The sequence below is a fragment of the Acinetobacter sp. WC-743 genome (assembly GCF_000335555.1).
GTDB lineage: Bacteria > Pseudomonadota > Gammaproteobacteria > Pseudomonadales > Moraxellaceae > Acinetobacter > Acinetobacter bereziniae.
This window is the reverse complement of record NZ_AMFQ01000006.1, coordinates 1-57671: the sequence shown is the minus strand read 5'-3', so window position 1 is coordinate 57671 and position 57671 is coordinate 1. Positions and strand designations below refer to the sequence as shown.

56 protein-coding genes (1 of these 56 running past the window's edge) are annotated in these 57671 nt (G+C 37.5%); 34 read left to right on the top strand and 22 right to left on the bottom strand.

The window, feature by feature from the left end:
* Positions 1–1488 carry the 3' portion of a bifunctional 23S rRNA (guanine(2069)-N(7))-methyltransferase RlmK/23S rRNA (guanine(2445)-N(2))-methyltransferase RlmL gene (rlmKL, locus tag ACINWC743_RS00545; protein ID WP_004831142.1) on the top strand. It extends 717 nt beyond the left edge of the window, so the window shows 1488 of its 2205 coding nt (coding positions 718–2205); its start codon lies beyond the left edge, outside the window; it ends in the stop codon at positions 1486–1488.
* Positions 1489–1499: 11 nt separating this feature from the next.
* Here rlmKL and ACINWC743_RS00540 read toward each other — a convergent pair whose 3' ends face one another.
* The 3 genes from ACINWC743_RS00540 to clpB all read right to left on the bottom strand — a co-directional run bounded on the left by ACINWC743_RS00540 (position 1500) and on the right by clpB (position 5511).
* Positions 1500–1964, bottom strand: a complete 465-nt coding sequence (locus ACINWC743_RS00540) for a hypothetical protein (protein WP_004831143.1) — start codon at positions 1962–1964, stop codon at positions 1500–1502.
* Positions 1965–2118: 154 nt separating this feature from the next.
* Complete coding sequence (locus tag ACINWC743_RS24650) at positions 2119–2838, bottom strand: tetratricopeptide repeat protein (protein ID WP_009583922.1); 720 nt, start codon at positions 2836–2838, stop codon at positions 2119–2121.
* Positions 2839–2931: 93 nt separating this feature from the next.
* A complete protein-coding gene (gene clpB, locus ACINWC743_RS00525) occupies positions 2932–5511 on the bottom strand; it encodes an ATP-dependent chaperone ClpB (protein ID WP_005029470.1) in 2580 nt (859 codons plus the stop codon).
* A gap of 263 nt (positions 5512–5774) precedes the next feature.
* On the opposite strand from clpB, the gene ACINWC743_RS00520 reads away from it, so the two are divergent.
* On the top strand, positions 5775–6920 hold the full coding sequence (locus tag ACINWC743_RS00520) for a hypothetical protein (RefSeq protein ID WP_035299889.1): 1146 nt from the start codon (positions 5775–5777) through the stop codon (positions 6918–6920).
* Between the two features lie 445 nt (positions 6921–7365).
* Here the strand turns inward: ACINWC743_RS00520 and epsC are convergent, their stop codons facing one another.
* Entirely contained in the window at positions 7366–8274 is a 909-nt protein-coding gene (gene epsC, locus ACINWC743_RS00515) for a serine O-acetyltransferase EpsC (RefSeq protein WP_004831151.1), read from the bottom strand.
* Between the two features lie 273 nt (positions 8275–8547).
* On the opposite strand from epsC, the gene ACINWC743_RS00510 reads away from it, so the two are divergent.
* From ACINWC743_RS00510 to ACINWC743_RS00495, 4 genes are all read left to right on the top strand, one after another.
* Positions 8548–9036 carry a rhodanese-like domain-containing protein gene (locus ACINWC743_RS00510; RefSeq protein ID WP_004831152.1) on the top strand — a complete coding sequence of 163 codons (489 nt, stop codon included), beginning with the start codon at positions 8548–8550 and terminating at the stop codon, positions 9034–9036.
* 146 nt (positions 9037–9182) lie between these two features.
* Positions 9183–10115 carry a family 2A encapsulin nanocompartment shell protein gene (locus ACINWC743_RS00505; RefSeq protein WP_009583952.1) on the top strand — a complete coding sequence of 311 codons (933 nt, stop codon included), beginning with the start codon at positions 9183–9185 and terminating at the stop codon, positions 10113–10115.
* Complete coding sequence (locus ACINWC743_RS00500) at positions 10090–12039, top strand: family 2A encapsulin nanocompartment cargo protein cysteine desulfurase (RefSeq protein ID WP_009583928.1); 1950 nt, start codon at positions 10090–10092, stop codon at positions 12037–12039. Before ACINWC743_RS00505 ends, ACINWC743_RS00500 begins: the two co-directional genes overlap by 26 nt.
* Positions 12040–12674: 635 nt before the next feature.
* On the top strand, positions 12675–13439 hold the full coding sequence (locus ACINWC743_RS00495; protein ID WP_009583913.1) for a peptidoglycan DD-metalloendopeptidase family protein: 765 nt from the start codon (positions 12675–12677) through the stop codon (positions 13437–13439).
* 179 nt (positions 13440–13618) lie between these two features.
* Here ACINWC743_RS00495 and ACINWC743_RS00490 read toward each other — a convergent pair whose 3' ends face one another.
* Entirely contained in the window at positions 13619–14041 is a 423-nt protein-coding gene (locus ACINWC743_RS00490; RefSeq protein ID WP_004831156.1) for an OsmC family protein, read from the bottom strand.
* A gap of 151 nt (positions 14042–14192) precedes the next feature.
* On the opposite strand from ACINWC743_RS00490, the gene crp reads away from it, so the two are divergent.
* The gene (gene crp, locus ACINWC743_RS00485; RefSeq protein WP_004831157.1) at positions 14193–14903 is read left to right on the top strand and encodes a cAMP-activated global transcriptional regulator CRP; all 711 of its coding nucleotides are present in this window, start codon (positions 14193–14195) and stop codon (positions 14901–14903) included.
* A 321-nt stretch (positions 14904–15224) separates the two neighbouring features.
* The gene (locus ACINWC743_RS00480; RefSeq protein ID WP_004831158.1) at positions 15225–16274 is read left to right on the top strand and encodes an NADP(H)-dependent aldo-keto reductase; all 1050 of its coding nucleotides are present in this window, start codon (positions 15225–15227) and stop codon (positions 16272–16274) included.
* 112 nt (positions 16275–16386) lie between these two features.
* Here ACINWC743_RS00480 and ACINWC743_RS00475 read toward each other — a convergent pair whose 3' ends face one another.
* The 5 genes from ACINWC743_RS00475 to ACINWC743_RS00455 form a co-directional block, all read right to left on the bottom strand.
* Complete coding sequence (locus ACINWC743_RS00475; RefSeq protein WP_009583904.1) at positions 16387–17172, bottom strand: M48 family metallopeptidase; 786 nt, start codon at positions 17170–17172, stop codon at positions 16387–16389.
* A gap of 112 nt (positions 17173–17284) precedes the next feature.
* Positions 17285–17590, bottom strand: coding sequence for a phosphoethanolamine transferase domain-containing protein (locus tag ACINWC743_RS00470; RefSeq protein WP_005029483.1), 306 nt, complete (start codon positions 17588–17590; stop codon positions 17285–17287).
* Between the two features lie 141 nt (positions 17591–17731).
* The gene (locus ACINWC743_RS00465) at positions 17732–18523 is read right to left on the bottom strand and encodes a M48 family metallopeptidase (protein ID WP_009583959.1); all 792 of its coding nucleotides are present in this window, start codon (positions 18521–18523) and stop codon (positions 17732–17734) included.
* A gap of 176 nt (positions 18524–18699) precedes the next feature.
* Positions 18700–20019, bottom strand: coding sequence for an adenylosuccinate synthase (locus ACINWC743_RS00460; RefSeq protein ID WP_004831163.1), 1320 nt, complete (start codon positions 20017–20019; stop codon positions 18700–18702).
* Positions 20020–20089: 70 nt separating this feature from the next.
* A complete protein-coding gene (locus ACINWC743_RS00455; protein ID WP_009583923.1) occupies positions 20090–21256 on the bottom strand; it encodes an ATP phosphoribosyltransferase regulatory subunit in 1167 nt (388 codons plus the stop codon).
* A gap of 313 nt (positions 21257–21569) precedes the next feature.
* On the opposite strand from ACINWC743_RS00455, the gene ACINWC743_RS00450 reads away from it, so the two are divergent.
* On the top strand, positions 21570–22079 hold the full coding sequence (locus tag ACINWC743_RS00450) for a hypothetical protein (RefSeq protein ID WP_009583911.1): 510 nt from the start codon (positions 21570–21572) through the stop codon (positions 22077–22079).
* Between the two features lie 66 nt (positions 22080–22145).
* Here ACINWC743_RS00450 and ACINWC743_RS00445 read toward each other — a convergent pair whose 3' ends face one another.
* The gene (locus tag ACINWC743_RS00445; protein ID WP_035299883.1) at positions 22146–22688 is read right to left on the bottom strand and encodes a cysteine hydrolase family protein; all 543 of its coding nucleotides are present in this window, start codon (positions 22686–22688) and stop codon (positions 22146–22148) included.
* A 118-nt stretch (positions 22689–22806) separates the two neighbouring features.
* On the opposite strand from ACINWC743_RS00445, the gene ACINWC743_RS00440 reads away from it, so the two are divergent.
* Positions 22807–23214: an Lrp/AsnC family transcriptional regulator gene (locus ACINWC743_RS00440; protein WP_009583937.1), complete on the top strand. Its 408-nt coding sequence runs from the start codon at positions 22807–22809 to the stop codon at positions 23212–23214.
* 75 nt (positions 23215–23289) lie between these two features.
* Here ACINWC743_RS00440 and ACINWC743_RS00435 read toward each other — a convergent pair whose 3' ends face one another.
* Both ACINWC743_RS00435 and ACINWC743_RS00430 read right to left on the bottom strand, forming a co-directional pair.
* Positions 23290–24090 (bottom strand): shikimate dehydrogenase family protein, encoded by an 801-nt coding sequence (locus tag ACINWC743_RS00435; RefSeq protein WP_035299881.1) that lies wholly within the window; start codon positions 24088–24090, stop codon positions 23290–23292.
* Between the two features lie 40 nt (positions 24091–24130).
* Entirely contained in the window at positions 24131–24592 is a 462-nt protein-coding gene (locus tag ACINWC743_RS00430) for an Lrp/AsnC family transcriptional regulator (RefSeq protein ID WP_009583907.1), read from the bottom strand.
* 149 nt (positions 24593–24741) lie between these two features.
* On the opposite strand from ACINWC743_RS00430, the gene ACINWC743_RS00425 reads away from it, so the two are divergent.
* Entirely contained in the window at positions 24742–25485 is a 744-nt protein-coding gene (locus ACINWC743_RS00425) for an AzlC family ABC transporter permease (protein ID WP_009583945.1), read from the top strand.
* Positions 25482–25781 carry an AzlD family protein gene (locus ACINWC743_RS00420; protein ID WP_009583918.1) on the top strand — a complete coding sequence of 100 codons (300 nt, stop codon included), beginning with the start codon at positions 25482–25484 and terminating at the stop codon, positions 25779–25781. Before ACINWC743_RS00425 ends, ACINWC743_RS00420 begins: the two co-directional genes overlap by 4 nt.
* 58 nt (positions 25782–25839) lie before the next feature.
* Here ACINWC743_RS00420 and ACINWC743_RS00415 read toward each other — a convergent pair whose 3' ends face one another.
* Complete coding sequence (locus tag ACINWC743_RS00415) at positions 25840–26136, bottom strand: hypothetical protein (RefSeq protein ID WP_009583924.1); 297 nt, start codon at positions 26134–26136, stop codon at positions 25840–25842.
* A 119-nt stretch (positions 26137–26255) separates the two neighbouring features.
* A complete protein-coding gene (locus ACINWC743_RS00410; protein ID WP_005029503.1) occupies positions 26256–27278 on the bottom strand; it encodes a type I glyceraldehyde-3-phosphate dehydrogenase in 1023 nt (340 codons plus the stop codon).
* A gap of 136 nt (positions 27279–27414) precedes the next feature.
* Here ACINWC743_RS00410 and ACINWC743_RS00405 point away from each other — a divergent pair, with 136 nt between their 5' ends.
* The 5 genes from ACINWC743_RS00405 (at position 27415) to csrA (ending at position 33817) form a co-directional block, all read left to right on the top strand.
* Positions 27415–28233 carry a hypothetical protein gene (locus tag ACINWC743_RS00405; RefSeq protein WP_009583905.1) on the top strand — a complete coding sequence of 273 codons (819 nt, stop codon included), beginning with the start codon at positions 27415–27417 and terminating at the stop codon, positions 28231–28233.
* Positions 28234–28262: 29 nt separating this feature from the next.
* On the top strand, positions 28263–29039 hold the full coding sequence (locus ACINWC743_RS00400; RefSeq protein WP_009583961.1) for a hypothetical protein: 777 nt from the start codon (positions 28263–28265) through the stop codon (positions 29037–29039).
* 245 nt (positions 29040–29284) lie between these two features.
* The gene (gene alaS, locus ACINWC743_RS00395; protein ID WP_009583901.1) at positions 29285–31978 is read left to right on the top strand and encodes an alanine--tRNA ligase; all 2694 of its coding nucleotides are present in this window, start codon (positions 29285–29287) and stop codon (positions 31976–31978) included.
* Between the two features lie 63 nt (positions 31979–32041).
* Entirely contained in the window at positions 32042–33322 is a 1281-nt protein-coding gene (locus tag ACINWC743_RS00390) for an aspartate kinase (protein ID WP_004831179.1), read from the top strand.
* Positions 33323–33565: 243 nt separating this feature from the next.
* Positions 33566–33817: a carbon storage regulator CsrA gene (gene csrA / locus ACINWC743_RS00385; protein ID WP_004721174.1), complete on the top strand. Its 252-nt coding sequence runs from the start codon at positions 33566–33568 to the stop codon at positions 33815–33817.
* An 80-nt stretch (positions 33818–33897) separates the two neighbouring features.
* Here the strand turns inward: csrA and rnhB are convergent, their stop codons facing one another.
* Both rnhB and ACINWC743_RS00375 read right to left on the bottom strand, forming a co-directional pair.
* Complete coding sequence (gene rnhB, locus ACINWC743_RS00380; protein ID WP_004831181.1) at positions 33898–34467, bottom strand: ribonuclease HII; 570 nt, start codon at positions 34465–34467, stop codon at positions 33898–33900.
* A 57-nt stretch (positions 34468–34524) separates the two neighbouring features.
* On the bottom strand, positions 34525–34905 hold the full coding sequence (locus ACINWC743_RS00375) for a hypothetical protein (protein WP_009583898.1): 381 nt from the start codon (positions 34903–34905) through the stop codon (positions 34525–34527).
* Positions 34906–35126: 221 nt separating this feature from the next.
* Here ACINWC743_RS00375 and ACINWC743_RS00370 point away from each other — a divergent pair, with 221 nt between their 5' ends.
* Positions 35127–35678, top strand: a complete 552-nt coding sequence (locus ACINWC743_RS00370; RefSeq protein WP_009583912.1) for a cytochrome b — start codon at positions 35127–35129, stop codon at positions 35676–35678.
* A gap of 786 nt (positions 35679–36464) precedes the next feature.
* On the opposite strand, the gene ACINWC743_RS00365 is transcribed toward ACINWC743_RS00370, so the two are convergent.
* A complete protein-coding gene (locus ACINWC743_RS00365; RefSeq protein ID WP_009583914.1) occupies positions 36465–36833 on the bottom strand; it encodes a DUF1090 domain-containing protein in 369 nt (122 codons plus the stop codon).
* Positions 36834–37306: 473 nt separating this feature from the next.
* Between ACINWC743_RS00365 and ACINWC743_RS00360 the strand changes: the two genes are divergently transcribed.
* The 6 genes from ACINWC743_RS00360 to ACINWC743_RS00335 all read left to right on the top strand — a co-directional run bounded on the left by ACINWC743_RS00360 (position 37307) and on the right by ACINWC743_RS00335 (position 44397).
* Positions 37307–37849, top strand: a complete 543-nt coding sequence (locus ACINWC743_RS00360; protein ID WP_009583941.1) for a fimbrial protein — start codon at positions 37307–37309, stop codon at positions 37847–37849.
* Positions 37850–37916: 67 nt separating this feature from the next.
* Positions 37917–38663, top strand: coding sequence for a molecular chaperone (locus ACINWC743_RS00355; protein WP_009583897.1), 747 nt, complete (start codon positions 37917–37919; stop codon positions 38661–38663).
* A gap of 50 nt (positions 38664–38713) precedes the next feature.
* Complete coding sequence (locus tag ACINWC743_RS00350) at positions 38714–41284, top strand: fimbria/pilus outer membrane usher protein (protein WP_228129095.1); 2571 nt, start codon at positions 38714–38716, stop codon at positions 41282–41284.
* Positions 41281–42546, top strand: a complete 1266-nt coding sequence (locus tag ACINWC743_RS00345) for a fimbrial protein (RefSeq protein WP_035299873.1) — start codon at positions 41281–41283, stop codon at positions 42544–42546. Before ACINWC743_RS00350 ends, ACINWC743_RS00345 begins: the two co-directional genes overlap by 4 nt.
* Positions 42546–43283 carry a molecular chaperone gene (locus tag ACINWC743_RS00340; RefSeq protein WP_009583908.1) on the top strand — a complete coding sequence of 246 codons (738 nt, stop codon included), beginning with the start codon at positions 42546–42548 and terminating at the stop codon, positions 43281–43283. The genes ACINWC743_RS00345 and ACINWC743_RS00340 overlap by 1 nt, the downstream gene beginning before the upstream one ends.
* A 94-nt stretch (positions 43284–43377) precedes the next feature.
* The gene (locus ACINWC743_RS00335; protein ID WP_009583900.1) at positions 43378–44397 is read left to right on the top strand and encodes an AraC family transcriptional regulator; all 1020 of its coding nucleotides are present in this window, start codon (positions 43378–43380) and stop codon (positions 44395–44397) included.
* A gap of 137 nt (positions 44398–44534) precedes the next feature.
* On the opposite strand, the gene ACINWC743_RS25215 is transcribed toward ACINWC743_RS00335, so the two are convergent.
* Together ACINWC743_RS25215 and proP are read right to left on the bottom strand one after the other, a co-directional pair.
* Positions 44535–44675, bottom strand: coding sequence for a hexameric tyrosine-coordinated heme protein (locus ACINWC743_RS25215; protein ID WP_350327981.1), 141 nt, complete (start codon positions 44673–44675; stop codon positions 44535–44537).
* Between the two features lie 103 nt (positions 44676–44778).
* Positions 44779–46260, bottom strand: a complete 1482-nt coding sequence (gene proP, locus ACINWC743_RS00330) for a glycine betaine/L-proline transporter ProP (protein ID WP_009583935.1) — start codon at positions 46258–46260, stop codon at positions 44779–44781.
* Positions 46261–46699: 439 nt separating this feature from the next.
* Here proP and ACINWC743_RS00325 point away from each other — a divergent pair, with 439 nt between their 5' ends.
* The 3 genes from ACINWC743_RS00325 (at position 46700) to ACINWC743_RS00315 (ending at position 48711) form a co-directional block, all read left to right on the top strand.
* Positions 46700–47308: a TetR/AcrR family transcriptional regulator gene (locus ACINWC743_RS00325; protein WP_035299870.1), complete on the top strand. Its 609-nt coding sequence runs from the start codon at positions 46700–46702 to the stop codon at positions 47306–47308.
* A 4-nt stretch (positions 47309–47312) separates the two neighbouring features.
* The gene (locus ACINWC743_RS00320; protein ID WP_009583958.1) at positions 47313–48290 is read left to right on the top strand and encodes a zinc-binding dehydrogenase; all 978 of its coding nucleotides are present in this window, start codon (positions 47313–47315) and stop codon (positions 48288–48290) included.
* Positions 48291–48354: 64 nt separating this feature from the next.
* Positions 48355–48711, top strand: a complete 357-nt coding sequence (locus tag ACINWC743_RS00315) for a DUF1304 domain-containing protein (RefSeq protein WP_009583956.1) — start codon at positions 48355–48357, stop codon at positions 48709–48711.
* A gap of 89 nt (positions 48712–48800) precedes the next feature.
* Here the strand turns inward: ACINWC743_RS00315 and ACINWC743_RS00310 are convergent, their stop codons facing one another.
* On the bottom strand, positions 48801–49241 hold the full coding sequence (locus ACINWC743_RS00310) for a MarR family winged helix-turn-helix transcriptional regulator (protein ID WP_009583934.1): 441 nt from the start codon (positions 49239–49241) through the stop codon (positions 48801–48803).
* Positions 49242–49470: 229 nt separating this feature from the next.
* Between ACINWC743_RS00310 and ACINWC743_RS00305 the strand changes: the two genes are divergently transcribed.
* From ACINWC743_RS00305 to ACINWC743_RS00285, 5 genes are all read left to right on the top strand, one after another.
* Positions 49471–49977 (top strand): flavin reductase family protein, encoded by a 507-nt coding sequence (locus ACINWC743_RS00305; RefSeq protein WP_009583915.1) that lies wholly within the window; start codon positions 49471–49473, stop codon positions 49975–49977.
* Between the two features lie 23 nt (positions 49978–50000).
* Positions 50001–51188 (top strand): flavin-dependent monooxygenase, encoded by a 1188-nt coding sequence (locus ACINWC743_RS00300; RefSeq protein ID WP_009583939.1) that lies wholly within the window; start codon positions 50001–50003, stop codon positions 51186–51188.
* A gap of 33 nt (positions 51189–51221) precedes the next feature.
* Positions 51222–52199 (top strand): amidohydrolase family protein, encoded by a 978-nt coding sequence (locus ACINWC743_RS00295; protein ID WP_009583919.1) that lies wholly within the window; start codon positions 51222–51224, stop codon positions 52197–52199.
* A gap of 123 nt (positions 52200–52322) precedes the next feature.
* Positions 52323–53645 carry an MFS transporter gene (locus ACINWC743_RS00290; protein WP_009583903.1) on the top strand — a complete coding sequence of 441 codons (1323 nt, stop codon included), beginning with the start codon at positions 52323–52325 and terminating at the stop codon, positions 53643–53645.
* A gap of 32 nt (positions 53646–53677) precedes the next feature.
* Positions 53678–54889, top strand: a complete 1212-nt coding sequence (locus ACINWC743_RS00285) for a DcaP family trimeric outer membrane transporter (RefSeq protein WP_009583950.1) — start codon at positions 53678–53680, stop codon at positions 54887–54889.
* A 258-nt stretch (positions 54890–55147) separates the two neighbouring features.
* Here the strand turns inward: ACINWC743_RS00285 and ACINWC743_RS00280 are convergent, their stop codons facing one another.
* Positions 55148–56068, bottom strand: coding sequence for a LysR family transcriptional regulator (locus tag ACINWC743_RS00280; protein ID WP_035299863.1), 921 nt, complete (start codon positions 56066–56068; stop codon positions 55148–55150).
* Positions 56069–56186: 118 nt separating this feature from the next.
* Here ACINWC743_RS00280 and ACINWC743_RS00275 point away from each other — a divergent pair, with 118 nt between their 5' ends.
* Together ACINWC743_RS00275 and ACINWC743_RS00270 are read left to right on the top strand one after the other, a co-directional pair.
* Complete coding sequence (locus ACINWC743_RS00275; protein ID WP_009583930.1) at positions 56187–57065, top strand: intradiol ring-cleavage dioxygenase; 879 nt, start codon at positions 56187–56189, stop codon at positions 57063–57065.
* Positions 57062–57671, top strand: a 610-nt coding sequence (locus tag ACINWC743_RS00270; protein WP_009583906.1) for a 3-oxoacid CoA-transferase subunit A, incomplete at its 3' end; no start/stop codon positions are given. The genes ACINWC743_RS00275 and ACINWC743_RS00270, both read left to right, overlap by 4 nt.

Here is a 57671-nt window from a genome sequence, read left to right as displayed (position 1 = left end):
AATGGTTGGAATGGGCATGACCATGAACTCTGGATGTCGATCAAAGCTGAAGCCGCAGACCGTCATCAAGCCGCATTACAACAACCTTTACCAAAATTCTATGCTTATGATGCAGATTGGGAAGCTGTCAAAGCCACCAAGCAAAATATTATTGCGGCAGGTTTTGAACAGCAACTCGATCAAATTCAAATCGAAGAACGTACATTAGCAGATTGGCCAGACTTCCATGCTGAAGGTAAAACATCCTTTGTTGTCACCAACCCTCCTTATGGTGAGCGTTTGGGAGATAAAGCTTCAAATCGAGCATTATATTTAGGTCTATCTGCGCTTTTACAAAAGAATTTCCCAAATCAATATGCAGCTGTTATAGCTGCAGCAGTTGAACAAGCGGATGTATTGGCTTTCAACAATCCACAAATTTTACGTTTGATGAATGGTAAATTACCGATTTATGTTCGTTTTGGTGATATTAAACCAGCAACAGTCAGTAAGCCCTTCCTTGCAGATTGGCAACCTCAACAATTTGAAAAGATTGAAGGTGCTGAAGACTTTACCAACCGTTTGCAAAAAAACATGCAAGCTTTAAAGAAATGGGCAGTCAAAGAAAATATTTATTGCTTAAGACTTTACGATGCGGATCTACCTGATTTTAATGTTGCAGTTGACCTTTATGGTGATCGTTTGCATGTCCAAGAATATGCGCCACCGAAATCAATTGATCCTGAAAAAGCCAAAAAGCGTTTTAATCTTGCTTTAGCCTCGATCCGTGCGGTAACAGGTTTAGGTCGTGATGCAATTTTTATCAAAACCCGTGCGCGTCAAGAAGGTAAAGCGCAGTACACCAAACAAAGTACTGCGTCTAAACGCTTTATCGTTCAGGAAGGTAAAGCTAAAATTCTGGTCAATTTAACTGATTATTTAGATACGGGATTATTCTTAGACCATCGTCAAATGCGCTTACGCATCGCAGCAGAAGCCAAAGGCAAACACTTCCTTAACCTATACAGCTACACCTCAACTGCAAGTTTGCATGCCGCTTTAGGGGGTGCTGCCAGTACAACCAGTGTGGACTTATCCAATACTTACTTAAACTGGTCTAAAGAAAACTTTGTACTGAATGGTCTGACCGTAGATCATGCTGATGAACAACACCAATTTTTCTCAAGCGATTGTTTCGAATGGCTCAAAGAGGGTCATGAACAATATGACTTGATCTTTATTGATCCTCCAACTTTCTCTAACTCAAAAAAATTCTACGGTACATTCGATGTTCAACGTGATCATATCTCATTACTTAAACGAGCAATGAACCGCTTAACGACCGAAGGAACTTTATATTTCTCAAATAACTATCGTGGTTTTGAGATGGATGAAGAAATTGAGGCTATGTTTGATGTGCAAGAAATCAGCAATGAAACCATTGGTTTAGATTTTAAACGTAATCAAAAAATCCACAGAGCTTGGAAAATTAAACACTTCCCTGTTTAATTTTTTTCTCGCTATTTATACGCCACGGGGTCAACTTCATGACCAATGTACAAGGTCACACGATCTTGTGTTGTGATACGAACATCGTGGCGTTGATAAGGGTTAAATCCAATATCGATAATTTTATATTTTTCTAAAGGGGTAATATATTTATCACCCGGTTTATTCGGATCAGGGTCTTTTTTTTGCCACTCAAAATCAGTCAATACAGTAGAATATATTTCATCCTTTTTTGCTGCATCTGCTTGTTGTTGCGCGATCTTATGATGTAAATCTTTTTGCTCATCTACAGATTGTTGAGCATCCTGTTTAACGGCTTGAATAATAATCGGCGAAAGCTTTACTACACCTACAGACTGTTCTGCAAGATCTTGGTCATCCAATTGATTTGCCAATATCTCAGCCGAACCCAGTGCCATTAACAACATCGTCAGTAGCTTTAAATAATCAGATTTTTCCTTTATTTTGATCGTCATGATCAACTTCCCTTTCTTATTATTCCTGTCTAAAAATTATCAATTTTTAACAAATGTTGCAATCAAACGATCAGAAAACCCGATAATAGGTAAAACAGATTAGGCTTATCTGTTAAATAAGCCCGCTTACTGGCTGAAATAGGTTCAAACAGAACTAATCAACACATTCCGCTGTAATTCTGCCTGCATTACACATTTCCCATAACTGCTGGTGTGCATAACGGTTACCTTGTGCTTCAGAACGCTTCAACCATTGCACTGCCAACGTTACGTTTGCAGCAACACCCTTACCTTCCAGATACATCTGCCCAACACTGTTTTGAGCATCCTCATCGCCCTGCTCAGCAGATTTCAACATCCATTGAAATGCTTGCTTTTCATTTTTTGTTATTCCATCCCCATATAGATTCATGAGGGCAAGATTACGTTGTGCATTGGCATCGCCTTGTTCAGCAGATTTCTGATACCATTTTGCAGCCAAGGCTTTATTTTGCGATATGCCCTCACCAGTATAGTAAGCAAGCCCTAAATTATTCTGTCCTGCTGGATCATTCTGTTCTGCTGATTTTTTATACCACTCTACAGCTTTGGAAGGATCTTGCTTGACCGTAAAACCATATTTAAAGAAATCACCAACAACTGAAAATGCTAGCCAAAACCCTCCTTGAGCCGACTTTAGCATCAATGCTGCCCCGTTTTTTTGGGATGCCTCATCTTCGCGATGTAATAAAAAGTCAGCATATTGATACATTGCTTCTGGATCCCCCTGTTCTGATCGTTTGATCATTTCTTCAAATGTTCTTTCAGGTAAGGCTTGTGCCAAAGGGTTAAAACATAAAATTGAAAATAATAGGATATAAATTTTTTTATTCATTGAATATTCGCCGTTGATATATAGATTTCTTATAACATAAAAAAACCAACCGTCTTATAACGGTTGGTTTTTTATCTTTGGTACATGACTCGATTAGCTGAGTTTTAATTTCCCAAAATCAAGCTCACCATTTTCAGCACTGATCAAGATGGTATCACCCGCTGTAAATGCACCTGACAAGATTTTTTGCGCCAATGGGTTCTCAACCTGCTGTTGGATTGCACGTTTGAGTGGACGCGCACCATATACAGGATCAAAACCAGCATCGATCAGAATGTCAAACGCTTGATCATCAACATTTAAACGAATATCACGTTCAGCTAAACGTGCGCGTAAACGATCTAATTGAATATCCGCAATGCCTCGAATCTGCGATTTTTTCAACGAGTGGAACACCACCAATTCATCTATACGGTTGATGAACTCTGGACGGAAATGCTGAGAAACGGCATTCATCACTGTTGCTCGAACATCTTCATCGCTTGCACCTTCACCCAACTCACGAACATCACTTGAACCTAAGTTAGACGTCATCACGATAACCGTATTCTTAAAGTCGATCACACGACCTTGAGAATCTGTCAAACGCCCATCATCAAGCACCTGCAATAAGATGTTAAATACATCTGGATGTGCTTTTTCCACTTCATCAAACAACACCACGCTATATGGCTTACGACGTACAGCTTCAGTCAATACACCGCCTTCTTCGTATCCGACATAGCCTGGAGGCGCACCAACTAAACGACTGACCGAATGCTTTTCCATAAATTCTGACATGTCAATTCGAATGATCGCATCATCACTGTCAAATAAAAAGTTGCCTAAAGCTTTGGTAAGCTCGGTTTTACCCACACCTGTCGGTCCAAGGAACAAGAATGACCCACTTGGGCGATTCGGATCGGAAAGACCGGCACGTGAACGGCGCACCGCATTTGCGACTGCCACAACAGCCTCATCCTGACCAACGACACGGTTATGCAAGAAGTCTTCCATATGAAGCAGTTTCTCACGTTCACCTTGTAGCATTTTGGACACTGGTATACCAGTTGCAGCACTGACAACTTCTGCAATTTCGTTTTCAGTCACTTTGGTACGAATCAGTTTTGGCTCTTCATTCACTTCCGCAACTTCTTCTTCATTCAAGCGTTTTTGCAACTCTGGAATCACACCATATTGCAAACGGCTTGCTTCAGCCAAGTCACCTTCACGTTGCGCTTTTTCAAACGCTGTGCGAGCTTTATCAAGTTCAATTTGCGCCTGATTAGTGCCATCAACCAAACGTTTTTCTGCAATCCAAACTTCTTCCAAATCACTGTATTCTTTCTGAACTTCTGCAATTTGTTTTTCCAAATGCTCAACTTCAGCCTTACTGACTGAATCCGCATCCTTCTTAACCGCTTCCAATTGCATCTTCAACTGGATTAAACGACGGTCTAAACGATCTAGTGCTTCTGGCTTAGAGTCAATTTCCATTTTAATACGCGATGCCGCTTCATCAATCAAATCAATCGCTTTGTCTGGCAATTGACGATCTGTAATATAGCGATGCGACATTTTCGCTGCAGCAATAATCGCGGAGTCAAGAATTTGCACTCCATGATGGGTCGCATATTTATCTTTTAAACCACGTAAGATTGCGATGGTATCTTCCACACTTGGTTCATCTACCAATACTTTTTGGAAACGACGTTCAAGCGCAGCATCTTTTTCAATAAATTGACGGTACTCATCCAAAGTTGTTGCACCTACGCAACGTAACTCACCACGTGCTAACGCAGGTTTTAGCATATTCCCTGCGTCCATTGCGCCATCACCTTTACCCGCACCCACGAGCGTATGTAACTCATCGATGAACAAGATGATTTCACCATCAAATTTCGCGAGATCTTTTAAAACAGCTTTTAAGCGTTCTTCGAATTCCCCACGATATTTCGCACCAGCCAATAATGAACCCAGGTCTAAGGACAAAACACGTTTGCCTTTTAAACCTTCTGGTACTTCACCATTGATAATACGTTGCGCCAAACCTTCGACAATCGCAGTTTTACCAACACCCGGCTCACCAATAAGTACTGGATTATTTTTGGTACGACGTGACAATACTTGAATGGTACGACGAATTTCCTCATCACGACCAATCACAGGGTCAAGTTTTCCTTCTGCAGCACGTGCAGTCAGATCAATTGTATATTTATTGAGTGAATCTCGTTGATCCTCATGGTTATTTGCCATCACTTGTTCACCCCCTCGAATATTTTCAATCGCTTTGCGTAGTTTTTCAGTGGTCACACCTACGCCAGTTAATAATGTTTTGGTTGCACCTGTTTCAGCCAATGCCAAGATGACCCAATCTGTAGATAAGAACTCATCACCTGCTTTTTGGGCAAAGCTGTCTGCTAAATTTAATGCTCGAACAGCCTCAGGATTGAGGTTGATATCTCCAGTCGGTGTTCCAATTTTTGGCGCATCCGCCAACGCTTTCTGCAACTTTGCTTTTAACTCAGGGATATTTGCACCCGCCTGTTGTAACAGACTCAAGTTTGAAGGCTCTTCCAATAACACTGAAAGTATATGAATACCTTCAATGGCGGTATTATCATTACCCATTGCCTGAGATTGTGCATCTGATAAAGCTTGCTGTAAGCGGTTCGTAAATTTTTCAAATCGCATTCTTGTTATTCCTCACAACAAATTTGTACTTGAATAATAGATGGGAACGGTTTTGTAGATTTCAACTATATTTAAAAATTAATTTATATATTTTTCAAAAGCTTATTAAAATAGTCAGGATATATTTCAGTATTAATATTTGTGCTAAATTCATCTTTTTCAAGTCAATTTAAGCAAAAATATTACGTATGACCTTTAAGCGTTTGTATTTTCAACAATATGCTTTAGAGTAAGCAGTATTGAACTTTTTTAGAATAACAACAATGTTGAATTTCAGTAAATTATTGTCGGTACTATTCACTATAAGCATGTTAAATGCTTGTGGCTATCAATCGCCGAACAGCGATAAATTTCCACATAAACATATTCAAGAATTAACACCTGAAACATCAGATCTAGAATTTAAATGGTTTAAATCGCCTGCTGACACGATCTTAAAAGTTTTGAATGAAAATTTTATTGTTTATGATTGTTCGATATTTGAAAGAGCCAATCAACCCAAACGGGATTTAAAAATTTGTAGTTATGATTTACGTACCCATCAACAGCTTCCGGCATATTTTGTCTCGTCTTCACCTCGGCAGTTGATCCAACAAATTGAATATTTAGGTCAAAATCAATTTCTAGTGACTATAAGAATTTTTCAAGCCGATTATCAGTCGTCCACTCAAGCTTATCTTTTCAATGCGCAGACCCAAACTTTTACTCAACTAAGTACCTTTTCTTATGATCAATTTGCTTATGCACTATTGGAGCAAATGGTACAGGAAAAAACTTATCAAAAAAAAGTTTCAGAACATGACATCATGGTTTATTTCAACCCTCAATATGTCTCAGAAAAAGAAGCCGAGAAAGTCAAACAAGAACAAAAACAGCAGGAACAATCTTTTATTCAAAATATAATAGATATTTTTAGAACTCAGCCTGAACAACCACAACGTAACTTTTCACCCAATAATTATCGAGTTCAACCTGCAGAACCATTTAATTTAGCGATGATTGCAAAGTTAAAACAATGCTTACAACAGCAGCAAACCGAGTGTTATCAAGTGATTGATGAAGAAACACAACTCATAAAAACCTCAAAAAACTATATTTTTAGTCAAGATTTTTCCAGATTTCTTCCAAAATTAGAACATTCGATTGAGCTACCTGAATGTAAGACAGCCCCTAAACCAATAATATCAAACGATAAATACCTAAAATATCAAAGTATTGATGATGTCCAAGGCTCAGGAAATCACTATATTTTTTGGTTTACACCGATTGGCTATGATGTATTTGAAATTCAGCAACATGGCAAAACAATACAGTTTAAACTGCCGCTTGAAGCAGCACAAATCTATCGTATTAGAAATGATCTCATCGTGATCAATGCTCAAACTTATTACATTATTCCTTTGTCTTAGCAAATATAGTCAATCCGCTTAAAAAGCCCATACAGTAAAAATATAATTTCTTGTGATCAATAAAATCAATGTAATGAATATATTGTTGAATCATTTAAAGCTATGATTGCCATACTTTATATCAAAAGTTTAAATAGATCTGCGTAAGCAATGCTTCTCTTTACTTATACATTCTTTCTTGAGTGTTGCAAACAAAGCAGTGCTTTGTTTTTGCTCATATACACTCGCTCAACATGGCAACATCCATGTCACCTCACAATAGAAAGAACATCGGCGATTCAAAAATGCAAAAAAGTCATTCTCCAAAAGTTTGTAATAACTAATAATTTGTATAAAAGCATCAAGCTTATTGAATATGAATGATTTAAATCGAATCACTTGTATCGATAATCAGGGTTGAACTATAGAATCTCAATCAAGATCATCATGAATACGATGAGATTGGCTATACTTCTGTCTTGGTTGCCGAACTCTGCGAAACCGCACTATTTGCAGCGACACTTTGAGTAATCCACACGTTACCCCCAATCACAGCGCCTTGACCGATCGTGATACGTCCAAGAATGGTCGCACCTGCATAAATCACCACATTGTCTTCAACAATTGGGTGACGGGCATATTCTTTCTGCAAACGTCCGCTATCATCGACTTCAAAACGCTTAGCACCCAAAGTGACTGCTTGATAAATACGGACATTTTTTCCAATAATACACGTTTCTCCAATCACCACACCTGTACCATGATCGATGAAGAAACCTTGTTCAATTTGCGCACCTGGATGAATGTCAATTCCTGTTTTTGAATGCGCAATTTCAGCGATTAAACGTGCCAATAGAGATAAATCTTTTTTATAAAATTCGTGGGCAACACGATGATAAATGATTGCCAAAATTCCCGGATAACATAATAACACCTCATCTACACTACGTGCCGCAGGATCACCATCATAAGCAGCTATCACATCTGTATCCAAAATACGGCGTATATCAGGTAGTTTTTGCGCAAATTCACTGACAATACTTTGCGCCAACACGTCAATGACATCTGCATTTTCATTATGTTTTTTATATTTATAATCATAGGTTAAATTGAGTTTGACTTGCTCAAGTAAGGAATGCAAAGTTTTTTCAAGTGTATGTGCAATATAAAAATTTTCACTTTGTTGTCGTAAATCATGTGGACCCAAACGCATAGGGAATAAAATCCCACATAGGTCATTCATAATCTTCTTAATTTCGTCTTTTGACGGTAATTCCCTCCCTCCAAAGTCTTTGAGACTTTTACGTTGGGTACGCCATTCATTCCGAGCTTCTTGTAACTCATCCACAATATTTTGGATATTCCATTGGGTCATATGTTTACCTACCTAAAAGACGTTCCATGATCTAAAAAACCTCACATGAAATTTTATTATTCATCTAAATACTATTTTATTCACAATATGGTAGATAAACATAATTCATATAAGCATATCTGTAAAAAATAATTCAATCTTTATTTCAAAATAAGAATAAGCAATCCATTTTTTATTAATTTATAGAATATACAAAATGTTTATAGTTGTTATCAATACATCTGATACATCAAAGCTTAAATACAAATTTAAGTCAGAAGAAAGGCAATTGAAATGACCAGTTTAAACCAACAACATTTTAACGAATTAACTCAAGCACAAATTGAAAAGATTTTTGAACAAGCGCAACAACGTGTTGAAGACCATTATTTAGAGTTTACAGGTACGATTTTACCGCACGAAGCTTGGGCATTGTATCAAGCTGGTCATGTCGAAATTGTTGATGTTCGTACCAATGAAGAACGAAAATTTGTCGGTTTTGTTGAAGGTACCATTCACATCCCCTGGGCTACTGGAACTGCATTAAACCGTAATCCGCGTTTTGCCAAAGAACTCGAAAGCAAAGTGGGCAAAGATAAAATCATTCTCTTACTGTGCCGTAGCGGTAAACGTTCCGCAGCGGCAGCCAATGTCGCTTTCAATGCTGGTTTTGAAAATATTTATAACATTGAACAAGGCTTTGAAGGTGACTTGGATGAAAACAATCATCGCGGGGTATTCAACGGTTGGCGCTTTCATGGATTGCCTTGGCGCCAAGAATAGCTTTCGAAGTTATTCCTTATACATATTTTAAAAAATTCAAAATATGAAGCATTCATAACAGCACTCTGATTTTACTGGAGATGATAACAATAGACACCTTAAACAAATGTAATCAACCATCAATTCATATCACCAAGGATTAAAACATGGCTAAGAACCAAGAAGTCACACGCCAAGCACTCAATGATCAGGCTGCTCGCCAACTGGCAAATGCAACCAAAACCGTTCCTCAGCTTTCAACAATTACGCCACGATGGCTGACGCATTTATTACAATGGACACCTGTAGAAGCCGGTATTTACCGAGTCAACAAAGTCAGCAATACAGATGATATTCAAGTTGCCTGTACCCAACGTGATGAAGCGACACTTCCACAAACCTTTGTGGATTATGAGCTTAATCCTCGTGAATATTTTTTAAATGGGGTTTCAACCGTACTCGATATTCATACCCGTGTTTCAGACTTATACAGTAGCCCACACGATCAAATCAAAGAACAATTACGCCTGACTATAGAAACGATTAAAGAGCGCCAAGAAAGTGAGTTGATCAATAACCCTGAATACGGACTGTTAGCGAGTGTAGCAGATGAGCAACGCCTTTCAACCTTGACAGGCGCTCCAACACCCGATGATTTGGATGACCTATTACGTAGGGTTTGGAAAGAACCCGGTTTCTTTTTAGCGCATCCTGATGCAATTGCTGCATTTGGTCGTGAATGTACTCGCCGTGGCGTACCACCACCGACTGTCAGTTTGTTTGGTTCTCAATTCATTACATGGCGTGGTATTCCGTTAATTCCTTCCAATAAAATCCCAGTGGAAGACGGCAAAACCAAAATCATCCTGTTACGTGTCGGAGAAAAACGTCAAGGTGTCGTCGGACTATTCCAACCTGGTCTTGCGGGTGAACAAGCACCAGGACTTTCAGTCCGCTTTATGGGCATCAATCGCAATGCCATTGCTTCATATTTGATTTCGTTATATTGCTCACTTGCTGTGCTTACAGATGATGCGCTTGCTGTACTTGAAGATGTGGAGGTAGATAAATACCATGACTATCCAACAACCTACAAATAATTCATCTGCTGCAACACAAGATGCACCAATCCATGAATCTGTGATTACCCAGTTAGCAAATGAATTGTTTGCGGCATTACCACAGCAAAAAAAACAAGCTTTGAATTTTGAGCTGCCTGATCAAGTGCTCGGGCAGAGCCATACACCACAGCCAAAAGATCCAATAGCAGCTTTATCAGGTCGTATCCCTGCTATTGTGCAACAAGCTCATTTAAATCCGAAATCTACGCAACATTATATAGAACCTACGACAGATCATCCTGAACGTCGCATTCTATCTTCGGCGCCAATTATTGGAGGAGCGCATACGCCAGACCCATTCACGATCACACCTGATTGGAATTTAGCCTTAAATTCAACGTCTGCACTCCCCTCTACTCCGCCAGCAACATCCGCAACATCATCACAATCCGCTTTTTATTTTTTGGATTTCGCTCAAAATGAAAGTGTTGATGCTGAAAATCTACAACACAACATCAGCCAAACAAAAGGAGTTAAAAATCCCTATGCCTTTGATGATTATCATGTGACAAATGACCATCATCTAAAAAGCACGATAGAAGATCGTAATGACAAACCTGCGACGTCTGAATCAGGCTATTACTTTCTTCAATCACCCACAATTGAATCTGTTCGTCCACATTCAGATAAGCAAATACCCACTCAGAGTCAAAATTATCAGCCATTGGATATTCTGCAAATTCGAAAAGACTTTCCAATTTTGCAAGAGCGTGTCAATGGTCAGCCTTTGATCTGGTTGGATAATGCAGCAACCACCCATAAACCACAGGCAGTTATTGATCGAATTTCTTATTTTTACCAGCATGAAAATTCGAATATTCACCGTGCTGCACACGAACTCGCAGCACGCGCCAGTGATGCCTATGAACATGCACGTGATGTAGTTGCTCGCTTTATCGGTGCAGCTTCTGCTAAAAATATTGTTTTTGTCCGAGGCACAACCGAAGGCATTAATTTAATTGCAAAATCATGGGGAAAACAAAATATTCAAGCGGGAGATGAAATCATTGTCTCGCATTTGGAACATCATGCCAATATTGTCCCCTGGTACCAACTGACTCAAGAAACTGGCGCTAAGCTGCGGGTAATCCCTGTCGATGATACAGGTCAGATACAGATTGATGAATTTATCAAACTCCTCAATCCAAAGACCAAGCTTGTTTCAATCACTCAAGTATCCAATGCACTTGGTACGGTGACACCAACTCAAGAAATTATCGCTTTAGCACATGCTGCTGGTGTACGGGTCTTAATTGATGGCGCGCAATCGGTTTCACATGTTCCAACCAATGTGAGCAGTTTAGATGCTGACTTCTTTGTATTCTCTGGGCACAAAGTTTTCGGACCTACAGGGATCGGTGCTGTTTATGCCAAATCAGAATTACTCGATAGTATGCCCGTTTGGGAAGGTGGCGGTAATATGATTCAGGATGTCACCTTTGAACATGTGATCTATCAGCCTGCTCCCAATAAATTCGAAGCTGGTACTGGAAACATTGCTGATGCTGTTGGCTTGGGCGCTGCTTTGGAATATATAGAAAGAATCGGTATCCACAACATCGCACGCTATGAGCATGATTTGCTGGAGTACGGTCAACATGCACTTCAAAGTGTTTCTGGTTTACGTTTAATTGGTACTGCTTTAAACAAAGCCAGTGTGATGTCTTTTACCCTTGCAGGTTATGAAACTGAAGAGGTGGGAAAAGTTTTAAATCAGCATGGAATTGCTGTACGAACGGGACATCATTGCGCACAACCAATTTTACGCCGTTTTGGTGTCGAACGGACGGTGCGCCCTTCACTTGCGTTCTATAACACCACTGAAGAAATAGATGTATTGGTTTCAGTATTGCACCAATTAAGACGAGCTAAACCTTATCGGTCTGCATTTGCAAATCAATGAATATCCAAGCAGTTCTTTTAGGGTCAGTGGACATTTCATAAATGGCTTGCGTTGTAGGTTAAAATTGAGCAGGTAAGGCATGAAATGAAGAGAATAGCGAGACTATTTTTAAGTTTCATAACGTAGCCTGAGATAATTTTAACCACAACCCTGAGCAAGAACAAAGCACTGCTTTGTTTGCAGCGCAAGGCGTAGCGGGGGCTAGCGTGTTTTTTGTCGCTTCGTCGTTCCCTTGCGAAACAGTGTTTCTCATCATTTAGAATGACTAAATTTCGTATTTCGCGCCTAGAATCGCCTAAAAAACACACCTAGTCGCAAACATAGACGAATTGTCCACAGACCCTAATAAATCACATGCTAGATCATTAGCATGTGATCGTAAAAATATACCAAATTCATCCTCCCTCCAATCCAACCTATAAACTGTACTCGAAAGCGCTTGATCAATTTAAAAGTTGGTCGGTTTAAATGCTCACAAGTACAAATGCTAAGCGTTTAAACGATCAACAGGAGTGCTGATAATTTAACAATCATGGGCTTGAGCTTGCTAGGACAATCTCAGATACTGTCTAAAAATTAAATCTTGTATCAGCATTATGTTTTCAATCAAAAAAATCCTCATTTTAAGCAGCCTAATGATCACAACTCAAAGCTTTGCGCTACCTCAAGACTCACGTCGAGCAGGCGGTATTGCGGTGATTACTGTGCCAAAAACAGTGTTGAATGTGAGTTATCAAGGCAAGCCCGTACTGGTTGTTGATGGGACCAATTCGGTGAATCATATTGTGTTTGGTATTCCACTTTCTGCTCAGGTTGGCAACTTAGAACTGCAAAGCACAAATGGTCCAATCAATATTGAGGTGCAACCCTATAAGTATGCTGAGCAACGGCTTAATGTAAAAAATCAGGATTACGTTAATCCAAATCAACAACAGCTTGATCGATATAGCCAAGAAGCCAAAGAGCAAAATGACGTCTATAGCACATTTAGCCCAGCCCAATGGAAAGATTTCCCAAATTTCATCCGACCAACTGCAGGTAAATTTAGCAATTCATTCGGTCGCAAACGTTTTTTCAATGGCGAAGAACGCGCACCCCATTCTGGATTAGATATACCTGCTCCAATTGGACAAAAAGTTATTGCACCCGCGGCAGGAAAAGTGGTTGCAACGGGCAACTATTTCTTTAATGGCAATACTGTCATGATTGATCATGGACAAGGTTTAATTAGTATGTTCTGTCACCTAAGTAAAATAAATGTTGAGAAAGGACAAATATTACAACAAGGTGATTTGCTTGGTTTGGTGGGTAAAACAGGACGAGTAACAGGACCACATTTACATTGGGGAATGAGTCTCAACAATGCACGTGTTGATCCACAGCTTTTTCTAACCCACTAATTTGCTCAAATAGATCGCGAAATTAAGCCATTTCCTCACTAAAAATAGCTTTTTTGGAGAAAATACACATTTTGTAATAATTTATTTTATTTAATTTTGACTCCACTAGTCACGTTTTATAAATACTAAAAAATAAAAAAAAGCCAATAAAACTATTGGCTTTTTTTAGATTTATTTTGCTATTCAGCAGCGATAATTTCATAATCGTGGGTGATTTCAACACCGCCATCAGACAACATTTTACTCGCCGAACAATATTTTTCAGCTGATAATTCAACAGCTTTGGCAACTTGCTTATCTTTTACATCATGCCCTGTCACGACAAAATGTAGATGTATTTTAGTAAATACTGCTGGAATGGTATCTGCACGTTCAGCCTTGAGCTGACAAACAACATCCGTTACATTTTGTCTCGATTTCTTTAAAATGGTCACAATATCAAATGAAGCACACCCACCAAGTCCCATTAATATCAATTCCATAGGACGTGGTCCACGGTTTTCACCACCGTATTCAGCAGAACCATCCATAATAATTTGGTGACCACTTTCTGAATTTGCTTGAAAAGCAACATTCTCTAACCAATGAACGCTAGTTTGCATTGCAACTACCTAAAAAAAGCTATAAATTTACAGGGTACCTGTACACTAGCATAAAATGAGTTGATAAGGAATTTCATCTCTACTGCTTCTACGTGACGAGTTCAATTTAGATCAAAAGATCTAGTTATTATCCAATTCGGAATTTTTAAGCATGTCTTCTAATTTTGCACAACTTAGTACAGATGCTTTGTCACCTGGTCAATTACCTGAGTCAGTCAAAGCTTTGCTCAAGAGAGCCCACATCAATCGTTTTCCTAAACGCTCAACAATCATTGATGCAGGTTCAGAGTCAAAATCACTGTATTTAATTTTAAAAGGTTCAGTTTCAATTATTTTACGCGAAGATGATGAGCGTGAAATCGTTGTTGCCTATTTGAACCCTGGGGATTTTTTCGGAGAAATGGGTTTATTTGAGCAAAACCCACAACGTACAGCCGAAGTCAGAACTCGTGACGTATGTGAAATCGCAGAGATTTCATATGACAATTTCCACGAAATCAGTAAACAATACCCTGACTTAAGTTATGCAGTATTTGCACAACTTGTTCGTCGCTTAAAGAATACAACACGTAAAGTAACTGACCTTGCATTTATTGATGTCTCTGGTCGTATTGCACGTTGCTTGATTGATCTTTCTGCGCAACCTGAAGCAATGATTTTACCAAATGGTCGTCAGATTCGTATTACTCGTCAAGAAATTGGTCGCATCGTAGGTTGCTCACGTGAAATGGTAGGACGTGTATTAAAAACGCTTGAAGAGCAAGGTATGATCGAGACTGATGGTAAAGCAATTTTAATTTTTGATGCGTCTTTAGAAGAGTCTAAATTCTCTGAAGATGAATATAACAATGATGATGAATAAAATTTAAAAGTTGATTTGAGAAGTAAACATCACCAATTCTTTGGCTTTGATAAATATCAAAATTCTCAAAATAACACCATCTTTATATTGTTTAAAAGCAAACTTTCGAGTTTGCTTTTTAAGTTCAAACTCTACAGTTTTTGTCCATATCCCCTTTGTACTGTTTAAATAGTGAATTGGATAAAGATATATACTTTCTTATACATTTTTTAGATAAATTCATCTTCTTTTGGTCATTAGAAAAATAATTTCAACAGCTTATCAAATTTTATTTACGTTATTATTCTCATTAGATATTGAACTCTCATTAAAGGATCTGACATGAAATCAAATCGCTTAGGTCATTCTGATTTGGTGGTACCTGAAATTTGTTTAGGAACCATGACTTTTGGTGAACAAAATACTCAGAATGAAGCATTTGAACAACTCGCCTATGCACTTGATCAAAATATTCATTTTTGGGACACAGCCGAAATGTATCCTGTTCCACCCAAACCTGAAACTCAAGGTTCAACAGAAACCATTATAGGCAATTGGATTGCTCAAAATGGTCAACGCGACAAACTCATCATTGCTACAAAAATCGCTGGACCACAGCAAGGCGGTAGTCAAATCCGTGATGGGCATACAAAATTTATTGCTTCAGAAATTAGTTCAGCAATTGATGGTTCATTAAAACGCTTACAAACCGATTATATTGACCTCTACCAACTACATTGGCCACAGCGACCTGCAAACTTCTTCGGTACCTTAGGCTATGGCAACCAGCAAGCGGCATTGACTCAAAACATTACCCCACTTGCAGAAACATTAGAAGCGCTTTCAAATGAAGTTAAAAAAGGACGTATTCGCCATATTGGCTTGTCCAATGAAACGCCATGGGGCACCTTAAAATTTTTACATCTCGCAGAGCAATTGGGGTTAGAAAAAATTGTCAGTGTACAAAACCCATATAGCTTGTTAAATCGCACCTATGAAGTCGGTATGTCTGAAATTGCACAGTTTGAAAGTGTTGGTTTACTTGCTTATTCACCACTTGCATTTGGCTACCTGACAGGAAAATATCGTCATGGTGCACGACCTGCAGATGGTCGTATTAGTTTATTTTCGCGTTTTAGCCGTTATACCAATCCTCAAAGTGATTGGGCAACAGAACAATATGCGCGACTTGCTGAAAAACACGGTTTAAGTCTAACCCAATTGGCATTGGCATTTATTAAACAGCAATTCTTTGTGAGCAGCACCATTATTGGTGCAACACAACTTTCACAGCTCAAAGAAAATATTCATGCTTTCGAGCTTCATCTGTCTGAAGAAATCTTAACGGAAATCGAAGATATCCATAAACAACAACCTAATCCAGCACCTTAGTGTGGTTCAGGCTTTAATGTAGATAGCCACTCCAATAACATTACTGATTCAGAAATTAAAAAAGGATGCCTAGGCATCCTTTTCACTTATATACTGTTGTAGTCCCAAACGCTTATTTTCCACCGCGTGCGTTGTATACTGCCATCGCAGCTGCAAGATTCTTTTTCATCGCATTGATACGGTTTGCATCAGATGGGTGTGTAGAAAGCAAAGCAGAACCTTGAGCACCACCTTGTTTAGCCATTTTCTCCCACAACGTGATTGCCGCTTGTGGGTTATAGCCTGCCTTTGCCATCATCATTAAACCGCCCTCATCCGCACGGCTTTCCAAGCTACGAGAATAAGGTAAACCCACACCCACTTGGCTTCCCAAATCAATTGCAGCATTGCCTAGTTCACCAATTTGGCTACCTGCATATGATTTACCAATATTTACGGCAAGATTGGTTAAGGCTTGCGCTCCTAACTTCTGTTTTGAATGCTCTTCTAAAGCATGGGTCATTTCATGTCCCATAACAGCAGCCACTTCAGCCTCAGATAAATTGAGTCGGTTAACAATACCCGTATAGAAAACAACTTTTCCACCTGGTGCAACATAAGCATTGATCTGATCTGACTTAAGCACAGCCAACTGCCAATCAAATCGTTGTCCTGTTTGATTCATCTGATCTGCATAAGGTTTTAAGCGAATAAATGCTGCATTTACCTTTTTATATGTTGCAGAAGTGGTGTCTAAAGTTTTATTTGCACGTGCTTCTTGCACAGTTTTATTAAAACCCAGCGTCGCATTTGAATTCAATGTTGCAGAGTCTGCACCTGCCATATCCGCAATGGTTGCACAGCCTGAAATTGAAAGAACTGCTGCCCCACAAAGACTAAGTATTAATTTATTGTTCATTATAATCAACTCCATAGAGAACAAATAAAAATCTTGTGAATTATATGCAAATGTTACATGAGGATAAATCAATAAATTCTATTAATTCATATTAATTGTGTAAGTAAAAAGCCTACAAAAACTGTACCATCAACCAGTACACCAAACACAGCACATTCAAAGCCAAATAGATATTTTTTAAAGGAATAATTTTCTGTTCCAACTGCTGATCATTTCGTTTAAAAAATAGAAATGCATTTTGAATCAGAACAATAGGAACCAGTATACAAGCAATCATTACACTCAGCCCAAGCAAAGCTTGAGAAACAATAGCTGGATCAGTGGTTTGAGCCTGAATAATGAGCATAGCGATTGTTGGTGCACCGCCCATTGCAAAAATCAGAGAATAAAACATCGTTGAGGATATATTCTTTTGCATGGTTCAAACTCAATGTGTATCGAAAGGTATATTCTAACAAGCTGAATATAAAAACCTAACTTAAATCATTTTCGACTTTAGTCTTTTACTTCCAAGAAAAAGCCTGAATAACTTCAGGCTTAGATCTCTTCTACATTTCAATTATTTTTTGATTGCAGCTTTATAAACTTGCTTGGCTTCAACCATACTCTTATTTAAATCTGAAATACGGTCATTATTCGATGGATGCGTAGAGGTAAACTTTTGAACACCATTGGTACTACCACCATCAATTTTGTTCATTTTTTGCCATACTGTGATTGCGGCTTCTGGGTTATATCCAGCTTTAGCCATAAGCATCAAACCACCACGATCCGCAGAAGACTCTAAACTACGTGAGTAAGGTAGACCAACGCCATATTTACTACCAATATCCAGCGCTTTCGTACCCATTGAGCCTAACTTATCACCTGCATAAGTTTTACCCATCTTCACAGCAAAATCAGTGATTGCAGTAGCCCCTGCATCGCGTTTAGAGTGTTCTTCTAAAGCATGCGTCATCTCATGACCCATGATTGCAGCGATTTCAGCATCTGTTAATTTAAGCTGATTGACGATACCTGTGAAGAACACCACTTTTCCGCCTGGCATGACAAATGCATTGAGTTCATCAGATCTCAACACACTTAACTGCCAGTCAAACTGTTGCCCTGTTTTATTTGCTTGATCCGCAAAAGGCTTCATTTTTACAAAAACAGCATTCACACGTTTATAAGTAGAAGATGTTGTATCCAGTGCTTTTTGTGCCTTTGCATCTTCAACCAATAACTTATAATCTGCTGCCGCATTGAGGTTTAATGTTGCAGAGTCATTACCCGTTAACTCAGCAACCGTGGTGCAACCAGACAAACCAACCACTAACCCTAATCCAAGTAATACATTCTTGTTAATCATTATTTTCACCAAAGCTCATTAGTCTTTATGTAAACTCCAACACGGAGTTCAACGTTTAGCGCCCAAATTATGTTGTATTTTGTAAAAAAAATCAAAGTAAATCACATTTTATTTAAACCTTATAAAATAGCTTTATAAAAAAAAGCTCCCGAGGGAGCTTTTAAAATATCTATATATCAAGCATCAAATGGGTGACGCATCACAATCGTTTCATCACGATCTGGACCAGTAGAAATGATGTCAATCGGACATTCAATCAACTGCTCAATACGCTTCACATAATTAATTGCATTTTGTGGCAATTGATCTAGTGATTTCGCACCGAAAGTCGATTCAGACCAACCTGGCATGGTTTCATAGATTGGTTTTAATGTTTCAAATGCAAGCGCATCTGTAGAACCAACACAACCAGAATCCGCAGCTTCATAGCCTACACAGATTTTCACTTCTTCTAAGCCATCTAAAACATCAAGCTTAGTTAAGCAAATACCAGATAATGAGTTTACATCAACTGAGCGGCGTAAAATTTCTGCATCAAACCAACCACAACGACGTTGACGACCAGTAGAAGCACCAAACTCAGAACCTACCGTACCTAAGTGTTTACCAATCGCATCACCAACATCATTGGCAGCATCATAAACAAGTTCGGTAGGGAACGGACCCGCACCTACACGAGTTGTATATGCTTTGGTAATCCCGAGAACATAATCAAGGTGTAATGGACCTAGACCTGAACCTGAGCTCACACCACCTGCTGTTGTATTTGAAGAAGTTACATATGGATATGTACCGTGGTCAACATCCAATAATGAACCTTGAGCACCTTCAAACATAATATTTGCACCATCTTTACGATAGTCATGCAAAGTCGTGATCACGTCCAATACTAATGGTTTAATCACTTCACGCCATTGGTCGCAAAGAGCAAGTACATCTTCTACTTTAACTGCTTCAACACCAAAGAATTGGGTTAACTGGAAGTTATGGTACTCAAGAAGTTCTTCAAGCTGCGCTTTAAGATGATCACCACCACGTACCAAATCCGCAACACGGATTGCACGACGAGCAACCTTATCTTCATACGCTGGACCAATACCACGACCAGTTGTACCAATCTTAGCATTTCCACGTTTTTTCTCACGTGCTTGATCAAGTGCAATATGGTGCGGAAGGATCAATGGGCAGTTTGGAGAAATACGTAGACGTTCACGAACAGGTACGCCCTCTTTCTCTAAAATATCCATTTCTTTGATCAAAGCTTCAGGTGAAAGCACAACACCATTGCCAATTAAGCAAAGTACGTTTTCACGTAAAATACCTGATGGAATGAGGTGAAGAACTGTTTTCTTACCACCAACGACGAGTGTGTGACCCGCGTTATGCCCGCCTTGATAACGTACTACCGCAGCTGCTTGATCTGTGAGCAGGTCAACGATTTTACCTTTACCTTCGTCGCCCCATTGGGTACCGAGTACCACAACACTTTTGCCCATAATAGCCTCATTACATCATGCTGTTAAAATAGAAAATCAAATAAAGTGACATGAACACTCAATTCGATCATTAAATTGTTTCGACTTTCCACTCACCTGCAACATTCACCAATTGGTGTGTTGCATTAGGAACTGAGTTTAAATCGTCATTACCCAATAGTTGAATTACACTTAAACCTTGTTTACGAGTCATCTCAATCGCATCAAGCAAATCAGGAGCTGTTCCCTTCGGTGCAACCACTTTTTCAATCTGTTGATGTTGCCCCGCACTTAAAACATATAAGTCACAAGAGAAACCTGTTGCTGGACGCGCCCGTCCAAAATGCTCGCCAATACCATCATAACGACCACCTTGTGCCAATGGTGCTGCACGGTTTGGTGCATATACGGCATACATTAAGCCAGTATGATAATGGTATGAACGAAGTTCTACCACATCAATCCCGATGTTGAGATTTGGCCAACGTGCTTGAATTTCGGTATATGTTGTTTTAAGTACATCAAAAGCATGTTTGAATGCTTCATCCGCAAAAATTTCTGTACTAATATGCGTTTGCAAAGCATCTAAGTCACTTGCATAACGACCTAAAGCATAAAAATCAGCGCCATATTTTAATTCTTGCGTAAACTCAGCAAGTTCTGGTAACGCTTTACGTTGATATAAGTCTGACAACTGACGTTCTGTTGACTTATTTAAACCTGCAAGCTTGACCAAACTTCTAAATAGCCCAACATGCCCCAAATCAAGATGGATACCATCCACCATACCCGCTGTTTTAATCAGATTAAGCATGACGTCGATCATTTCAACATCAGCATCAATACTATCTGAACCAAATAATTCTGCACCAAGTTGTAAAGGTGCTCTCGTGGTATTAAAACCTTGTGGTTTAGTATGAAGTACTGTTCCTGCATAGCAGTAACGCGCCACACCTTGTACTTGATGTACATGGGCATCGATACGAGCCACTTGTGGTGTCATATCGGCACGCACACCAAGCAAACGACCAGAAAGTTGGTCGATGACTTTAAAAGTGGCTAGGTCTAAATCTTGATTCGATTCGGAAAGAGAAGAAAGTGATTCGATGTATTCGATGAATGGCGTATACACCAGCTGATAACCTCGGGATGCGAGGAAATCTAAAGCTTTACGGCGCAATTGTTCAATTACTTGCGCTTGCTCTGGTAATACATCAGCTACACCATCAGGTAATAACCATGTCTCTGAAATGGGCATGTTGTAAACCTAAATCCTGTCAGCGCGGAAGTAATCCGCATAAAAAAATCGGGAACACACCCGATTTCTCTTATTTTAGCACGATCATCCGCACCATGCATTAATAAAATAACTTTTGATTAATAAATTGCTGACAAGTATACAACTTACAGCAAAGTTAGAAACTGCAGCTTAAACTAAACACAATAGTTTGTATTTATTTAAATTTTAATTTTAAAGCCGATTGCTTTTTGCACTGTTCAAAATATAATTCATTTGCATAGAAAAGCATCACCAACATCAACATCACTTAAATATTAAAATCGGGGAACGCATGGAACTTCATAGCAACATTTATTACAAACATCCAAATCCAAACCTTATGCTAAAACTGGATGAATTATTTAAAGCACATCGAGGGGATCAGGATAAATTTATGACTTCCGCGGTTGAGATCAACCCAGAGATGGGACATGAACTGGCTGAAGACCTTTTAAATACTGTAGACAATGTCGAGTTCGATTTAGGTCCAGAGTCCATTTATGCTGTTGATGGCTACTCCATTGCCCATTTTGTACATGGGTCTTCAGGTGACGAATTTGTTGAAGCAATTGTGCTTTTCTTAAAATCTCTACTTGATGAGATTGATGTACGTGCGTGGGGATGCGGTGATGATGACCCGTGGGAATTTTGGTTTAAATTTGATGGTGATGAATTAATCAGAGAAGATGATGAACCATACAATGATCCAGAAGATGATGAAGAAATTAAATCATCGATCTATACATGGTGGCATGCAGGATTGCCTGAAAAAATTAAAGAAGGTTTTTTAAATCAAGAATAGAAGCTATTTTGATTTAAAATGGGAAATGCAAAAGCGCTTATCCTTTTGCACTTCCTTTTATTTTGGTTATTTTAAATAATCATCGATACTGATGACTTGTGAAAACATCTGAAATGCAGATAAACATGCCGTTTGCACATCTTCAGCTTGTACTGTTTTACCTGCATAACTGAGTTGGCGTGTCGCTGTTGCTTCAGCAATGATTATTGGTTGATAGTCCAATTCCGCCGCGGCACGAGATGTCGCATCGACACACATATGCGTCATCATTCCGCTAATAACCAAACGCTCTACTTTAAGCTGATCAAGCACTTGCTTTAAGTTCGTTTGAAAGAAACTGTTGGGATAGTGCTTTTCAATGATGATTGGGTCTTGATTGATCTGCAAGCCAGCATGCAATTCAGCTCCCTCTGTTCCCTGTTCAAAAAAAGTTGCTTGCGCTTGTTTAGCAATATGTTGAATATAAATAATTGGTTGAGCGTTTTTGATAAAATCAGCTTCCAATCGATTGATATGCTTTAAAGCTTGTTCTGCACCAAACAACGCCATCTTGCCTTGTGGAAAATAATCATTTTGAACATCAATCACCAATAAAGCAGTACGACTCATTTTCATTTTCACTGTTCTGTTGAAGTTTTATAAGATTAAGCAAAAGTTCTAGATGTTTGCAGTCACTCATGAAAGAATAAATGTCTAGACACTTTCAAATTGAAAAATTGTTAAAATCATGACGTTGCCCAAAGACCCAATCGATCTAAAAATTTTAAAGATTCTAAAAACTGACTCTAGACTCAGTAATAAAGACATTGGACAATTGGTTCACCGTACAGGGCAAGCCGTTGGTAGTCGTATCGCCCGAATGCAAGACGAAGGTACAATTCAAAAATACACAATTGCTTTAAATCATCCAACGACTCAGTTTATCCGAGTAATGATGCAAAATAATGATTTTGAAAAGTTTGAAGCATTTGTTATGCAGTTTGAAGCGATCGAAAGTTGTTATAAAGTCTGCGGTTCTGCTTGCTATATGTTAGTGGCTCATTTTGACAGTCAAGCAATCAATCACTTTATCGAACAACTGTCTGAATGGGGGCAATATTCAGTTGATAGTGTGGTAAAAACAATAGAACCTTAACAGACTTAACAATGATCATTTTATACACTAAAAAACCTAGTATATATTTGTTAATTCTACACATCTAGAATTTACTTAAAGCGTATCTTTTAAAAATAGATCTAAAATTTGGCTTAGTTGCCCCTCTAACATAAACTTACCTAAATGTATTTCCGCAAACTGCTCTGCATATTCAATTAGTTTTGTTTTTTCTTGCGACACAATGCACTCTGCAACCAATTTTGCTTTTCGAATATGTGTTTTATCTAAGGGTAACAAGTCAGTAGTATTCATCCCCAGTGGAGTTGCATTAATCAAAATATCAATATATGTTAAATTAACTACATCCAATGTAATATTTGCATTTGGAAATAGCTTTAATAATTTAGCTCTTAAATATTGTGCTTTTTCTTCTGTCCGATTTAATATAACAAGTTTGTGGCATTGCTCTTGAAGCAACTGATATGCGATAGATGATGCTGCTCCACCAGCTCCAACTAAAACGCAAACTTTATTTTTTACAATATAACCTTGTTTAAACAAGCCATTAACAAATCCTAATCCATCAAAATTATAGCCATGTAATATATTTGAATCTCTTTTTAAAATCACATTACATGCTTGAAGAAAACCAACATTTTCTTCAAAACTATTTAATAAAGGTACTATCGAGTTTTTAAAAGGCATTGTAATCACTGCACCAATAAAATTTTCAATACATTTCAAACCATCGATTGTCCTTTTTAAATTCTCCTTACTCACATGAAATCCTACAACCACATATTCTCCCAACAAACCTCGTTCATATAACAGTTGGTTTAACATTTCTGGAGTTTTTGCCTTTACTATAGGGTCTCCAATTAAGGCTATTATTTTTGTTGAGCCATTTATTTTCATTTAACTATATCTCTTAGTCTACAGGTTATAATAACTCGTACTAATCCAATGGCAAAGTCGTGGTTAGTTTGATTTTTTGCAAAGGGATTTCAGTTTTTACATTCTGAATTCCTGATATTTTATTAAGATGATTGATTTGAAACTTTCGATAAGCTTCTAAATCAGAAACAACGATACGTAAGAAAAAATCACAATCGCCTGCCATCAATTGGCACTCTACGATCTGAGGAATATTCATAATCGAATCGTTAAAACGGTTTACGGTTTGCTCATCCTGACTTTTCAACCAAATTCGAGCAAACACCGTCAAACTGAGATTGACTTTTTGCGGGTTTACCAAAGCCACATATTGGTCAATGATCCCTTCATCTTCAAGTTGTTTTACTCGTCTTAAACATGGAGAAGCGGATAGTCCAATCTGCTCGGCTAACTCATTATTCTGCAACTTACCGTTTTGCTGTAAAGCGCGCAAAATACGACGATCTGTTTGGTCTAATTTCATAAAACCAGTCTTAGTATATAAATTTAAAAAATAACATATTTCAGCAATATTATTGCAAAATAAATTTTACAAGCAGAAAATTTAGAGAAAAATAGCCTATCAAGTGGCATAAAATAAACAAACACCGTATTTTCGACTTTGAGCTTCTCATGTTAAGTTTTAAAAACACCGCAGCAGAACTGAATGATTCTATTGATTTCAGAGAATTTTTACGCGGTCTTAAAACATCCATTCCGATGTTATTAGGGATTATCCCTTTTGCCTTGGTACTGGGAACTCAAGCTGCTCAAAAAGGTTTCTCTGCTTTAGAAGTCCCTCTACTTACAGGACTTAATTTTGCGGGTGGTTCAGAATTTGCCATTATTGAAGTATGGACCCAACCACCACAACTTCTTTTTCTTATCTTAATCACGTTTTTGGTGAATAGTCGCCATATTTTAATGGGCGCTAGTTTAGCACCTTATATTCGACACTTGCCCAACCGTAAATCTTTGCCTTTGTTATTTTTCATGTGTGATGAAAGTTGGGCTTTAAGCATTACCGATGCCCACAAACAAAATCCACGAAATCCCTATGCGGGCTTTAGTGTGTTCTTTTATATCGGACTCTGCTTTGCACTTTATGTTATGTGGGTTAGCTTCACCACGCTTGGCGTTGGTATTGGCTCTTTTCTTGGAGATGTTACCAAATTTGGTTTTGACATGGCTTTTCCGGCTGTATGCTTAGTGCTTTTACGTGGAATGTGGAAAGGCTTTAAACCCGCATTACCTTGGTTGGTTAGCCTCATCGCTGCCGCTTTGGCTTATTACTTTTTACCCAAAGGATGGTACGTTTTAGTGGGTTCTATTTCAGGAATTATTGCTGCCTTCTTGTTTATTGGAGATGACGAATGATTCATATGACCACCTTTATCGCGATTCTATGCGTTGGATTGACCACATATTCAACCAGAGTTTTAGGCTATTTGGTGTTAAAAAATCGACAGCTCAGTAAAAGAACCACACGGATTTTGCAAGTCATTCCGGGTTGCGTACTTGTTTCTGTCATCGCACCATATTTTGTTTCTGATCATCCAGCGAATTTAGTTGCAATTGCCGTGACCATACTGGCTGCTTGTTATTTGTCTTTACTTCCTACTGTAATGATCAGTATTGTCGCCACAGCGATGTTGAGATACTTGATCGCATAAAGTATCTCAACTGTTTGCGAGCATGATTTACCCATCCATCTCTACTTTCTTGAGCAAATTAAGGCTGTTTACTTTGTTGAAGTATTTTAATCAGTTCAGCATTTTGAAACTCAACTTGAGTCAAACGATTAGAGGTATTGTCCAAGACCTCTTGTTGTACTTGCATCTTTTTTGCTAAATCCTGCATAATTTGTAATGTTTGTTTAAGATGATTCTCCTGTGATTGAATCAAATGTTCTTGGTGATTGGTTCGCTCAATTAAGGTGATATTTTGCTTATTCAACTTCCCCATTTGCCAAACCATAAAAATAATTGCCAAATAGACAATCACCAAAGTGATATACATAAAAAACATCATCATTCCCCAATTATAAGATGTGATCTATCATTATTTTATCTTTATTTCAGCACGTTAAAAGTGATGAATTCTCATCGTGTTGCATGCATTGTTATCACACACGCATCAGTGAATGTTCAATAGAATGATTCACACAGATCAAGCAAGCGATTCGCATAGCCCCATTCATTATCATACCAAGCAAAAACCTTAGCCTGCTGTCCTACAACAAGTGTTTGGGTGAGATCAACAATCAATGAATAAGGTGAATGATTAAAATCACTTGAAACCAATAGTTCATCTGTCACGGACATAATTTCCGCATAATCATATTTTGCAGCTTGAACCAAAGTTTGATTAATCAAATGCGTCGTCATCGCTGACTTTGCAACAAAGCTTAAATCAATTGCAGCCACATTAATGGTCGGTACCCGAATTGAAAAACCATCAATTCGATTTTCCATTTTTGGCATGACTTGCTTCAATGCACCCAGCGCTGAAGATGTGGTAGGAATTATGTTTTGACCTGAAGCTCTTGCACGACGCAAATCACGATGAGCATGATCCAATACCGATTGATCCGCTGTAACCGCGTGAATTTCTGTCATCAAGGCACTTTCTATACCAAAAGCATCATCAATAATTTTGACCAATGGCACCAACGCCTGTGTGGTACAAGACACACTGGAAATGATTTGGTCAGAGGCTTTGACTTCATGGTGATTAACACCATATACGATTGCAGCATCAACAGTATCAAATGGTGCAGCACCAACAATGACACGCTTAGCCCCAGCAATTAAATGCTGTGTTGCAGCCGCTCTAGAACGAAATAGACCCGTACATTCTAAAACAACATTAATATCCAATTCTTTCCAAGGCAACAGTGCTGGATTTTCTTGTCTTAAAATCAGAACTTTAAGTTTTATCTGACGAGCATCAATAGACATATAAAGCTGTCCATTTTCTTCAACAATATTGACTGCACCATCGAAACGTCCGTGAGTGGTGTCATATTTAAATAAATGAACCAATGTTTCAACGTCTGCGATATCATTGATGGCAACAATTTCAAAATGAAAGTTCTTCGGATTTTCAAACCAAGCTCTTAATACATTTCGCCCAATCCGCCCGAATCCGTTTATTGCCACACGTTGCATCAGATGTCCTTTTACAGCCAAACTACCATAATCAGTTATATGGTATAAGATTTATGGTCACTACTGTTAATATATAGCTGACTTTAGCAAGAAAAATTTCGAAAACAATAGAATTTAAAACATCATTGGATAAAAAATGTATTCATCTTTGCTCACCATGACTTTTATGCGGCATCTATTTTATTTTTGCTGTATTGCGATATGTATTTTTATATTGATTCCTTTCAGTTATGCCCAACAAATGAATGTTCAAAATACTTATTCACGATGCAGCGAAACACAGACTCAGCAATTGCTTGATCAACTTAACCTAATTTCATCACAACACAGCGATACACGCTATCCAACATTTGAGACCTGTATCGAGCTGGATCAAAATCTGCAATTGATCGCAGTTAGTCAACCACCTCCTCTGTCGTCTGGGTATCCAGATTACGACTTAAATCTTTACTTAATTGACAATACATCTGAAAAAATTCTAAATCACTATCATTATCCGATGACGATTACTTCAGATATCGGTCAGTATGAAAATTTACAATTTGATATTCATCACTTTTCTACAGACTATGCAACACCCGTTATTGGTCTGGCTTTAACCTACAAGCATTTAGGCAGGATCGACAAAACAATACGTGAAATAAAGTTATTCAAAATCAACAATCACCAACTGCAATTGGTTTTAGATAAATTTATGACAAATTACTCAGGTAGCGAAAGACCGTCTATGTGTGAAAATAATAAACAAATCGAGGCTCAAATATTACTACATCCATTAAAACAAAACAGTCACGGTTTAGCAGATATTCAACTCACTGAAAAAACAGAGCGCATAACACTTGACGAAAAAAAATGTAGTACCCATCGTATTGTCAAAAAGCAACGTCATATCATGAAATTTGATGGTAAAGAATATCGTTTTAAACATCTTAAATTTTTAGACTTTGGAATTTAATTAGATTTTGAACTTTTAGAGATGAGCCTATGAAAATATTTCAGATTTCCCTTGGCATGGCATTGGTTTACATTTCAGGAAACTTATTTGCAGCCCCCTATCAACGTTGCTCAGAACAACAGCAACAACAACTGATTGACCAATTTAAATTGGTCAATCAGCGTTTTGCAAATACAGATGCTGAAACATATCAAAGCTGTATCCATTTGGACAATGCACAAAGAATTCACTTAATCGCCATTAGCCAGCCCATTGATTATAAATCTTATGATGACATGGAACATGATCTAAATTTATATCTAATTGATTCTTCTCAGCATAAAATTCTGCAAAAGTATAAAGCACCAGAAACCTTTTACTCAGATGCCGATCATTATGATGGTGCACAACTACATACCACCCGTTTTTCAACATTAAATGATATTGATGTCGTGGGTGTTGAAACCTCATCGTCGCATCAAGGTGGTTTCACTTATAGCCACAGTAATTTAACTTTATTTAAAGTTAATCCTAAACACCCCATTAAAGAAATTGGCGGTATCAGCATGAATGAAAGCGGCTATGAACGAATTGGAAACTGTTCAGAAAACAGTAATTCAGAAGTCAGACGCATCCTTATTTTATCAAATAAGATCACACATGGCTTACAGGACATCATTTTAAAAGAAACCAAAAATCAGACCAAAACCAACTACAAAACCTGTACTTCGGTGAAAAAACAATATAAGCAACAACAAACGCTTAAATTTAATGGTCAAGTATATAAATTTCAGCATCATAACTTTTTAAGTATTGATCCTTTTTAATTTGCGTTAAATGTTGTAATGACAATGTAGGGGTATTTTAAATTTTGTAGAATTTAAAACCTATTTGGACCAAAGTCGCAATTGTATAGAAAAACCAATAATTCACCTTAAAATCATTGGTGGAGCGTGTATTTTCCGTTATACTTTGGCGTTTTTAAAAATTAAGCCTGTGTGCAGACTGAGCAATAAAATTAGACTCAGTGACACACTTTTAGCCAATATGAAAATTGAGGAGTGACTTGGTTGTGAGTACTCGTTTTATGACTACTGCTGAAATACGTGAAGCATTTTTGCGTTACTTTGAATCGCAAGGACATACACGTGTCGCGTCGAGCTCACTTGTACCCGCCAATGACCCTACTCTGCTGTTTACCAATGCTGGCATGAATCAGTTTAAGGATTGTTTCCTTGGTCTAGAAAAACGCGACTATGTTCGTGCAACAACTTCACAAAAATGTGTACGTGCAGGTGGTAAGCATAACGACTTGGATAATGTGGGTTATACAGCACGCCACCACACTTTCTTTGAAATGTTAGGTAACTTTTCTTTTGGTGATTACTTTAAGCATGATGCTATTCGTTTTGCTTGGGATTTCCTAACAGGTGAAGAATGGTTAGCCCTTCCAAAAGAAAAACTCTATGCCACTGTTTATCATACAGATGACGAAGCTTTTGATATTTGGAACAAAGAAATCGGTCTAGATGCTAGCCGTATCATCCGTATTGGTGACAATAAAGGCGAGAAATACGCATCTGATAACTTCTGGGCGATGGGTGATACAGGTCCTTGTGGTCCTTGCTCTGAAATTTTCTTTGATCATGGCGATCATATCTGGGGTGGCTTACCTGGCACACCTGAAGAAGACGGTGACCGTTTTATCGAAATTTGGAATAACGTCTTTATGCAGTTTAACCGTACTGCTGATGGCGTCTTGCACAATCTTCCTGCGCCATCTGTCGATACAGGTATGGGCTTAGAGCGTATTTCTGCTGTTTTACAACACGTCAATTCAAACTACGAAATTGACTTGTTCCAAAACTTATTGAAATCTGCAGCTGAAATCATCGGCGTAGATATGAGCCAAGCTCAAGCTGAGGCTCAGACTCAAAATAAACCAATTGAATACCCAGCTTCGCTTAAAGTTGTTGCAGATCATGCACGTTCATGCTGTTTCTTGATTGCTGATGGTGTAAATCCATCCAATGAAGGACGTGGTTATGTGTTGCGTCGTATTATTCGTCGTGCTGTACGCCATGGTAATAAAATGGGCGCAACAGGTACTTTCTTCTACAAAATGTTGCAACCACTCATTGATGTGATGGGTGAAGCTTATCCTGAATTGATTGAGCGTCGTCAAGTTATTGAAAATGCTTTGATTCGTGAAGAAGAGTTGTTTGCAAAAACACTTGAACAAGGTTTGAAATTACTTGAAAGTGAATTAGCCAACCTGAAAGGTAAAATTATCCCAGGTGAGACTGTCTTTAAACTTTACGATACTTATGGCTTCCCAACTGACTTAACTGCCGATATTGCACGTGAACGTGAACTCGAAATTGATGAAGCAGGTTTTGAAGTTGAAATGGCTGCACAGCGTCAACGTGCACGTGAAGCAGGCAAATTTGCAGTTGATTACAACAGCATTGTAAAAGTAGACAGCGAAACTCAGTTTGACGGCTATGACGCAACTCAAGGTCAGGGACAAATTGTTGCGATCTATAAAGATGGTGTTCAAGTTGACGAAGTCGTTGAAGGTGATGAAGCATTGATCGTGCTGAACCAAACACCTTTCTATGCAGAAAGCGGTGGTCAAATTGGTGACACAGGTATCTTTAAAAATGAAACCGGTATTTTTGAAGTTCAAGATACCAAAAAATCAGGTAATGCATTTGTTCATCAAGGTATTGTCACTGTAGGCAGTCTAAAGGCAACACAGAGCGTAGAAGCTATTGTGAAAGCTGACATCCGTGACGCGACTGCACGTAACCACTCTGCCACTCACCTTTTACATGCGGCATTGCGTCAAATTCTAGGTGAACATGTTCAGCAAAAAGGTTCATTGGTTGCCTCTGATCTTTTACGTTTTGACTTTGCCAATGACCAACCTGTAAGCTTCGAACAACTGCAACAAGTTGAACGTTTAGTGAACCTTGAAATTATTGCCAATACTGCTGTATCTACAGAACTTCTCGGCATCGAAGCAGCCAAAGATAAAGGCGCAATGATGTTGTTTGGTGAAAAGTATGGTGATGAAGTTCGTGTACTGTCTATGGGCTCACTAAAAGATGAGAAAAATTTCTCGATCGAGCTGTGTGGTGGTATCCATGTAAAACGTACAGGTGATATTGGTTTATTCAAAATCACTTCTGAAGGTGGTGTTGCTGCGGGTGTACGTCGTATTGAAGCTGTCACAGGCACGAAAGCACTGGAAGTAGTACAAAAAGTAGATGCCGATATTTTACATATCAATGATCTACTGAAAGCCCAAAAAGACCAAACTGTTGAGAAAGTTGAAGCAGCGGTTGAAAATGCGCATCAACTGCAAAAACAAATCGAACAATTGAATCAAAAATTGGCGAACTTCCAAGCTTCTGACTTGATCAATCAAGTGACAGAAATTGCTGGTCGTCAAACACTTATTGCCACAGTTCAAGGACAAGATGCGAAGTCAGTTCGCCATCTTCATGACAGTGTCAAATCTAAATTAGAGAATGCAGTAATCGTGCTTGCAGGTGTTGAAGGCGACAAAGTGAGCCTGATCGCATCTGTAGCAAAAGATTTCACTGCAAATCTAAAAGCAGGTGACATCATCAAACACTTAGCAACTGAGCTTGGTGGTAAAGGTGGTGGTAAACCTGACTTAGCACAAGGTGGCGCGCCACTAAACGAGAAGTTTGAACAAGTGATGACAGATTTAACTGCATGGCTTGCTCAAAAATAAAACTTCACCTTTTGTGTAACTGACTCTAATGCCAATTAGAGTCATGGCTTATATGGAACAACTATGGCATTAATCGTTCAAAAATATGGCGGTACTTCTATGGGTACTCCCGAGCGCATTTTAAATGTTGCTCGTCGTGTAAAGCGTTGGCATGACCACGGCCACAAGGTTGTAGTGGTTGTATCAGCAATGAGTGGTGAAACCAACCGCTTATTAGCTTTAGCGAAAGCCATTACCGAAACCCCTGATCCTCGTGAATTAGACCAAATGGTGTCAACGGGTGAACAGGTAACGATTTCAATGTTAGCAATGGCGCTCAATTCAATTGGTGTTGAAGCTAAGTCACTTACAGGTCGCCAAGTTGGGATTAAAACCGACAGCGCATTTACCAAAGCACGTATTGAAGCGATTGATACTGATGTAATGACCGGTCACTTAGATGCAGGTCGTGTCATTGTTGTTGCTGGCTTCCAAGGTTTTGATGCTGATGGTAATACAACAACTTTAGGTCGTGGTGGTTCAGATACATCTGGCGTTGCATTGGCTGCTGCCTTGAAAGCAGATGAGTGTCAAATTTATACTGATGTTGATGGTGTATATACCACTGACCCACGTGTTGCACCTAAAGCCAAAAAAGTTGATCGCATTTCATTTGAAGAAATGCTTGAAATGGCATCTCTTGGTTCTAAAGTTCTACAAATTCGCTCAGTTGAATTTGCAGGTAAATACCAAGTGCCTTTACGCGTATTATCAAGCTTTGATAATGACAATGATGGCGCATTCGACGAAGACTTTAAAAAGAATGTCGGAACACTAATCACCACTGAAGCGGAAGACAGTATGGAACAGCCAATTATTTCTGGTATCGCATTTAACCGTGACGAAGCTAAATTAACAATTTTAGGTGTACCTGATGAACCAGGTATTGCTTCAAAAATTTTATCGCCTGTTGGTGCTGCAAACGTTGAAGTGGATATGATTATCCAAAACGTTGAAGAAGATGGTACGACTGATTTCACATTTACAGTGAATCGTGGTGAACTTAAAAAAGCCAAAGCAATTTTAGAAGAAACTGCAACAGCAATTGGCGCACGTGAAGTTGCAACACGTGACGATATTGTCAAGGTTTCTATCGTTGGCGTGGGTATGCGTTCACATGCAGGTGTTGCGAGTAAAATGTTCACAGCACTTGCAGATGAAGGGATCAATATTTTAATGATCTCGACTTCTGAAATTAAAATTTCTGTGATTATTGAAGAAAATTATCTTGAACTTGCGGTACGTTCTCTTCATACAGCGTTCGGTTTAGACCGTGAACATGGCGAATCCAGCGCACGTGCGTAATTTTTGATCAAATATAGCAGCTTATTCGCTGTTTTGACCAAGAAAAAATCAGAGCCACTATAGTGTTTTCTATAGTGGCTCTGTTATATTAGTTTTTGAGGTTTTAAAAAATTTCAACGGAGGAGTGAGAAAGTGAAAAACTTGTCACATTATTCTGTTAAAATTATCGGTGCTATTTAAAGTTGTGTTTTCTATTTTTTTAGAAATTCATCGCAGGTTTAGCGTTTAAGCAAGGAGATAAACATGCTGATTCTGACCCGCCGTGTCGGAGAAACTTTGATGATTGGGGATCAAGTCAGTGTTACTGTGCTTGGTGTTAAAGGCAATCAAGTTCGTATTGGTGTGAATGCACCAAAAGAAGTTTCTGTACATCGCGAAGAAATTTATCAACGTATTCAACATGAACGTGCTATGCACGAACATTTGCAACATATTGATCAAGATTATCAACCTTCTTTTGAAGATGATAATTCGCAAAACACATATAATCGTTAAGATTATAAATGTTTTGAAATATAAAGCGGCTTATATAGCCGCTTTAAATTTATTTGAACCACTGGTAAAAAACTTTGTGCTTATTCAAGACCTAAAGCTTTTTTTACGGGTGAATAACTACGTCGGTGTTGATCAATAACCCCGTGTTCTGCAATAGCATCAAAATGTGCCTTTGTTGGATAGCCTTTATGCTTTGCAAAACCAAATTGTGGATATTGCTTGTCTAAATCTACCATTTCATGATCACGGGTCACTTTTGCCAAAATACTGGCAGCACTGATTTCAGCATGTAACGCATCACCTCCTACCACAGCGTCACAGCTCATGTTTAAGCCTTTCGGAACTTTGTTCCCATCAACCAATACATGCTCAGGAACAAGCTTTAATGCTTCTACAGCACGTCGCATTGCCAACAATGAAGCTTGTAAAATGTTGAACTCATCAATTTCTTGATGTGTTGCTTCAGCTATCGCCCAAGCAAGTGCTTTTTCTTTAATCTCAATAAACAACTTTTCACGTTTCTTTTCAGTCAGTTTTTTTGAATCATTTAATCCTTCTATCGGATTATTGGGATCTAAAATAACAGCTGCAGCAACAACAGATCCAACCAATGGACCTCTGCCCGCTTCATCAACTCCAGCAACTAACATCGTCTTTCCTATCAAATCCATAGCTAAATTATTAAAGCCTTAAACAATTCTAGGCAATTATTTCATTGCTTCAGCAACACAGGCATTAATTGTTTTTGTTACTGCATTGGAAACAATCGTTGCACGCGCCTGAGGATCTAGTGCCGCTGTTGCTAAGTCTACAGCAGAGACACTTTGTGGTGCTTTCTCACTCACACAACCACAAATTTGGCTTTGAACATTGCTTTTTTGTTCAGTAGTCATCACTCGTGTTGCCACTTTCCATGCAGGTAAGTTTTCTAATTCTGTCGTGCATTTTGCATTAATCGCAATTTTCATCGCTACAGCACCTAATTGCTGTGTCGTTGTCCCTGCTGCAGTAGGATCCATTGAATCCGTTGTTGCACAAGCAGTCAAAGCCAAGATCAAAGGTGCAATAAAGGCAGCAGTTTTTTTCACAATTTTTCCAGTTTATCGAATAAAGAATATATTTTGCCTAAACTTATAGTGAGATTAAACTAAAAATTCTAATAATCTTATGCTCTGCCATTAAATGGATAATTATTTCTCATTTTCTGCATTAAGCGTTGCAAATTTAAAACAATCCGTTGATTTTTTGAGACTGATTTCCATGATAAAAACTCATATCATAAGCATCAAATTAAATTGGAATATGTAACATGCAACAAAAATCACAATACTATACAAGGACGGCACAGTGGTTACATTGGGTCATGGCAGTCATTTTTATCACCGCATGGGTCATTGGTTTTTATAGTGGTAATTTTTTAAGCTATGATGTCGATGGTCCATTCAAAGGCGATGTTATCACCTTGCACAAAAATATCGCATCAGTGATTATCTTTTTGGTGATTATTCGAATTTTTTGGCGTTATACACACCCAGTGCCAGAACTCCCAGCAACCATGTCTCCCTTGATGAAAACTTTGGCTCACTTGGGACATCTCGGTCTTTATTTCATGCTTTTGGCTTTACCGATCACAGGCTGTTTATTTAGCTGGAGTGCTGGTCATCCTGTTCCTGTATTATATCTGTTTGAGATTCCAAGACTGGTTCAAGACAATCCTGATTTAACTGCGATTGTAAAACCACTGCATATTTATATTTCATGGGCAGCCGGGTTATTACTGGTCGGACATATTCTTGCAGCGCTTAAACACCATTTTATTGATAAAGATAATGTTTTAAAAAGCATGACTCGTCAGGGCTAAATCTCAAGATACAACGATTTGAGATTAAAATTGTTTGCACTTAAAAGCACATCTAAATGATGTGCTTTTTTTAAATTTATTTTAGGACAGGACATATAGTCAAACCGCCTGATTATTCATACAAGTGATTTGGATGATTCATTTATTTTGTACGTTTGAATCCTCTGAAAAGTAAAGTATCGCCTACGCAAAACAATTTAAACTTTAGAGCTAAAGCGTGGCAGTGCAAGCTTTATATCATCAAACAATATATTGATCGCTTTAATTTTACTGATCAACAGAAATGATATTCTACTGTATGAATTTTTCAACAGATTGACTATATTTAAGCTTTAGAGCGCAGAAATCAATGTTTAAGTAGACACAAAAGAGAAGTAAGTGTTGAGGAGGATTGCGATTTTCATATATGGTTTTGCTTAAGATGCTAAAAAAAATGTTTAAGAAGAAAAGAAAATATACATTTATGTTTTTATTATTAAGTGCCAATTGTTTTAAGAAAATATTGTTTTGTCGAAATATCATACTACTCGTAAATCAAAATATAATCGTACTTATTTAAGGAAAGGAGAGCATAGTTTTGTGCTGATTTCAATATTTTTAACACGAGTAAAGTATAAGGGTTGGACTAATGATAGAATTAAGAGAGTTTTATCTGAAGCTAAAAGTAAGGATTATGATTATTTGTATCTAGTTTTAAAAGAAAGTTTGGATAAAGAAAATATCTAATAATTTAATATCTAATTCATTTTTTAAATTTGAATTAGATATTTTTGAATAATGATATATTTAGTTTAATTTTTTTAATTCATTTTCAATCTCTAGAATTTTCCTCTCTTTTTTATTAATTTTATCAATATTTCCTAATTTTTTCTCTTTTTCTAATTCAACTTTAAGTTTTTGTAATTTATGTTGTTTTTCTTGAATTTTTTTATCTCTATCTTGCTTTAATGTTGTATTGTTACAATAACGGTTGTTTTCTTTTAATGCCTTTTTAAGTCCATTTATTTCATAAGTATTATTGTGTTGAATCGCAAGTTTTAGCTTGTTTTCAATTTCTAGTTTTTTTGATTCGCAAGTTTGATATTTTTCAGCATTTATATTGCTTAATAATCCAAAAAATATAGCGATTATAGTGATTATTTTGGTAAATTTCATTTGGGTGATTATCCTTTATTTAAGGTAATAGAATTTTTTATTTTAAATTGAATGATATTTTTTTAGCAACCCTTTTGTTATTGAAATGTCAATCAGTTTTCATGGAGCTTGCGGTATATGTTAAGAATTAAGAATAAAAAGTATAATTAAAATAAATTATCACTGATTTAATTTTTAAAAAAATATTTTAGTTCTGTAAATCATTATTAAAACTCAAAAAATGTGATTGGTTATCTTATTTGATTTTTTTGTTAAATTTATCACTTTTTATTGAGTAAATGTGTGGTAAAAATAATTATATGAAATTAATGTTTTTTTATAAAAATAAGACTCAGTTATTTGTTTTTTTGCTGATAAATTGTTTTAAATGTATAAGTTATTTGTGTGAAATGTAAAGAATCATTCACCATGTAAATATTACTATTTCAATAGTTTCATTTTGTTTGTTTAAGTTTTTTTTTAAAGGTGAGTTTATGAATTTCTTCAATCGTTTTTTTGCAATTACAACTGTAGGGTTTTTGACAGTAGGTGTGACCTATGCAGCGCCAACAGTAACCTTTCAAGGCGAAGTAACAGATCAAACATGTCAAGCTTCAATCAATGGTGGCACCAATGGGGTTGTATTACTTCCTACGGTTTCTGCAAATACTTTAACTGCGTCTGGGGCAAAAGCAGGTTTAACTCCTTTTACGATTAATGTCACTGGATGTACAGCACCATCTCAAGAACTCGATATTAAAACAAAATTTTTAGGTCATTCAGTTACTTCAAATGGAAACTTAGGCAATGTTGCAACTGTCAATGCTGCAACAAATGTTGCGATTCAGTTGACTAAAGAAGCAGCTGGAACAACAGCGATTGTACTCAATGGACCAACAGCTGTTGAAGGTTTGAAAGTGCTTAGTGGTGCAACCAGTGGAAGTTACGATTTTGGCGCACGTTATATTTCTGAAACAGGTGGTGCAACGCAAGGTACAGTGACATCAGTTGTTGAATATACCTTGAGTTATCAATAAGACTTTATTTGATCCGCTGCATAAGCAGTGGATCTAGTTGCAAATGATTTGGGTTGGAGTAGTGGAAATGAGTGGGTGGATCGTTAATATTATAAAAAGCTTCATCTTAATATTTGGTCTAACAGTTGTGACCTCAACATTTTCTGGTGTTGTACTGACTGGAACACGTGTAATTTTTGCCGACGGTCAAAATGAAAAAACGATCTATTTACAGAACAAAGACCATTATCCCAACCTTGTTCAGATTTGGTTAGATGACGGAGATGAAAATTCGACGCTTGAAAATAGCCAAGCTCCTTTTATTATCAGCCCACAAATATTTCGTATTAATTCAAATACAGGTCAAACAGTTCGCTTACTTTTTACCGGTGAACAGAAGATTTCTCAAAATACTGAATCTTTGTTTTATATGAATTTTTCAGAATTTCCAGCGGTTAAAAAGCAAGATGCTGATGCGAGTCGTTTAATGATTGTTTTTAAGAATCGTGTCAAGGTCTTCTATCGTCCCAAAAACCTAAAGGGCTCGGTAACGGATGTTTATAAAGAGCTTCAATTCAGTCTAAAAAATAATGAGAAATCTAACCAATTAGTCATTCAAAATCCAGCAGCCTATTATGCAAATATCAAAGAATTAAGTCTTATTTCTGAAGATGGTGAATTCGTCGTCAATAAAAATGAATTGATCGCCCCACATGCTCAAGTGGCTTGGGAAATTAATAATAATATTAATATGTTAAAAGATTTTAAAATTAAGCTTACGCTAGTTAATGATTATGGTGCTTTAGTCGTCCACGAGATTACTCTCAATAAATAAGAAGCGAGTATAGTTATATGTTTGCTGAATATTTTGGCTATAGAAGATTTTTGTCTACATTTTTTTTATATAGTTTAACGGGTGGCTGTCACTTGGCTTATGCAAGCAATCAGCTGAATGACGATCATGGTGAATATATATTTGATCAAGCATTATTTCGTGGTCAATCATCGCATCAAATTCAGCTATTAGAACGACTCAGTCAAAAAGAAGATATTTTGTCAGGCTTTTATAAAGTTGATGTATTTGTTAACGGTCAAAACATCGAACGTATGAACTTGGAATTTGTAGAAGATCTACAAAAGCAAATTACACCGTGTTTTAATTTAGAATCTATTGAAAAATTGGGAATTTCAGCGCAAATCCTAACAGATCTGAAAAAACAGCACGATCAGTGTTTTCTTTTATCCAATTATATTCAATCTAGCACAGTCAATTTTAATTTTAAAAAATTACGTTTAGACATCAGTATCCCTCAAAGTGAAATGCTTAATGTCCCTCGTGGTTATGTGAGTGCATCTCAATGGAATGCAGGTGAAAGCATAGGCTTCATCAATTATTTGGGTAATTACTATCATACTTCCTATCAACTACAAGACCATTCTCAAGCTCAATCAGCGGCATATGTCTCATTAAATGGCGGGATAAATATTGGGAAATGGCAATATCGTCAACAGTCAAATATTAATTATGCTTCGGAATTAGGGACAAAATGGACCAATATACGAAGCTATATATCTCGTCCTATAGAACCTATTCAAGGTGTACTGACTTTAGGGCAAACCTACAGTTCAGGTAAATTTTTTTCTGGTTTGAGTTTTAATGGATTAAGTTTAAGTTCTGATGAAAGAATGTTACCAGAGTCTATGCGAGGCTATGCACCGACGATTCATGGTATCGCTAAAACAAATGCGAATATTTCTATATTGCAAAATGGTAAGGAAATTTATCAAACAACTGTTGCACCTGGTCCATTTAAGATTTCTGATTTATATCCTACAAATTTTAATGGTGATTTGATTGTTAAAGTGAGAGAAGCTGATGGATCCATCTCTCAGTTTAGTGTCCCATTTTCAGCTGTACCTGAATCTCTGCGCTTAGGCGCTTCTCGTTATAACTTGGATCTCGGTAAAACTCGTGATATTGGCGACGATACTTTTTTCTCTAATTTGACTTATCAACGAGGAATGAGTAATGGCATCACTTTAAATTCAGGGATACGATTAGCTGATGGTTATCAAGCAGGACTTTTAGGGGGAACCTACGCCACAAGTATCGGTGCTTTTGGTGCAAACCTCACTTATTCTAGAGCAAGTTTGCCAAGTGATAGTCTACTAACAGGATGGATGACTAATCTTACCTATAGTAAAACATTTCAGCCGACCAATACGACAGTATCTTTAGCAGGCTATCGCTATTCAACTGTGGGTTATCGAGATTTGGGTGATGTGATTGGTATCCGCGATTCTTATAAATATGGTCATAACTGGACGTCGTCAACATATCAGCAACGCTCTCGTTTTGAATTAACACTGAACCAAAGTTTTGGTGATTACGGCATATTATTTTTATCAGGATCTGTCCAAAACTATCGTGATGGTCGTGACAATGATGTACAAGCTCAAATTGGTTATGGAAAAGCATTTCAAAATGGGTTAAATCTCAATCTTTCTGTAATACGACAACGTTATGGTTATGCAAATATTATAACCAATAGATTGAATGAGTTTGATCTAAAAGCATCTGATCACAAAAATGATATAGATACATCTATGAGTTTATCAGTCAGTTTTCCTTTGGGAAGAAATAATAAGGCAAACTCACCAAATTTAGATTTAGCTTATTCACATGCCAATAACGTTAAAGAGTCATACCAAGCCACCTTATCAGGTTCTTTGGCTCAAGATCAGTCACTCAATTATGCACTTGGTTTAAGTCATGATCGAAATATGCAAGCGACGACATGGAATACAACTCTAAATAAACGTTTCAATAGCAATACTTTAGGCTTGAATGCTGCTGTCAGTGATAATTTTTGGCAAGTTTCAAGCAATGTTCAAGGTGCATTGGCTGTACATTCAGGTGGTGTAACATTGGGTCCATATTTAGGCGAAACTTTTGCTTTAGTTGAAGCTAAAGGTGCTGAAGGTGCAAAACTTTTTAATGGGCAGGGGGCACGAATTAATCGTCAAGGATACGCGCTGGTTCCAGCAATGACACCTTATCGCTATAACAATATTTCATTAGAGCCGAAAGGAATTTCTGATCGCGTCGAGATTGAAACAAATGATCAACGAATTGTTCCATATGCTGGTGCAGCCGTAAAAGTTAAATTCAAAACGCGAATAGGTTATCCATTATTGATTCAAGCAAAGTTAGCTTCTGACGAATTTGTTCCTTTAGGTGCGGATGTCATTGATCAACAGGGTGATGTTATTGGTATGGTAGGGCAAAGTGGTCAAATGTATGTACGTACATCACTAAAGGAAGGGATGCTTACTGTCAAATGGGGGAATGAAGACGATCAAAAATGTGAGGTTCATTATCAAATGAATGATGAAACGGTTAAACAAAGCATTATTCGTTTAGAGCAAACTTGCAAATCAGGAGCATTCAGATGATTCGTCTCTATATACACATACTCTTTATAATATTTGGAAGTTTGTTTGCTTTAACTGCTCATGCTACATGTCAAACAACCGGAGTCAGCCAAACAGAAGACAATCGTACGGCAGGTATTACATTTGGTAAAGTAAACTTAACTTCTACATATCTGCAACCTGTTGGAAGTCTGATTGATCGTGTAGTTGTTCCATCAACAAATTATAATTTTGGAGGCGCGACAGCAAGTAGTGTGCTTTGGATTTGTGATAAGACTGATTTAAGCAATATTTATTTCTTAGTCGCAACCAATGGTGATGACGGAGCAGGTGGGAGAGACGAAATAGGCACAATCAATGGTCTTCCAAATGTTTTTGCGACTTATTTTAAATATGTGGGCTTAAAGCTGATCATGCAAGGTATTGAGATAAATAGAAGATATCAAGCAGTTCCAGTAAACAGTTATGCTGAAGTTGGAAATAAAATACACATCCGTTTGATGGATATTCCGCCACTTACAGCAGAGCTTTATCGTGTGAGTTCACTCATGCAGACTTCTAGTTGGTGTGCCCAGATCGATACGGGTAATTATAGTCCATGTATACAACCGAATGCTTATATCCAGTTAAAAGGTCCTGGATTGGTGAGTGATAATGTAGGGGAAGACTCAAATACAAATTATAGATTTTGGGGCGCTGATAACGGATTTGGTTATGGTATGCGTGTCGGTAATACATTAACTAACCAACCAACCTGTGTTGCTCGTAATGCGACCCCGATTGTATTTTTTAATACTATCAGCACTGCTGGTCTTGATGCAAATCAATCTGTACAAGAGAATTTTAATGTAGCGATTGAATGTTCCAATCAAGTTAATTCTGGTACAGGAAATAATCAGACTGCTATTGGGATACAGACTTCATATGGTGCATTTGTAGCAGCCCAACAATTGGGGTTAGTGAACGCTCAGAATGGTGTGGCTGCTTTACTTTCAGATAATTATGCTGATGCACAGTCTGCAAAAGGTGTAGGGATTTTCTTGAAGAATGCAAATACAGGGACGGATATGAATTTTGTTGGACAACCTGGTTTATCTGGGGGGGGAACAGTAGCGGGTTGGTATCCAGCACTGAGTGGTGCGCAAGCAGCGGGTTCAACGGAGTCTGGATATACACATTATTTGCATAATTTTACGGCAATTTTAAAAAAATTACCTGGCACTGAACCGATTAAAGCTGGAAAAGTGAATTCCACAGCATATGTATTGGTTAAGGTACAGTAATGAAGATAAAACAAATTTCACTGTTATTTATCTGTTTATTTTATCCATTGCTCAGTCAAGCTGGGGTACTGGCTGCTAAAACACGTGTTGTTTTTAACGATGGTGAACATGAACAAAGTTTAATGCTGGCAAATACGAATGATTATCCAGTTATTTTACAGACTTGGGTTGATCAAGGAGAAGGCAACCCAGATATTAATAATATGCCATTTCTCATATTACCGCCTTTTGTCAAACTCGCATCAAAAGACATATATGGACTTAGAATTTTATATAATGGCAAGACTCTACCACTCGATAGAGAGTCTGTTTTTTGGCTCAATCTCTATGAAATTCCTATGGTCAAACGAAATAATGATCAAGCAGCCTATATGAATTTGGCAATGAATACTCAGCTTAAATTATTTTACCGTCCTAAACAGATTGCTAGAATGCAACCTGAAGCTATTGTAAAAAAAATGTATTTTAAAATTGTTGAAGAGGATGGAAAAAATTTTATCGAGTGTAAGAATTCAACACCTTATCATGCCTCGATGATTAATTTAACCATTGAAAGTCCTACTCAAATCATCCCAATTCAATCTGAGATGGACATGATGTGCTATCCATACACCACAAGAAGATATGGAATGAATGCTCATCTTAAAAAGGATGTTTCATATTCATTGAAGTTTGATTTTTTAGATGATATGGGCAATGCACTTCATTTCGAGAAGCGTCTTTCACCATTTAGATGACAATACTGAACAGAACTTTTGTATAGTTCTATGTACCCTAATAAAATCTGATATTTAACGATTAATCTTTTTTAGATGTATAGGGGAATTAAAGATGAAGCGTATTTATAGTTTAAAGTCTGTGACAAGCGGTTTAATTGATTTATTAGAACTTTTTGTTTTAAAAAAAAATTTAAAGGTTACTAAAAAATCAAATATAAATAACGTTGATAAAAGAATCCCATTTACTGAATGGCTGTCTATGCTCAATCAAATAGAACAGCATTACTCGAAACCTGCTTTAGGTTTAGAGATCGCAAAATATGTCCAACCTGCGCATTTAGGTATTTTGGGATATATTGGCTTATCTTGTGAAAGCTTACTTGATGCTCTGCCTATTTTTATTAAATATCAAAGGCTTTGTTATGATTTTATGCAAATGGGTGTTTCAGTTGATGATGATAACATCGTTGTATCGTGGGAGTTTGATTCAAACTTTAAAGCAGGGAAGCTGGCAGATGAAACTATGATTGCTATATTCTTTAATATTGTAAACATCATTGTTGCACCCAACAAAGTAAAATTAAATAAGATAGATTTTGTATTTGATCGACCTAAAAATCCACGCACTTATGAGAAGTATTTTGAGTGCAATGTTGAGTTTTCCAAAGACCAAACACGCATGTTTTTTGCAAAAAGTAATTTAAATTTACCGATCAACAGGGCTGATCCAATCTTAAAAAAAATTTTAAATCGGCAAGCAGATATTTTATTAACCGAGCTTCCTGAATACAATTCATTTGATGAACTGGTACAAAAAAATATCATCAAAGCAATTCACCAAGGCAACATCAGTATTGAATATGTTGCAAAAAAGGTCGGTTTAACAACTCGAATTTTTCAGTACAAACTTCAGAAACAGGGCTATACATTTAAGCAGCGTCTTAATCAGGTTCGAAAAGGTCTTGCACTTCAATATCTTGAGAATAAGTCATTAAATATTAATGAGATTTCAGCATTACTCGCTTATAACGAACAAAGTTCTTTTAACCGAGCTTTTAAATCTTGGTATGGCATCAGTCCAATACAATGGCGTAAGGAGTTTGATATGGAAAAAAATAGAAATAACGAATAATTATAGCGATTATTTGAATATATTTAAGCTTGTTTTATAGGCGTACCTTAAAAACAAGCTTAATATAATTACCCTTTATTTTAACCTTCTCTGCATATTTTAAACTCGGCTTTTCAAAATCTGAATAACTTTTTTATTTAAGCTAAAATCATGATTTTATTTGAATTACTCCAAAAACTGTCTTTTAACCAATAATTGTTGGCTACTGCGATAATTGCAAATTCAATTGCAACGACATGATCAATCCAGATAAGCATGGTTGCATTATTGGCATAAATTTAGTGCTCACTCTCTATAATGGGGAAGGACAGCAAGCACCATTTTAAATAAATTATTTATTTGCTAGTTTCATAGTATCGACAACAATTATTCAGTGCCTTTTTAATCTATATCAGGATGTTGTTTTGCAAGATGATCACGCTTTTCTTGTAACTCCTCGATTTTTTCATCAATTTTTTCGATTTTTTGCTCGATATTGTCATGATACTGTTCTAACAGTTCTTCAGCCTCTTCCATATCCACTGCCATTGGTTTTGCACCTTTTAGTGGTAAGTTTGCAGTTTCTTTAAGATAAATTGCAGTAATCACACCAAAACAACCGCAAACCACAAGATAATAAGCTGGGATCATAATATTCTGTGTAGTTTCCACCAAGGTCGCCGTAATCGTTGGCGTTAAACCGGCAATGACCACCGAAATATTAAAAGCAATTGCAAGTGCGCTATAACGAATCTCTGTCGGGAAAAGTGCAGGCAGGGTTGAAGCCATGATACCAATCAGCATATTTAATGAAAGTGCCAACATCAATAAACCCAAGAAGATCAAATAAACGTTGTTGGTTGCAAGCAATAAGAAGGCAGGGTATGACAAGACAATCAGTGCAATACTGCCTGCGAAAACAAAGGGGCGACGACCTATTTTATCACTGAGCATACCAACAAAAGGTTGTACAAACAGCATCCCAACCATGACTGCGATAATAATCAGAACACCATGATTTTCTGAATAGCCTAAGTTGTGTGAAAAATAACTGGGTAAATAGGTCAAAAGCATGTAGTAAGTGACGTTGGTACACAGCACTAATCCCACACAGACCAATAAACTACGTTGGTGATCTCGTAAAATTTGTTTAAAACCGACTTTTTGTGGTTTCTTGAGCTGTGATTGCGCTTCGGAATGTGCTTGAAAGGTCGGTGTTTCATCTAAGGAGTGACGTAGATATAAGCCAATCAATCCTAAAGGAAGTGCTAAGTAGAAGGGAATTCGCCAGCCCCAATCGACAAAGGCTGCTTCACCTACGGCAAAACTGATCATTGAGACTACACCAGCCCCAACGACAAAACCTAAAATAGACCCAAAATCAAGCCAACTACCCATAAAGCCACGTTTTCGGTCTGGTGAATATTCGGCAACAAAGATTGCTGCACCCGCATATTCTCCACCAACTGAAAAGCCTTGTGCAATTTTTACTATCAGTAATAAGATCGGTGCCCAAATTCCAATACTCTCATATGATGGAATTAATCCAATACCAAAAGTACTGACCGACATGATAATAATGGTAATTGCCAGAATTTTTTGACGACCATATTTATCCCCTAATAAACCAAAGAACAATCCACCCAAAGGGCGAAATATAAAGGGAATTGAAAAGGTCGCTAAAGCAGCGATCATTTGTATGCTGGGTGAGGAATTAGGAAAAAAAACCTTACCTAATACATAAGCCACATATCCATAAACACCAAAATCAAACCATTCAATCGCATTTCCTAAAGCTGCTGCTTTAATGGCTTTTTTTGTCTTATCATAATCAATAATTTCGACATCATCGATTTCAAGGGGTTTGATTTTTCTTTTATACATATATGCTTAATCCTGATTTATGACTCTGTTTTACAGTTTTCACTAAAAAACATAATCAAAAGATAAAATATGGAGAGGTACGATTAAAACATCGTTCATAAACACATCCAGATCACCGGATGCTTAGAAAATTAATAAATATCAATTGATTATAATTTTAGGTTTTTTGTTGAGTTTATGTGTTGGCTAATCATGAATAAAGTGTATAAAAAATGCTGTCATTGTGTAATAAATTTAATGTTTAAAAAACAGTCTAAAATGTATAGAAGTAATACTGACCAGCAGAGGAGGAAAGAGAATTTGTCAGTTTAAAACTAAAAATTAAATAAATATCATGTAATTCGTTGCGAATTAACTATTTGTACCGATTAAAAATAGCAATACTACACCACAAATAAATCCACTAGACGACTGGTCTATTACTGGTTATAGTGTAGTCATGAAAAGATCAGATAAAAGTGAAGCAACTCGACAACATATCCTCAACACCAGTTATAAATTAGTGTTACATAAGGGTTTTGTTGGAGTGGGCTTGCAGGAAATTTTAAAGACTTGTGATGTTCCGAAAGGATCGTTCTATCATTATTTTGCCTCCAAAGAGGCATTTGGATGCGAGCTTTTAAAGCAATATCTCGCTGATTATAAAGTCAAAATAGATGAGCTTATGCAGATGGAACAGGGCGATGCATATGCGCGTTTAGTGGCACTTTGGCAAGCATGGATTGATGACCCAAGCCATGATGATGGTGGTTGGGCTGAAAACTGTTTAATTGTAAAACTTGCAGCGGAGGTCTCAGATTTGTCTGAGGATATGCGTCAAATTTTAGATTTTGGCGTAAGCAAGCTGACACAACGTATTACGAATTTACTTCGTGAAGGGCAACAAGATGGTTCAATTCCAATACATATTGAACCTGAAAAAATGGCACAAACCATGTATCAGCTTTGGTTAGGTGCAGCCTTATTGGCAAGACTCGCACAAGATAAACAACCGCTTTATCTTGCATTGGAAACAACACAGCAATTACTAAAACCATTAAAGGATTGAACAAATGCAAAGTATTATCCACCGTAATTTTGGCGAACCAGTTGATGTATTAGAGTCAGCGGAAATGCCTAAACCTGAACCGAAAGCAGGCGAAGTTCGTATTAAAATGATTTTATCACCCATCCATAATCATGATGTATGGACGGTAAGAGGTAATTATGGCTACAAGCCTACACTTCCAGCAATTGGAGGAAGTGAAGGTGTCGGCGTCATTGATGCTTTGGGTGAGGGTGTAGAGCAAGTATCGCTGGGACAACGTGTTGCTGTTGCAGCTGTACATGGCAGTTGGGCAGAGTATTTTATTGCACCCGCACATGGTGTGGTTCCATTAGTAGATACAATTGACGATGAAACAGCGGCTCAATTGATTGGTATGCCAATCAGCGCATTGATGCTGCTAGATTTTATAGATCTTCACAAAGATCATTGGTTGATTCAAAATACTGCCAATGGTGCTGTGGGCAAAACAGTAGCCATGATTGCACAGGCTCGTGGTCAAAAAGTCATTCACTTGGTTCGCCGTAGTGAAGCTATTGCAGAAATGAATGCCTTAGGTATTGAAAACGTTGTTGCTACAGATCAGGCAGATTGGAAACAACAAGTCAAAGCAATCCATGCAGATCAGCCTTTGATGGCTGGGGTAGATTCAATTGGTGGTAAAGCCAGTGGTGAAATGTTGGCTCTACTCAGTGAAAATAGTGTCTTGGTTTCTTTCGGAAGTATGACTGGGGAGCTGATGCAGATCTCTTCGGGTGATTTGATTTTTAAACAAGCCGTAGTGAAAGGTTTTTGGGCAAGTGTAGTGAATAAGCAGTTGTCTAAAGAACGTAAAAAAGCTTTGATTGTTGAACTATTGACGCTTGCCGCTCAGAAAAAATTGGTACTCCCAGTTGAAGGCATATTTAGTTTTGATCAAATTAAACAAGCTGCGGCGAAAGCTACTCAAGGCGCGCGTCAAGGTAAAGTACTGTTAAAGCCATAATCGTATCTGACATAGATCGGCAGTAGTGCTGATCTATTACCATATTTAAAAATAAGGAAAAAACATGGTTGGGCAAATTTTAATCGGTTTAATTGCACTGTTGCATGTGTATATTCTGGTGTTAGAAATGTTTTTATGGGATAAAGCTTATGGGTTAAAAGCATTTGGCAACACTTTAGAGAAAGCACAACTGACCAAAGTGATGGCGCAAAATCAAGGTCTGTATAATGGTTTTCTTGCTGCTGGTTTATTTTGGTCTTTATGTGCACCTGAAATCTATGCAACTGCGTTGGCGAATTTCTTTCTCGCTTGTGTATTGGTAGCAGGTATTTATGGTGGACTGACTGCCAGTAAAAAAATTATTTATATACAAGCAATCCCAGCGCTATTGGCATTGCTTGCGGTAAATTTCCATATATAAAATGAGAGCCATGCTCTCATTTTAATTTTATTGAGAATAAAATGATTCAGCATCTAGATCAAAAGGGGGGAGCTATACTTTGATGTTGGCTATTTAAAATGCAATTCTTCAAAATTTTCCCCCATTTGAATGAGTGCATTTTTAAGCCATTCAATCTGGTCATCATTAAAAGATGCTGTACCTACAGATTCAAATTCAGCAGCAACAGGCATAAGTTTCTCAATCAGCAAGTGACCTTGTTCTGTTAGATCAATATGTACCATACGAGCGTTTTCTTCTAATCGGATACTAGAAACTAAACCTCTATTTTTCATTGATTTGATCAATCTAGATAGGGTGGAAAGTTCTACAGTCACCATATTACTTAAATCGCCAAGACTTTGTTTGCCTTCTTGTCTTAAAACTGCCATGACCCGATACATCGGTAAAGTCACCTTATATTCAAGCAGTCTTTCTGAAAAAATTTCTCCCATACGAACACCGACACGATTTAGCAAGTAGGGTAATGAAGTGGTAAATCTATAGTTCATAAATTTCATTCAATTCTTTTCTTTATTTCTATCATACACCATACAAATGTTTTAAATAAAACATTTGTATGTCCAAATATTATAATGATTTATAAGTTTTAAGTCTTTATTTTATATAATTTTATTATTTTTGGAATTCTGAATTTCAATATTGTAATTTATATTGCATTGACAACATTTGTTTATGCAAATATTTTAATTGCAATAGAGGTTGAAAAAGGAAAATTCAATGAATGAGCTAATTATGGATGATATTGGCACACATTTTCGCGCAGTTATGCGTAGATTTCCGTCAGCAGTGAATATCATCGTGAGCAATAAAGATGGTGTGGATCATGGAATGACAGCAACAGCGGTAATGTCTGTTTCAATGGAGCCTCCATCTTTGGTGGTTTGTATAAATAATAAGACCTTTTTACATGAAATTTTGCTGAATCAACCTACATTCTCAGTCAATGTGTTGAGCGCCGAACAACAGGAAATTTCAAATGCTTTTTCAGGACAAGTCATCCCCAAAGAACGCTTCAAAATTGGCTGTTGGGAACGCCATTCGAGTGGTGTATTAGCACTTGAAAATGCTTTGGCAAAAGTAGTCTGTAAACGCGTAGCCGCAATTCCTTACGGCACACATACTTTATTTATTGGCAGAGTAATTGAAGCTGATGTTAAGGAAGATCATATTCCTTTGCTATACGAAAATACTCAGTACTGCATTACTAGTCCAAAGATCAATTGAATAATTACACCAAGGATGAATCTATGAATACAAAGCTTGATCTTAAAAACATTAGCCTAAAAGAAAAGGTGAAAAAACTCAAAAATACATTTAAAGAAAGTGCTTTACACACTGAAAATCAACGTAAAGTTCCATCTGAGAATATGCAATTATTATTTGAAATTGGCTATTTTGATGCTGTGAAACCTAAGCGATATGGAGGAGATGAACTTAGTTTTTTTGAATTGGTTGATGCCAATATTGAGCTTGCAGCCAGTTGTGCCTCTACGGCATGGGTTGCGGGTTTACTTTCCGCACACCAATGGCTTTTAGCAATGTTTCCCAAACAAGCTCAGGATGATGTATGGCTTGAAAATTCTCAGGCTCTGATTTGCGGCTCATATGCACCAGTAACTCATGCTACAGAAACAAGTGACACCTATATATTGAATGGAAAATGGTCGTTTGCTAGCGGGTGTGATCATGCACAATGGTCGTTATGTGCTGCATTTGTACCCGAAGGTGAAGGATTTACGCCTGCCTTTTTGTTGGTTCCAGCAACACAATATGAGATTGAAGATACATGGAATGTTATTGGGTTAGCAGGAACTGGATCAAAAACTTTAGTCTTAAAAAATGTAGAGATACCCAAACATCGTATTTTAAAGTTTAAAGATGCTGTCAGTGGTCAAACTCCTGGTTCACAACAATATTCAGGGGGGGTATTTAAAATACCTTTATTAATGGGAGTGCCGTCTTGTTTGGCATCCGTTGGTGTAGGCGCTGCACAGGGGGCATTAGAAAGCTATTTAGACACAGTTTCAGCACGTGTGACCCGCGGCGCTGTCGCTGGTCATAATAATAAAATGGCAGAATTTCCAACGATTCAATTGCGTGTTGCAGAAGCGGTTTCAAGTATAGATGCGGCACGCGAAATTTTACTTCGAGATGTAATAAAAGCGGAAAGCTTAGCAGCCTCAAAAAAAATACTTTCAATTGATGACCGTCTAATCAGTCGACGTGGTCAAGGGTTTTCTGTTCTTTTGGCATTACGCGCTGTGGAAGCATTAAATGCTTCTACAGGCGGGCTGGGTCTTAACTTAGATAACCCTGTCCAGCGCGCTTGGCGTGATACCAATGCTGTAGCACGTCATATAAGTATGAATTGGGATGCTGTTGGAACAATGATTGGTCAACAAATGCTTGGTCTAGAACCCAAAGGGCAGTTTTAATTTTTATCATCCAAAAACACAAGGAATGTTTATATGAACGGTAAAATAGCTTTAGAAGAACACTTTGCAATTCCAGAAACTGTCATGGATTCAGCAGGTTTTGTTCCAGATAATTATTGGATCGAATTGAAAGCGCGATTATTGGATATTCACGATACGCGTTTAGAACTCATGGACAAGCATGGGATCGAGCAAATGATCTTGTCACTCAATGCGCCAGCTGTTCAAGCTATACCAAATCATGCTGAAGCAATAAAGGTTGCAAAAAGGGCGAATGATTATTTAGCTGAAGAGTGTGCGAAACGACCTGAACGTTTTAAAGGTTTTGCAACTTTACCTATGCAAGATCCTGAAGCAGCAGTAATTGAGTTAGAACGTTGTATTAAGGAGTTGGGTTTTGTTGGTGTATTAGTCAACGGTTTTAGTCAAAGTGAAAATACCCAAGAAATATTATATTACGATTTACCTCAATATCGAATGTTTTGGGCAAAAGTTGAAGAGCTTGATATACCGTTCTATTTACATCCCCGTAATCCATTGCCAGAGGACAGCCGTATTTATCAAGGACATTCATGGCTAATGGGACCAACATGGGCATTTGCACAAGAAACAGCTGTACACGCATTGCGATTAATGGGGTCGGGTTTATTTGATGAACATCCAAAACTGAAAATTATTTTGGGGCACATGGGCGAAGGTTTGCCATATATGATGTGGCGTATTGATAACCGAAATGCTTGGGTGAAAGTTGAACCGAACTATCCTGCAAAGAAAAAAATTCATGAATATTTTAATGAAAACTTCTATATCACAACCTCAGGTAATTTCAGAACACAAACATTGATTGATGCAATGTTAGAAATTGGTTCAGATAAGATCTTATTTTCTACCGATTGGCCATTTGAGAATATTGATCATGCCGCGAATTGGTTTGATCAAGCACCCATCTCAATTGATGATCGCAAAAAAATTGGTTATCTAAATGCTAAAAAACTATTTAACCTGAAATAAGATATTGATTATAAATACTTATATTTTTAAAGCATCAGGATGAGCTTTAAAAATGAGTGGAGTGGAAATCGAACTCTATATTAAGCGATGACAACTCCTATTGTAATTGCTAGGGAGGCTATAATGAAAATAATTAACGTATCAGACGTATTGGATCGTAGTAAAGTCAGTAGACATCATTTATGGGCTTTGGTGATTTGTGCCCTTTGTATGATTGTTGATGGATTTGATGTTCAAGCAATGGGATATGTTGCTCCAGCATTGATTAAAGAATGGGGGATAGCGAAAGAAGCATTTGGTACTGTGTTTGGAGCAGGCTTATTAGGGATGGCTGTAGGTGCAATTTTTCTTGCACCTTTAGCTGATAAATTTGGACGTAGACCTATACTTATTACTGCAATTTTACTGCTTTCAGTCAGTATGTTTGCAACAATAATGGCAGATAATATTCGCTATTTAATTATTGTACGATTCATAGCTGGCATAAGTTTAGGGGCAATAGTGCCAAATGCAGTGTCTTTAGCAGGCGAATTTAGTCCAGTAAAAATACGTATTACAACCATGATGATTATTTCTTCTGGTTTCATTTTTGGAGGGGTAATTGGAGGAATAATTTCAGCCAGTGTGATTCCTATATTTGGTTGGCAAAGTGTTTTTTTGATTGGTGCAATTGCCCCTCTAGCTCTCGTTATTCTCATGTTTTTCAAGTTACCTGAATCTCTTTTATTTTTAACAGTTAAGGGTAAGAGAAAAGGATATATCGTAGACTGGCTGATTAAGCTTGGATACAAAGAAGCTATCAGTCAAGATACGCAATTTATCACCCATGAAACGAAAAGAAATGGTGTGGCACTCATTCAACTTTTTAAAAATAATCTAGCCATTGGTACCGTGATGCTTTGGGTCATTATTTTTATGAATATGCTTGCGAATTTCTTTCTAGCAACATGGTTGCCTGTTTTGATGACTGAAGCTGGTCATAATCAATCTCAAGCCGTTTGGGCAGGCGCCGTATTCTGGATAGGAGGATTGGTTGGAAATCTGATTTTGGGTTGGATCATTGATAGGAAAGGGTTTGGGGTAATTTTGAGTGTAACCTTTGTTGGGGCAATTATTGCTATAGGCTCTATTGGTCAACTCACAACAAATCTTTCACTAGTATTAATGGTCATTGGCGCTGCGGGTTTCTGTATTTTAGGGGCACAGGTAGCACTAAATGCATTAAGTGCGGTGTTTTATCCAACTGAATTTCGTTCTACTGGAGCAGGATTTGCTCTAGGTATCGGAAGGTTGGGTTCTGTTTTTGGACCGCTTATTGGCGCAGAATTAATGCGTTTACAATGGAGCATTCCAAATCTTTTCTTTGCTTTTACTGTTCCAATTACGATTGCACTTATTGGTGTATTAATCTTTTGGAAATTCGGTCACTTACCTAAAAACAATTAATTCAAATTGATCTAACAATAATGGAGTATTGTATGAATCCTATTAACTTGGGCGGAAGAGCTATTGCCTTTTCAAGTTTGCTAATCGCTACGCATGTAGCATTTGCTAGTGATATAACTCATCTTGAACAGAAAATTTTAAAGTTAGAAACTTCTGTTGAGCAAATTCAAAACCGAACTACGGAAAAAATACGATCAAATGATCTGAATGTTAAACACAAACCTGATTTTGATATTCAATTATATGGTTCCGTTAGAGCTGATTTTTCTTATCAAACTGATGGTGGAGATGCACCGAGACTATATAATCAGATTAACACTGTTCCTTTGGAAGGTAGTGCCTTAAGTTCAGACATTTTTAAATCAACTTTGGCTGCCAGTCGTTTAGGCATGGACATCAAATCTGAAAGTAATCATGTTGCAGGTAAGTTAGAGTTTGATTTTTTAGGTGGAATAAATGCTGATCAATTTAGAATAAGGCATGCTTATTTAACTTATGATCAGTGGTTGATTGGTCAAACATGGTCTAACTTTGCAATGCCAGATTTTATGCCTGAAACGATCGATGGTTTGGGATATGTCGGTGGATCTGTTCGCCGATTTATGCAGCTTCGCCATACATGGTCTTTAGGAAGTCAGACTGCATTAGTGAGTGCCTTGGAGGACTCTAAAGATGCGCAAACTTATACAAGGTTACCAGCTTTAACGTTACGATTGAATCAGAAGTTTGATCATGGAAAAGGTTTGATAAGTATTAGAACGCTAGCGACTGAAAAGAGGACGGCATCAGATGAGACTTTTTCTTGGGGGATTGGATTGGGTACTAAATATCAGATCAACCCTGAAACAGAGCTGAAAATGGATTATTACCATGTTAATGGTGACAGTAGTTTTGTCGCATGGACTAATCCGGGAATTGCAATTAATCCTGTGACAAATGATATCGTTGAAAAGAATGAATTTAATTCATTAGCCCTTGGGGTTACTTACAAATATAGTCCAAAGTTGCGTGGTACGTGGGGCTATGGCTATATGTCGTTTAGTGATAATCAAAGATATCGTCAGAATTTTACCAATGAAGGACGGATTAATAAAAATCTTTGGCAAAGCTGGGTAAATATGATGTATAACCCAACTCGACCAGTTACTTTTGGAATGGAATATGTTTATGGTAAAAGAGAAACTTTCCAAAATAAACAAGGTCTTGATAATCGTCTTAATCTCGTTGCGATCTATAGTTTCTAAGTGAGTGTTTTTAATTAAAGCATAATAATAGACAAGAAAGAGGTACTATCTTCTTGTCTATTTATGACTTAATTTTTTGATCAAATACAACAGAAACTAATTTAGAATAGAAACTGAATCAAGCAAGTTATTTATCTTACACAGTGCTTTATGAAACAGTTTTAAAATATGATTCATAGTAGAATTTTGATGTGCTGTTTTATTTGTTGTAATACTTTTGAGATAGAACAATCGACTTGAACTTTAAAAAGAGGAGCGTTATTGAATCGAGCCCCAATAACGTTCATATTCTTTATTTTTAAAATCATCAATTAGAAAATCTATAAAAAGCCGATTCTTTATTGGCATAAATTGCCTACTTTGAAATGCAATATTAACGGTAAGTTCTGGGAGTTGCCAATCTGTGAGAATTGGAATCAGCCTGCCTTCAACAATATCTTGATAAATAATGTAGAGCGGTTGGATCAAAATTCCAGCACCATTTAATGCAGCAGAGCGGACGATTTGACCATCATTGGTTTCCATAATTGGATTTAAAGCGAAGTTTTTTGTTTCCTGTTCTTTGCTGAAACTCAACATCCTTGGATTATTCGCATGGCTATACAGTAAAATATCGTGATTTTGAAGTTCTTCAATGGTTTTAGGCTTTCCTTTTCGTTTTATGTAGTCATAAGAAGCAGCTAAAATACGATGTGTTGTCGCCAGTTTTCTAATGGTTAAATTAGAGTCAGGTTCAAACTCACGGGTTCTAATCGCAATATCTATATTGCTATCTATAATGTCATGGTAACGGTTTGCACCGATCAAATTAATTTTTATTTTGGGATAGAGTTGATTAAATTTCGGAATTAAAGGGGTGATATGCATAATCGCAAATGAAATAGATGAAGTAATGGTCACGGTCCCTTCAGGTTCAACTGCTGAGGAAGTAATTGATGATTCAGCTTGATCAATTTCAGAGAGTAAGTCTTTACATTTTTTATAGTATTCAGTTCCAATCGTTGTCAAAGATAATCGACGTGTACTGCGTTCAATCAGTCTGACATTCAATCTATTTTCTAATGCAGTAATATGTCTAGTGGCAGCAGCATTCGATATATCTAACTTTTCAGCTGCCTTGTTGAGTGTACCCAGTTCTGCAACAGCAACAAATAACTCCATGCTTGTTAATCTGTCCATATGATCCTTTCCTATTATTTCCTAAATGAAATAAAGATTTTCCTAACCAATATTTTATTTCAATAATTAACAGCTTAGCATGAGTTTCATAGGAGTAAGATTGATTTTATGGAAAATTATGAAAAATCTAGATGAAAGAACAATCACGCAAGCTGTTATTGAAAGAAATTCTTTGGCTGAAAATGAGCGATTAAAAGACGTCATGCACTCCTTAGTGCAGCATCTTCATTCCTTTGCGAGAGAAGTTCAGCTCACTGAGGAAGAATGGGAGATTGGTGTAAAGTTTTTAACAGATGTTGGGCAAATTTGTAGTCCAACACGTCAAGAATTTATTCTTTTATCAGACACACTCGGCTTATCGACCTTAGTTATTGCCCAGAACCATAAAAAGCCAATAGGTTGTACAGAAGCCACTGTATTTGGTCCTTTTCATGTCAAAGATGCTCCTCATCTATCATTAGGTGCAAATATGAGTGAGGGAATAAATGGAACATCTTGGTTTGTAAATGGCACTATTCGAGGGATTGATGGTGAAATCATACCGCATGCTGAGATTGAAGTTTGGCAAGCAGATGACGAAGGTTTCTATGATGTACAAAAACAACATTTAGACGTATATCAAGGTAGAGCTGTTTTTCATGCAGATCGAGATGGAAAATATTATTTTCAGACTATTGTTCCTGAAGCATATCCAATTCCCCACGATGGTCCTGTAGGCAAAATGCTGGAAGCATTAAATCGACATCCATGGAGGCCAGCTCATTTACACTTTATGATTTCTGCTCCAGGTTATGAGCGTTTAGTTACTCATGTATTTAAAGCTGAAGGAGATTATTTAGATTCTGATGCTGTTTTTGGGGTGCGTACTTCTTTAATTGCAAATTGGCTTAAACACGAAAATGGTATTGCTCCCAATGGTATAGAGCAACATGAACCTTTTTATACATTAGATTTTGATTTTATTTTAAATAAACAAAAAGTTGAGGCTGTCCAATGATTGATAAGCGTGCCGGCTCATTGACAGAGGTTTTGTCACAAATTAAGGATGGTTCAACCATTATGATTGGTGGCTTTGGAACAGCAGGACAACCCGCAGAGCTAATTGATGGATTGATTGAGCTTGGCGTCAAAGACTTGGTCATTGTCAACAACAATGCAGGCAATGGCGATTATGGTTTGGCAAAACTCCTCAAATCAGGGGCTGTACGTAAGATCATCTGTTCATTCCCGCGCCAGTCTGATTCATGGGTATTTGATGAACTCTATCATGCAGGCAAGATTGAATTAGAACTTGTTCCTCAAGGAAACTTGGCATGCCGCATTCAAGCAGCGGGAATGGGTTTAGGGGCAGTATTCACACCAACAGGTTTTGGTACATTGCTTGCCGAAGGAAAAGAAACCCGCCATATCGACGGAAAAGACTATGTGCTTGAGTATCCAATCAAAGCTGATTTTGCTTTGATCAAAGCCCATCAAGGCGATCGTTGGGGCAATCTGGTCTATCGTAAATCTGCACGAAACTTTGGACCGATTATGGCGATGGCGGCGGATGTCACCATTGCACAGGTTTCTGAAATCGCAGAACTCGGTCAACTTGATCCTG

Excerpts from the sequence above, each read along its gene's own strand:
- ACINWC743_RS00540 (WP_004831143.1), bottom strand. The coding sequence starts at position 1,964 with ATGACGATCAAAATAAAGGAAAAATCTGATTATTTAAAGCTACTGACG.
- ACINWC743_RS24650 (WP_009583922.1), bottom strand. The coding sequence starts at position 2,838 with ATGAATAAAAAAATTTATATCCTATTATTTTCAATTTTATGTTTTAAC.
- clpB (WP_005029470.1), bottom strand. The coding sequence starts at position 5,511 with ATGCGATTTGAAAAATTTACGAACCGCTTACAGCAAGCTTTATCAGAT.
- ACINWC743_RS00520 (WP_035299889.1), top strand. The coding sequence starts at position 5,775 with ATGTTGAATTTCAGTAAATTATTGTCGGTACTATTCACTATAAGCATG.
- epsC (WP_004831151.1), bottom strand. The coding sequence starts at position 8,274 with ATGACCCAATGGAATATCCAAAATATTGTGGATGAGTTACAAGAAGCT.
- ACINWC743_RS00510 (WP_004831152.1), top strand. The coding sequence starts at position 8,548 with ATGACCAGTTTAAACCAACAACATTTTAACGAATTAACTCAAGCACAA.
- ACINWC743_RS00505 (WP_009583952.1), top strand. The coding sequence starts at position 9,183 with ATGGCTAAGAACCAAGAAGTCACACGCCAAGCACTCAATGATCAGGCT.
- ACINWC743_RS00500 (WP_009583928.1), top strand. The coding sequence starts at position 10,090 with ATGACTATCCAACAACCTACAAATAATTCATCTGCTGCAACACAAGAT.
- ACINWC743_RS00495 (WP_009583913.1), top strand. The coding sequence starts at position 12,675 with ATGATCACAACTCAAAGCTTTGCGCTACCTCAAGACTCACGTCGAGCA.
- ACINWC743_RS00490 (WP_004831156.1), bottom strand. The coding sequence starts at position 14,041 with ATGCAAACTAGCGTTCATTGGTTAGAGAATGTTGCTTTTCAAGCAAAT.
- crp (WP_004831157.1), top strand. The coding sequence starts at position 14,193 with ATGTCTTCTAATTTTGCACAACTTAGTACAGATGCTTTGTCACCTGGT.
- ACINWC743_RS00480 (WP_004831158.1), top strand. The coding sequence starts at position 15,225 with ATGAAATCAAATCGCTTAGGTCATTCTGATTTGGTGGTACCTGAAATT.
- ACINWC743_RS00475 (WP_009583904.1), bottom strand. The coding sequence starts at position 17,172 with ATGAACAATAAATTAATACTTAGTCTTTGTGGGGCAGCAGTTCTTTCA.
- ACINWC743_RS00470 (WP_005029483.1), bottom strand. The coding sequence starts at position 17,590 with ATGCAAAAGAATATATCCTCAACGATGTTTTATTCTCTGATTTTTGCA.
- ACINWC743_RS00465 (WP_009583959.1), bottom strand. The coding sequence starts at position 18,523 with ATGATTAACAAGAATGTATTACTTGGATTAGGGTTAGTGGTTGGTTTG.
- ACINWC743_RS00460 (WP_004831163.1), bottom strand. The coding sequence starts at position 20,019 with ATGGGCAAAAGTGTTGTGGTACTCGGTACCCAATGGGGCGACGAAGGT.
- ACINWC743_RS00455 (WP_009583923.1), bottom strand. The coding sequence starts at position 21,256 with ATGCCCATTTCAGAGACATGGTTATTACCTGATGGTGTAGCTGATGTA.
- ACINWC743_RS00450 (WP_009583911.1), top strand. The coding sequence starts at position 21,570 with ATGGAACTTCATAGCAACATTTATTACAAACATCCAAATCCAAACCTT.
- ACINWC743_RS00445 (WP_035299883.1), bottom strand. The coding sequence starts at position 22,688 with ATGAGTCGTACTGCTTTATTGGTGATTGATGTTCAAAATGATTATTTT.
- ACINWC743_RS00440 (WP_009583937.1), top strand. The coding sequence starts at position 22,807 with ATGACGTTGCCCAAAGACCCAATCGATCTAAAAATTTTAAAGATTCTA.
- ACINWC743_RS00435 (WP_035299881.1), bottom strand. The coding sequence starts at position 24,090 with ATGAAAATAAATGGCTCAACAAAAATAATAGCCTTAATTGGAGACCCT.
- ACINWC743_RS00430 (WP_009583907.1), bottom strand. The coding sequence starts at position 24,592 with ATGAAATTAGACCAAACAGATCGTCGTATTTTGCGCGCTTTACAGCAA.
- ACINWC743_RS00425 (WP_009583945.1), top strand. The coding sequence starts at position 24,742 with ATGTTAAGTTTTAAAAACACCGCAGCAGAACTGAATGATTCTATTGAT.
- ACINWC743_RS00420 (WP_009583918.1), top strand. The coding sequence starts at position 25,482 with ATGATTCATATGACCACCTTTATCGCGATTCTATGCGTTGGATTGACC.
- ACINWC743_RS00415 (WP_009583924.1), bottom strand. The coding sequence starts at position 26,136 with ATGTTTTTTATGTATATCACTTTGGTGATTGTCTATTTGGCAATTATT.
- ACINWC743_RS00410 (WP_005029503.1), bottom strand. The coding sequence starts at position 27,278 with ATGCAACGTGTGGCAATAAACGGATTCGGGCGGATTGGGCGAAATGTA.
- ACINWC743_RS00405 (WP_009583905.1), top strand. The coding sequence starts at position 27,415 with ATGTATTCATCTTTGCTCACCATGACTTTTATGCGGCATCTATTTTAT.
- ACINWC743_RS00400 (WP_009583961.1), top strand. The coding sequence starts at position 28,263 with ATGAAAATATTTCAGATTTCCCTTGGCATGGCATTGGTTTACATTTCA.
- ACINWC743_RS00390 (WP_004831179.1), top strand. The coding sequence starts at position 32,042 with ATGGCATTAATCGTTCAAAAATATGGCGGTACTTCTATGGGTACTCCC.
- csrA (WP_004721174.1), top strand. The coding sequence starts at position 33,566 with ATGCTGATTCTGACCCGCCGTGTCGGAGAAACTTTGATGATTGGGGAT.
- rnhB (WP_004831181.1), bottom strand. The coding sequence starts at position 34,467 with ATGTTAGTTGCTGGAGTTGATGAAGCGGGCAGAGGTCCATTGGTTGGA.
- ACINWC743_RS00370 (WP_009583912.1), top strand. The coding sequence starts at position 35,127 with ATGCAACAAAAATCACAATACTATACAAGGACGGCACAGTGGTTACAT.
- ACINWC743_RS00365 (WP_009583914.1), bottom strand. The coding sequence starts at position 36,833 with ATGAAATTTACCAAAATAATCACTATAATCGCTATATTTTTTGGATTA.
- ACINWC743_RS00360 (WP_009583941.1), top strand. The coding sequence starts at position 37,307 with ATGAATTTCTTCAATCGTTTTTTTGCAATTACAACTGTAGGGTTTTTG.
- ACINWC743_RS00355 (WP_009583897.1), top strand. The coding sequence starts at position 37,917 with ATGAGTGGGTGGATCGTTAATATTATAAAAAGCTTCATCTTAATATTT.
- ACINWC743_RS00345 (WP_035299873.1), top strand. The coding sequence starts at position 41,281 with ATGATTCGTCTCTATATACACATACTCTTTATAATATTTGGAAGTTTG.
- ACINWC743_RS00340 (WP_009583908.1), top strand. The coding sequence starts at position 42,546 with ATGAAGATAAAACAAATTTCACTGTTATTTATCTGTTTATTTTATCCA.
- ACINWC743_RS00335 (WP_009583900.1), top strand. The coding sequence starts at position 43,378 with ATGAAGCGTATTTATAGTTTAAAGTCTGTGACAAGCGGTTTAATTGAT.
- proP (WP_009583935.1), bottom strand. The coding sequence starts at position 46,260 with ATGTATAAAAGAAAAATCAAACCCCTTGAAATCGATGATGTCGAAATT.
- ACINWC743_RS00325 (WP_035299870.1), top strand. The coding sequence starts at position 46,700 with ATGAAAAGATCAGATAAAAGTGAAGCAACTCGACAACATATCCTCAAC.
- ACINWC743_RS00320 (WP_009583958.1), top strand. The coding sequence starts at position 47,313 with ATGCAAAGTATTATCCACCGTAATTTTGGCGAACCAGTTGATGTATTA.
- ACINWC743_RS00315 (WP_009583956.1), top strand. The coding sequence starts at position 48,355 with ATGGTTGGGCAAATTTTAATCGGTTTAATTGCACTGTTGCATGTGTAT.
- ACINWC743_RS00310 (WP_009583934.1), bottom strand. The coding sequence starts at position 49,241 with ATGAACTATAGATTTACCACTTCATTACCCTACTTGCTAAATCGTGTC.
- ACINWC743_RS00305 (WP_009583915.1), top strand. The coding sequence starts at position 49,471 with ATGAATGAGCTAATTATGGATGATATTGGCACACATTTTCGCGCAGTT.
- ACINWC743_RS00300 (WP_009583939.1), top strand. The coding sequence starts at position 50,001 with ATGAATACAAAGCTTGATCTTAAAAACATTAGCCTAAAAGAAAAGGTG.
- ACINWC743_RS00295 (WP_009583919.1), top strand. The coding sequence starts at position 51,222 with ATGAACGGTAAAATAGCTTTAGAAGAACACTTTGCAATTCCAGAAACT.
- ACINWC743_RS00290 (WP_009583903.1), top strand. The coding sequence starts at position 52,323 with ATGAAAATAATTAACGTATCAGACGTATTGGATCGTAGTAAAGTCAGT.
- ACINWC743_RS00285 (WP_009583950.1), top strand. The coding sequence starts at position 53,678 with ATGAATCCTATTAACTTGGGCGGAAGAGCTATTGCCTTTTCAAGTTTG.
- ACINWC743_RS00280 (WP_035299863.1), bottom strand. The coding sequence starts at position 56,068 with ATGGACAGATTAACAAGCATGGAGTTATTTGTTGCTGTTGCAGAACTG.
- ACINWC743_RS00275 (WP_009583930.1), top strand. The coding sequence starts at position 56,187 with ATGAAAAATCTAGATGAAAGAACAATCACGCAAGCTGTTATTGAAAGA.